The organism is Nocardioides sp. NPDC023903, assembly GCF_040639295.1.
Taxonomy (GTDB): Bacteria; Actinomycetota; Actinomycetes; order Propionibacteriales; family Nocardioidaceae; genus Nocardioides.
Window position 1 is genome coordinate 1 of sequence record NZ_JBEZZS010000043.1, and the last position, 44,236, is coordinate 44,236.

General features: G+C 69.9%; 39 protein-coding genes. 12 read left to right on the forward strand and 27 right to left on the reverse strand.

Annotated features, from left to right (window positions below):
- Together AB0F44_RS27025 and AB0F44_RS27030 are read left to right on the forward strand one after the other, a co-directional pair.
- Nucleotides 1-3,846 (forward strand): helicase-related protein (locus tag AB0F44_RS27025; protein WP_357359997.1); only part of this gene is annotated, 3,846 nt, incomplete at its 5' end.
- 4 nt (nucleotides 3,847-3,850) lie between these two features.
- On the forward strand, nucleotides 3,851-4,603 hold the full coding sequence (locus tag AB0F44_RS27030; RefSeq protein WP_357359999.1) for a DNA-formamidopyrimidine glycosylase family protein: 753 nt from the start codon (nucleotides 3,851-3,853) through the stop codon (nucleotides 4,601-4,603).
- A gap of 3 nt (nucleotides 4,604-4,606) precedes the next feature.
- Here the strand turns inward: AB0F44_RS27030 and AB0F44_RS27035 are convergent, their stop codons facing one another.
- The 10 genes from AB0F44_RS27035 to AB0F44_RS27080 all read right to left on the reverse strand — a co-directional run bounded on the left by AB0F44_RS27035 (nucleotide 4,607) and on the right by AB0F44_RS27080 (nucleotide 13,579).
- Nucleotides 4,607-4,843 carry a hypothetical protein gene (locus AB0F44_RS27035; protein ID WP_350659076.1) on the reverse strand — a complete coding sequence of 79 codons (237 nt, stop codon included), beginning with the start codon at nucleotides 4,841-4,843 and terminating at the stop codon, nucleotides 4,607-4,609.
- Nucleotides 4,844-4,962: 119 nt separating this feature from the next.
- Entirely contained in the window at nucleotides 4,963-5,250 is a 288-nt protein-coding gene (locus AB0F44_RS27040; RefSeq protein ID WP_160022457.1) for a helix-turn-helix transcriptional regulator, read from the reverse strand.
- Nucleotides 5,251-5,310: 60 nt separating this feature from the next.
- Nucleotides 5,311-5,796: a CinA family protein gene (locus AB0F44_RS27045; RefSeq protein WP_357360001.1), complete on the reverse strand. Its 486-nt coding sequence runs from the start codon at nucleotides 5,794-5,796 to the stop codon at nucleotides 5,311-5,313.
- 65 nt (nucleotides 5,797-5,861) lie between these two features.
- Nucleotides 5,862-7,835 (reverse strand): ExeM/NucH family extracellular endonuclease, encoded by a 1,974-nt coding sequence (locus tag AB0F44_RS27050; protein WP_357360003.1) that lies wholly within the window; start codon nucleotides 7,833-7,835, stop codon nucleotides 5,862-5,864.
- Between the two features lie 154 nt (nucleotides 7,836-7,989).
- Nucleotides 7,990-8,628: a CDP-diacylglycerol--glycerol-3-phosphate 3-phosphatidyltransferase gene (gene pgsA, locus AB0F44_RS27055; protein ID WP_357360005.1), complete on the reverse strand. Its 639-nt coding sequence runs from the start codon at nucleotides 8,626-8,628 to the stop codon at nucleotides 7,990-7,992.
- Nucleotides 8,629-8,638: 10 nt separating this feature from the next.
- On the reverse strand, nucleotides 8,639-10,042 hold the full coding sequence (rimO, locus tag AB0F44_RS27060; RefSeq protein WP_357360057.1) for a 30S ribosomal protein S12 methylthiotransferase RimO: 1,404 nt from the start codon (nucleotides 10,040-10,042) through the stop codon (nucleotides 8,639-8,641).
- A 106-nt stretch (nucleotides 10,043-10,148) separates the two neighbouring features.
- A complete protein-coding gene (locus AB0F44_RS27065) occupies nucleotides 10,149-10,571 on the reverse strand; it encodes a universal stress protein (protein WP_357360007.1) in 423 nt (140 codons plus the stop codon).
- Complete coding sequence (locus tag AB0F44_RS27070) at nucleotides 10,571-12,094, reverse strand: tripartite tricarboxylate transporter permease (protein WP_357360009.1); 1,524 nt, start codon at nucleotides 12,092-12,094, stop codon at nucleotides 10,571-10,573. The genes AB0F44_RS27065 and AB0F44_RS27070 overlap by 1 nt, the downstream gene beginning before the upstream one ends.
- A 10-nt stretch (nucleotides 12,095-12,104) precedes the next feature.
- Nucleotides 12,105-12,635 carry a tripartite tricarboxylate transporter TctB family protein gene (locus tag AB0F44_RS27075; RefSeq protein ID WP_357360011.1) on the reverse strand — a complete coding sequence of 177 codons (531 nt, stop codon included), beginning with the start codon at nucleotides 12,633-12,635 and terminating at the stop codon, nucleotides 12,105-12,107.
- Nucleotides 12,632-13,579 carry a tripartite tricarboxylate transporter substrate-binding protein gene (locus AB0F44_RS27080; protein WP_357360013.1) on the reverse strand — a complete coding sequence of 316 codons (948 nt, stop codon included), beginning with the start codon at nucleotides 13,577-13,579 and terminating at the stop codon, nucleotides 12,632-12,634. The genes AB0F44_RS27075 and AB0F44_RS27080 overlap by 4 nt, the downstream gene beginning before the upstream one ends.
- A gap of 202 nt (nucleotides 13,580-13,781) precedes the next feature.
- Here AB0F44_RS27080 and AB0F44_RS27085 point away from each other — a divergent pair, with 202 nt between their 5' ends.
- Together AB0F44_RS27085 and AB0F44_RS27090 are read left to right on the forward strand one after the other, a co-directional pair.
- Entirely contained in the window at nucleotides 13,782-15,452 is a 1,671-nt protein-coding gene (locus tag AB0F44_RS27085; protein ID WP_357360015.1) for an ATP-binding protein, read from the forward strand.
- Complete coding sequence (locus tag AB0F44_RS27090; RefSeq protein WP_357360016.1) at nucleotides 15,449-16,174, forward strand: response regulator; 726 nt, start codon at nucleotides 15,449-15,451, stop codon at nucleotides 16,172-16,174. The genes AB0F44_RS27085 and AB0F44_RS27090 overlap by 4 nt, the downstream gene beginning before the upstream one ends.
- Nucleotides 16,175-16,184: 10 nt before the next feature.
- On the opposite strand, the gene AB0F44_RS27095 is transcribed toward AB0F44_RS27090, so the two are convergent.
- The 4 genes from AB0F44_RS27095 to AB0F44_RS27110 form a co-directional block, all read right to left on the reverse strand.
- Nucleotides 16,185-17,201 (reverse strand): LacI family DNA-binding transcriptional regulator, encoded by a 1,017-nt coding sequence (locus AB0F44_RS27095; protein ID WP_357360018.1) that lies wholly within the window; start codon nucleotides 17,199-17,201, stop codon nucleotides 16,185-16,187.
- A gap of 26 nt (nucleotides 17,202-17,227) precedes the next feature.
- The gene (locus tag AB0F44_RS27100; protein ID WP_357360020.1) at nucleotides 17,228-18,598 is read right to left on the reverse strand and encodes a glycoside hydrolase family 16 protein; all 1,371 of its coding nucleotides are present in this window, start codon (nucleotides 18,596-18,598) and stop codon (nucleotides 17,228-17,230) included.
- Between the two features lie 205 nt (nucleotides 18,599-18,803).
- Nucleotides 18,804-20,741, reverse strand: coding sequence for a helix-turn-helix domain-containing protein (locus tag AB0F44_RS27105; RefSeq protein ID WP_357360022.1), 1,938 nt, complete (start codon nucleotides 20,739-20,741; stop codon nucleotides 18,804-18,806).
- Nucleotides 20,738-23,410, reverse strand: a complete 2,673-nt coding sequence (locus AB0F44_RS27110) for a DNA translocase FtsK 4TM domain-containing protein (RefSeq protein WP_357360024.1) — start codon at nucleotides 23,408-23,410, stop codon at nucleotides 20,738-20,740. The genes AB0F44_RS27105 and AB0F44_RS27110 overlap by 4 nt, the downstream gene beginning before the upstream one ends.
- 76 nt (nucleotides 23,411-23,486) lie before the next feature.
- Here AB0F44_RS27110 and AB0F44_RS27115 point away from each other — a divergent pair, with 76 nt between their 5' ends.
- A complete protein-coding gene (locus AB0F44_RS27115; RefSeq protein ID WP_357360025.1) occupies nucleotides 23,487-24,143 on the forward strand; it encodes a lysoplasmalogenase in 657 nt (218 codons plus the stop codon).
- Here AB0F44_RS27115 and AB0F44_RS27120 read toward each other — a convergent pair.
- The 9 genes from AB0F44_RS27120 to gcvT all read right to left on the reverse strand — a co-directional run bounded on the left by AB0F44_RS27120 (nucleotide 24,140) and on the right by gcvT (nucleotide 32,029).
- Nucleotides 24,140-25,825, reverse strand: coding sequence for a ribonuclease J (locus AB0F44_RS27120; RefSeq protein WP_350659093.1), 1,686 nt, complete (start codon nucleotides 25,823-25,825; stop codon nucleotides 24,140-24,142). The genes AB0F44_RS27115 and AB0F44_RS27120 overlap by 4 nt on opposite strands.
- A gap of 11 nt (nucleotides 25,826-25,836) precedes the next feature.
- On the reverse strand, nucleotides 25,837-26,724 hold the full coding sequence (gene dapA, locus AB0F44_RS27125) for a 4-hydroxy-tetrahydrodipicolinate synthase (RefSeq protein ID WP_357360027.1): 888 nt from the start codon (nucleotides 26,722-26,724) through the stop codon (nucleotides 25,837-25,839).
- 16 nt (nucleotides 26,725-26,740) lie between these two features.
- Entirely contained in the window at nucleotides 26,741-27,679 is a 939-nt protein-coding gene (locus AB0F44_RS27130) for an LLM class F420-dependent oxidoreductase (RefSeq protein WP_357360029.1), read from the reverse strand.
- A 27-nt stretch (nucleotides 27,680-27,706) separates the two neighbouring features.
- The gene (locus tag AB0F44_RS27135; protein ID WP_357360031.1) at nucleotides 27,707-28,327 is read right to left on the reverse strand and encodes a hypothetical protein; all 621 of its coding nucleotides are present in this window, start codon (nucleotides 28,325-28,327) and stop codon (nucleotides 27,707-27,709) included.
- Nucleotides 28,328-28,475: 148 nt separating this feature from the next.
- Nucleotides 28,476-28,967: a dihydrofolate reductase gene (locus tag AB0F44_RS27140; protein WP_357360032.1), complete on the reverse strand. Its 492-nt coding sequence runs from the start codon at nucleotides 28,965-28,967 to the stop codon at nucleotides 28,476-28,478.
- Nucleotides 28,957-29,751 carry a thymidylate synthase gene (locus AB0F44_RS27145; RefSeq protein ID WP_357360034.1) on the reverse strand — a complete coding sequence of 265 codons (795 nt, stop codon included), beginning with the start codon at nucleotides 29,749-29,751 and terminating at the stop codon, nucleotides 28,957-28,959. The genes AB0F44_RS27140 and AB0F44_RS27145 overlap by 11 nt, the downstream gene beginning before the upstream one ends.
- Nucleotides 29,752-29,765: 14 nt before the next feature.
- Nucleotides 29,766-30,596: a PhzF family phenazine biosynthesis protein gene (locus tag AB0F44_RS27150; protein WP_357360036.1), complete on the reverse strand. Its 831-nt coding sequence runs from the start codon at nucleotides 30,594-30,596 to the stop codon at nucleotides 29,766-29,768.
- A gap of 33 nt (nucleotides 30,597-30,629) precedes the next feature.
- Complete coding sequence (locus AB0F44_RS27155; RefSeq protein ID WP_176883497.1) at nucleotides 30,630-30,887, reverse strand: hypothetical protein; 258 nt, start codon at nucleotides 30,885-30,887, stop codon at nucleotides 30,630-30,632.
- Nucleotides 30,887-32,029: a glycine cleavage system aminomethyltransferase GcvT gene (gene gcvT, locus AB0F44_RS27160; protein WP_357360038.1), complete on the reverse strand. Its 1,143-nt coding sequence runs from the start codon at nucleotides 32,027-32,029 to the stop codon at nucleotides 30,887-30,889. Before gcvT ends, AB0F44_RS27155 begins: the two co-directional genes overlap by 1 nt.
- A gap of 77 nt (nucleotides 32,030-32,106) precedes the next feature.
- Between gcvT and AB0F44_RS27165 the strand changes: the two genes are divergently transcribed.
- Nucleotides 32,107-33,633 (forward strand): leucyl aminopeptidase, encoded by a 1,527-nt coding sequence (locus AB0F44_RS27165; protein WP_357360040.1) that lies wholly within the window; start codon nucleotides 32,107-32,109, stop codon nucleotides 33,631-33,633.
- Between the two features lie 216 nt (nucleotides 33,634-33,849).
- Nucleotides 33,850-35,664 (forward strand): 2-oxoglutarate dehydrogenase, E2 component, dihydrolipoamide succinyltransferase, encoded by a 1,815-nt coding sequence (gene sucB / locus AB0F44_RS27170; RefSeq protein WP_357360042.1) that lies wholly within the window; start codon nucleotides 33,850-33,852, stop codon nucleotides 35,662-35,664.
- Nucleotides 35,665-35,731: 67 nt separating this feature from the next.
- Here the strand turns inward: sucB and AB0F44_RS27175 are convergent, their stop codons facing one another.
- Nucleotides 35,732-36,478 carry a DUF6612 family protein gene (locus tag AB0F44_RS27175; protein WP_357360044.1) on the reverse strand — a complete coding sequence of 249 codons (747 nt, stop codon included), beginning with the start codon at nucleotides 36,476-36,478 and terminating at the stop codon, nucleotides 35,732-35,734.
- Between the two features lie 188 nt (nucleotides 36,479-36,666).
- Here AB0F44_RS27175 and lipB point away from each other — a divergent pair, with 188 nt between their 5' ends.
- The 3 genes from lipB (at nucleotide 36,667) to AB0F44_RS27190 (ending at nucleotide 39,171) form a co-directional block, all read left to right on the forward strand.
- Nucleotides 36,667-37,404, forward strand: a complete 738-nt coding sequence (lipB, locus tag AB0F44_RS27180; RefSeq protein ID WP_350659103.1) for a lipoyl(octanoyl) transferase LipB — start codon at nucleotides 36,667-36,669, stop codon at nucleotides 37,402-37,404.
- 81 nt (nucleotides 37,405-37,485) lie between these two features.
- A complete protein-coding gene (gene lipA, locus AB0F44_RS27185) occupies nucleotides 37,486-38,430 on the forward strand; it encodes a lipoyl synthase (RefSeq protein WP_091040837.1) in 945 nt (314 codons plus the stop codon).
- Nucleotides 38,431-38,460: 30 nt separating this feature from the next.
- Entirely contained in the window at nucleotides 38,461-39,171 is a 711-nt protein-coding gene (locus tag AB0F44_RS27190; RefSeq protein ID WP_357360046.1) for a DUF4191 domain-containing protein, read from the forward strand.
- Nucleotides 39,172-39,174: 3 nt separating this feature from the next.
- Here AB0F44_RS27190 and AB0F44_RS27195 read toward each other — a convergent pair whose 3' ends face one another.
- The 3 genes from AB0F44_RS27195 to AB0F44_RS27205 all read right to left on the reverse strand — a co-directional run bounded on the left by AB0F44_RS27195 (nucleotide 39,175) and on the right by AB0F44_RS27205 (nucleotide 41,424).
- A complete protein-coding gene (locus AB0F44_RS27195) occupies nucleotides 39,175-40,014 on the reverse strand; it encodes a class I SAM-dependent methyltransferase (protein ID WP_357360048.1) in 840 nt (279 codons plus the stop codon).
- Nucleotides 40,015-40,103: 89 nt separating this feature from the next.
- Nucleotides 40,104-40,886, reverse strand: coding sequence for a DUF6612 family protein (locus AB0F44_RS27200; RefSeq protein ID WP_357360050.1), 783 nt, complete (start codon nucleotides 40,884-40,886; stop codon nucleotides 40,104-40,106).
- 64 nt (nucleotides 40,887-40,950) lie between these two features.
- Nucleotides 40,951-41,424, reverse strand: a complete 474-nt coding sequence (locus tag AB0F44_RS27205) for an RDD family protein (RefSeq protein ID WP_357360051.1) — start codon at nucleotides 41,422-41,424, stop codon at nucleotides 40,951-40,953.
- Between the two features lie 212 nt (nucleotides 41,425-41,636).
- On the opposite strand from AB0F44_RS27205, the gene glnA reads away from it, so the two are divergent.
- Together glnA and AB0F44_RS27215 are read left to right on the forward strand one after the other, a co-directional pair.
- Nucleotides 41,637-43,058, forward strand: a complete 1,422-nt coding sequence (gene glnA, locus AB0F44_RS27210) for a type I glutamate--ammonia ligase (RefSeq protein WP_357360053.1) — start codon at nucleotides 41,637-41,639, stop codon at nucleotides 43,056-43,058.
- A 205-nt stretch (nucleotides 43,059-43,263) separates the two neighbouring features.
- A complete protein-coding gene (locus tag AB0F44_RS27215; protein WP_357360055.1) occupies nucleotides 43,264-44,013 on the forward strand; it encodes a L,D-transpeptidase family protein in 750 nt (249 codons plus the stop codon).
- Nucleotides 44,014-44,236: the final 223 nt, after the last annotated feature.

Sequence of the window (44,236 nt, forward strand, 5' to 3'; positions counted from 1 at the left end):
GCCAACCGCTCCACCGCAGTGGCCGTGGTGCTCGACCGCACTCCGACCGAGGCCGTACAGACCGTCGCCGGCCACCTGGCCCGGAGCGGCTCCGGCGGCTCGACCAGCGGCGGGCCACCTGCCCAGGTGATGGCGCAGTCGGGGCAGTCGCACGGCGCGGCCCAGGTGATCGCCAAGGCTCACCACGGCAGCGTGTCCAAGGAGCAGCGCGCTCTGATCGAGGACGACCTCAAGTCCGGCCGGCTGCCAGCGGTGGTCGCGACCTCCAGCCTCGAGCTCGGCATCGACATGGGTGCGGTCGACCTCGTCGTCCAGATCGAGTCTCCGCCCAGCGTCGCCTCCGCTCTCCAGCGCGTCGGGCGAGCCGGTCACCAGGTCGGCGAGGTGTCCCGCGGCGTACTCTTCCCGAAGCATCGCGGCGACCTCGCCCAGACCGCGGTCAGCGTGCAGCGGATGCGGCAGGGCCTGATCGAGTCGATGAGCCTCCCGGCCAACCCCCTCGACGTACTCGCCCAGCAGATCGTCGCCGCCACCGCGCTGGACACCTGGGACGTCGACGAGCTGTTCACGATGGTCAGGAGGACGGCGTCGTACGCGACCCTCCCCCGCTCCGCCTACGACGCCACCCTCGACCTGCTCGCCGGGCGCTATCCGAGCGAGGAGTTCGCCGAGCTGCGGCCGCGCATCGTGTGGGACCGGGTCGCCGGGACCGTGACCGGGCGTCCGGGGGCGCAGCGGCTGGCCGTCACCAGCGGCGGCACCATCCCCGACCGCGGGCTCTTCGGGGTCTATCTGGTCGGCGAGGGCGTCGGAAGGCGTGTCGGCGAGCTCGACGAGGAGATGGTCTACGAGTCCCGGGTCGGCGACGTCTTCGCGCTCGGCGCCACGAGCTGGCGGATCGAGGACATCACCCACGACCGGGTGCTGGTGACCCCGGCTCCCGGCATCCCCGGGCGCCTGCCGTTCTGGAAGGGCGACTCGCTCGGCCGGCCCGCCGAGCTCGGCGAGGCCGTCGGCGCCTACACCCGCGAGCTCGCCGCGCTTCCCGCGAAGAAGGCGGAGGCGCGAGCCCAGGAGGACGGCCTGGACGCCTATGCGGCCGCCAACCTCGTCACCTACCTGCACGAGCAGGCCGAAGCCACCAACGTCCTCCCCTCCGACAGCAACATCGTCGTCGAGCGCTTCCGCGACGAGCTCGGCGACTGGCGGCTGGTGGTCCACTCCCCCTACGGCCGCCCGGTCCACGCACCGTGGGCGCTGGCGATCAACGCGCGGATCCGGGAGCGCTACGGGGTCGACGGGCAGGCGATCGACAGCGACGACGGCATCGTGATCCGGCTCCCCGACACCGATGCCGAGGCGCCGACCGGCGAGATCATCGTCTTCGAGCCCGACGAGATCGAGGACCTGGTCACCACCGAGGTCGGCGGGTCGGCGCTGTTCGCCAGCCGATTCCGCGAGTGCGCCGCGCGAGCCCTGCTCCTGCCCCGTCGCGACCCCGGCCGTCGCTCGCCGCTGTGGCAGCAGCGCCAGCGCTCCGCCGCCCTGCTCGAGGTCGCCTCGCAGTACCCGAGCTTCCCGATCATCCTCGAGGCCGTACGCGAGTGCCTCCGCGACGTCTACGACCTCCCCTCCCTCGTCGGCCTCCTGCGACGCGTCGAGCGGCGCGAGATCTCGATCGTCGACGTCGCCACCCCGAGCCCCTCGCCCTACGCCCAGTCGCTGCTGTTCGGCTACGTCGCCCAGTTCCTCTACGAGGGCGACTCGCCCCTCGCCGAGCGCCGCGCCGCCGCGCTCACCCTCGACCAGGGCCTCCTCGCCGAGCTGCTCGGCCGCGCCGAGCTCCGCGAGCTCCTGGACCCCGAGGTCCTCGCCGAGGTCGAGTCCGAGCTTCAGCGCCTCGCCCCTGGCCGTAAGGCTCGAGGCGCCGAAGGCATCACCGACCTCATCCGCACCATCGGCCCGCTGACCCTCGAAGAGATCACCTCGAGGACCGAACCAATTTCCGCTGGTCGAGCCGCGAGCGCCAGCGAGCGTGTCGAGACCAACACAGTCGATCCGAGCGCCGACCGGGACCCTGTTGGTCTCGAGCCGGATTCGCTCGTTCCTCACGAATCCGGCTCGACCAGCGAGGGCAGTGGGGTGCCTGACTTGCTCGCAGATCTCGCCACGGCTCGGCGGGTCGTCGAGGTGCGGGTGGCCGGGGAGGCTCGGTGGGCGGTGGTCGAGGATGTGGCCAGGCTCAGGGACGGGCTGGGGGTGGCGGTCCCTCCGGGCGTACCCTCGGCCTTCACAGAGCCTGTCGAGGACCCGGTCGGCGACCTGGTCTCGCGGTACGCGCGCTCGCACGGTCCGTTCACCGCCGCCGATGTGGCCTCGCGGCTGGGGCTGGGCGAGGCGGTCGTACGGCACGCCCTGGCGCGGCTCTCGGCGCGCGGGCGGGTGCTCGACGGGGAGTTCCGGCCCGGCGGGAGCGGGCTGGAGTGGTGTGACGCCGACGTGCTCCGGATGCTGCGCCGACGCTCGCTGGCGCGGCTGCGCAAGGAGGTCGAGCCCGTCGAGCCGGCGGCGCTGGGCAGGTTCCTCCCGGCGTGGCAGAAGGCGTCCGTACGCAAGGGCGCGCTGCGTGGGGTCGACGGCGTACTGAGCGTGGTCGACCAGCTGGCCGGCTGCCCCGTCCCAGCCAGCGCCCTGGAGACCCTGATCCTGCCGGCCCGGGTGGTGGACTACGAGCCGGCGTTCCTCGACGAGCTGACCTCCGGCGGCGAGGTGCTCTGGGCCGGCCACGGAACCCTCCCCGGCACCGACGGCTGGGTCTCGCTACACCCGGCCGACACCGCGGAGCTGACCCTGCCGCCGCCCACCGAGATGTCGCCGGGACCGCTCGCCGAACTGCTCCTCGAGGCTCTGGAGCCCGGCGGCGCCTGGTTCTTCCACCAGCTCGCCCGGACGGTGGCGGCCGAAAGCGAGAAGACCCCGAGCGACGCCGACCTGAGCGCGGCGCTGTGGGAGCTGGTCTGGGCGGGGCGGGTCAGCAACGACACCCTGCTGCCACTGCGGGCGCTGACCCGTTCCGGCACGCCGTCGCACCGCTCGCGGCGGCCACCGCCGCGCGCCCGCGGCGGTCGCTACACCGGCAATGCGCGGATGCCTGCGCGGGCCGGTCTCCCGGAGACGGCCGGGCGCTGGACGATCCTGCCCGAGCCCGATCCCGACCCGACCAAGCGCGCCCACGCCGCGGCCGAGCGACTCCTGGACCGCCACGGTGTGGTCACCCGCGGTGCGGTCCAGTCCGAGCGCACCCCCGGAGGGTTCGCCGCCGTCTACAAGGTGCTCAGCGCGTTCGAGGAGTCCGGCCGGGCCCGCCGCGGCTACTTCATCGAGGGCCTGGGCGCGGCCCAGTTCGGCACCGCGGGATCGGTCGATCGGCTGCGTACGTTCTCTCGGGTCGAGTCCAGCGACAAGCCGGTCGCCCTCGCGCTCGCCGCGACCGACCCCGCGAACCCCTACGGCGCGGCCCTCCCCTGGCCGGCCTCGGAGGAGGGCCACCGGCCCGGTCGCAAGGCGGGCGCGATCGTGGTGCTGGTCGACGGCGAGCTGGCGATGTACGTCGAGCGCGGCGGCCGCACCCTGCTGACCTGGTCCGAGGACCCCAACCTCCTCGAGCCCGGTGCCGAGGCGCTCGCCGACGCGGTCCGCCGGGGGGCGCTGGGACGGCTCACGGTGGAGAAGGCAGATGGCGCCCCACTGCTCGGCTCCGGCGACACCCCGCTGCGCCAGGCGCTCCAGTACGCCGGCTTCATCGCCACCCCGCGCGGCCTGCGCCTGACCTCACCGAGCAGGTGAGCCCGTGCCCGAGGGTGACGCGGTGCTCCGGACCGCCCGCAGGCTCGACAAGGGGCTGGCGGGGCAGGTGCTGACGCGTACGGACTTCCGGGTGCCGCAGCTGGCCACGGCAGACCTGTCCGGCGGCACCGTCCGCGAGACGGTGGCCCGCGGCAAGCACCTGCTGACCCGGATCGACCACCGCACCGGCGAGTGGACGCTGCACACCCACCTGAAGATGGAGGGGTCCTGGCGCGTCTTCGAGGCGGGCCGGCGCTGGCCGAAGCCCGGCTTCCAGGCGCGGGTGGTGCTCCGCACCGAGAAGACCGAGGCGGTCGGCTTCCTCCTCGGCATCGTCGAGCTCGTCCCACGCGACCAGGAGGAGCGACTGGTCGCCCACCTCGGCCCGGACATCCTCGCCGACGACTGGGACCCCGACACGGCCCTCGAACGCCTCGCCCGGCAACCCGAGCGGCCACTCTTCGACGCCCTGCGCGACCAGACCAACCTGGCCGGGATCGGCACGATCTACGCCGCCGAGACCTGCTTCATCGCCGGGATCAACCCGCTGCGTCCGGTCGCGGAGGCCGGCGACCGACTCCCCCGCATCCTCCAGCGCACCCGTGACCTGATGCAGGCCGACTGGTCGCGCTCGCGGCAGATGTGGGTCTATGGTCGCCGGGCCTGCCGGCGCTGCGGCGGCACCGTGACCGTCGCCAAGGTCGGCCCCCCGGGCAAGGAGCGCCCGGCCTACTACTGCGCGAACTGCCAGGCCTAGCGCCTAGCAGCCGTGCAGCAGCCGCAGCCTGATCTGGGCGATCCGGACCCGCGTGTCACGCATGTGGCGAGCGACGTGCGTCCGCTCGCCGGGAGCGACCGAGGTGAACTCGTCGCGAAGGATGTTCAGGGTCTCCTCCAGCCCGAAGAGCTCGGCCTCGAGCAGGTCGGGAGAATGCGCGTCGCCCTCGACACACGGTGAGGGCACCGTCAGGTCTGGAAGCTCGTTATCGACTGCCATGCTCATCGCACCATCTCCCCATGAATGCGCGGGCCCGTGGTGGGCTCACATCGGCAAGGAGACGGAACAGCCGGCGTTGAGACACCGGTGATGAAAACTCCCCCAGATTGGGGAGAGAATCAAGCAGCGGCGGCGTCGGCCGCGGCGCGGACCGGCATCCGGAGGATGGTGGCCTCTTCGACCGCAACAGCGTGGGAGACGTCGCGAAGGACGTCGGAGAGAGCGACGTCGAGGGCGCTGCAGAGCGAGGCGAGGAGCTCGGAGGAGGCTTCCTTCTGGCCACGCTCGACCTCGGAGATGTAGCCGAGGCTGACTCGCGCCTGCGCGGAGACCTCGCGCAGGGTCATCCCACGCTCCAGCCGCTGGGCACGAAGCACCTCGCCGAGAAGTCGACGGAAGAGCACCATTGCGGTCAGCCTCCTACAGTTCACAAGTCACCGACATCTGGGTGACGTCTGGCTCCAACGCTACCTGACCCCTCGATGTTCCCGCCGAAGTAGTCCGAGTAGTTCATCAACAGCGAACAAACACGTATCACGCTGGATCTCCATGCGCGAGCCCGACAGTCCGAGAAGCGTCGTTGTTTCACCGTGCGGACCGGAAAGGCCCACATAGACCGTCCCGACGGGCTTTCCCTCCTGCTCCTCGGGCCCGGCCACACCCGTGGTCGCGAGCCCGTACGTCGCCCCCGAGCGCTCCCGCGCCCCCGCGGCCATCGCCGCAGCGCACTCCGCGGAGACCACTCCGACGGTCTCGATCACCGAGACGGGGACACCCAGGAGGGTGTGCTTCAGCTCCGTCGCGTACGTCACGAAACCCCCGCGAAACGTCTTCGAGGCACCCGGTGGGTCGGTGAGCAGCGCGGCCAGGCGGCCGGCGGTCAGGGACTCGGCGGTCGCCACGGTGGCGTCGGCGTCGCGCAGAGCGGCATGGAGATCATCGACTGCTGCCATAAGGAAAAGGTAGCGGCCCGGTCACCACATCGGTGACCGGGCCGCGCCGTGCTTTCCGCCAGTCGCTAGCTCGCGTTGCGCTCCAGACCGACGACGACGGGGTCGTGGTCGGAGGAGCGGTACGGCGAGTCGGTGTGCAGATCGGCACCGGTGTAGTTGTAGCGGCTGTACTCCATCAGCAGGGACTCACCCGAGTTGATCCCCCAGATGTCGGAGCCGGTGAAGCGGCGCTGGGCGTGCCGGTTGAGCAGCACGTGGTCGAGCGATCCGGCCAGGCCCGAGAAGGAGTAGCTGTACTCCTCGTTGCCGCTGAGCGTCTCGGAGTCGGCGTAGCCGGCCTCGTAGAGGACCTGCATCGGGTCCTCCTGGGTGTAGGAGTTGAAGTCTCCGGCGAGCGCGACGTCGGTGACCCCGGTCTGGGAACGGATCGAGGAGACCCAGGAGACCAGCGCGGTGGCCTGGCGGACCCGCGACTCGTTGGAGGCACCCTGGCCGTCGCCGGTGTCGCCGTCGCCCGGCCACGGGCCGGGCGAGCCCTTCGACTTGAAGTGATTGACCACGAAGAGGAACGGCGCGCCGCCGTCGGCGGGCTTGAAGATCTGGCCGATGGGCTCGCGGGCGTTGCCGAAGGCCTGGTCGTCGCCGCTCTGGTCGCCCAGCGCGCGGGCCTCACCGATGCGGCGTACGGCCGAGCGCTTGTAGATGATCGCGTTGGTGATCACGTCGGAGCCGGACGCGTCGGGCAGTTCGGCCGAGGACGGGTTGGCCGTCCAGACCTTGCGCCCGGCGGCCGTGTTGAGCGCGGCGACCAGCGAGTTGGTCGCCTCGTCCCGGGTCTCGCCCAGGCGGGCGGAGTTCTCGATCTCCATCAGGCCGATTACGTCGGCGTCGAGCGCGTTGATCGCGGAGACGATCTTCGACTGCTGGCGACCGAAGTCGGCCGGGTCCCAGGCACCGCGCTGGTCGCAACCGCCGCTGACGCTGTTGCCGTCGCCGGCGCGGTCCTTGAAGGAGGTGCAGCCACCGTCACCGACGTTGTCGTCGTTGGCATCGCCGAGCGTGGTGAAGTAGTTGAGCACGTTGAACGAGGCGATCTTCACGTCGGCGTGACGGCCGATCTTGCGCTCGTCGGGGGCGTCGGTGCGTACGTCCTCGAAGTCAGCCGGCCACGACGCCGGGTCGGCGGTGGCGACCTGGGTTGGCTGGAGGCGGTAGGTCGGCGCCGAGGGCGAGCCGCCCTGGGAGAGGATCACCGGGCCACGGAAGTCGACGGAGGCACCGACCACGACGGGCGAGGTGTTGGAGACGTACGGGATCGTCCGGCTCGTCGGCGGGCGCAGCGTGGTCGAGGAGCCGTCGTCGAGCACGATCCCGCGAGCGGCGTTGTCGGCCTCGACGGCCTCGGCCTCGGCCGACCCGGGACGGGCCACCTCGGTGGGCTGGAGCAACGGACGGTCGCCCTGGGCGAGACCGAGCTCGCCGAAGTTCTCGACGCCGTAGGTGTTGCTCACAGTGACGTCGCCCTGGGGCGCGAAGAGCATGCCCTCCAGCGACTCCTTCTGCGCGGCGGTCGCCGGCCACTGCGACACGACCGGATCGATCGACCCGGTGCCGTCGGTGACGATGTCGGCGGCCGTGGGCACGGACACCTCGGTCAGCCCGGCGTACTCGGTGACCTCACCGGTCACGGTCACCGCGTCGCCCGGCTTGACCGTGACGGCACCCGCCGAGCGGGGCTGGTAGACGAAGACGGCGTCGGAGGCATCGTGGGACCCGAGGTCGAGCGATCCGCCCGTGCCAGGAGTCTGGAGGTAGAAGCCGAAGAAGCCGCCCGAGGGGTAGGCCGCGGTGACGATGCCGCTGGTCGTGACGGTCTGTCCGACGAGCGGGCTGGCGGTGCCGGTGCCTTGGATGTCGGCGATGGTGACGGCCTCGGCCGTCGTGGCGGCGCGCGCGGTCGGGATGGCGACCGCTCCGATGCCGGCGACGGCGGCCGTCAGGCCGACCACCGAACCGAGCACCTGACGTGCTGAGAACATGGATGACTCCCCGCATGGAAGTAGAAGGCGATGGGCGGTCTGCCCGATTCAGCACCGACCGAAACCACGCGACCATAACGCGGCGTACGCCCTCGCGGCGGGGATCTTGGATGAACGTCCGGTAACGGAGTTACAACTACCCGAAATTGGAGAACTACGAGGAGCGGAGAGCGGCGCGCTGCTTCCACACGCCGTGGAAGAACTGCGCACCCGACCACATCGTCAGCGCCACCGCGACCGCGAGGCAGATCTGGAAGGCGTAGAAGAGCAGCTCCCAGACCAGGGCGTCACCGAAGGCGCCGCCGTGGGCCGATCCGTGCGGGAGCGGCAGCAGCAGGCCGCCGAGAGCGACCGCCTGCACCGTGGTCTTGATCTTGCCGAGCTGGTCGGCGGCGATCACGATCTTCTTGAGCACCGAGAGGCGCAGCAGCGTGACGCTCCACTCGCGCAGCAGCACGATGATGGTCACCCACCACCAGACGTCGCCGACGATCGAGAGGCCGATGAAGGCCATCCCGGTGACCGCCTTGTCGGCGATCGGGTCGGCGATCTTGCCGAAGTCGGTGATCAGGTTGTGCTTGCGGGCCAGGTCGCCGTCGATCTTGTCGGTGATCATCGCCAGCGCGAAGATGACGAAGGAGACCCAGCGCAGCGTCGGGTTGTCGCCGCCGTCAGCCAGCAGCGCCCACGCGAAGAACGGCACCGCGAGGATCCGCAGCGTGGTCAGCGCGTTGGGTACGTTCCAGTTGCTCGTCTTCACGGCAGTGGCGTCATCGTTCGGCTGGGCGTTCACGGGCTGCACCTTAACCGTTCACCGTCGCGACCAGGTCAACGCCTTCGGAGGCGATGACGGTCGCGCTGACGAGATCGCCCGGACGTACGCCCTCGACGTCTCCCTCGAGGGAGGTCATCCCGTCGACCTCGGGCCCCTGGTGGGCGGACCGGCCGAGGATCTCACCGTCCTCGACCTCCTCGACGAGCACGACGACCTGCTCCCCGATCCGCTCCTCGGCGCGCTGGGCGGTGAGCTCCTCGACGAGCTCGTTGACGTGCTCGACGCGGGCGCGGATCTCGTCGGCGTCCAGCTTGAGCGACTCGTCGAAGCCGGCGGCCTCGGTGCCCTCCTCGTCGGAGTAGCCGAAGACGCCGGTGACGTCCATGCGCGCTGCGACCAGGAAGTCGGTGAGGATCTCGAGGTCCTCCTCGGTCTCACCGGGGAAGCCGACGATGACGTTGGACCGCACCCCGGCCTCGGGCGCGTAGCCGCGGATCTGCTCGAGCAGGCCCAGGAAGCTCTCCGGGTCGCCGAACCGCTTCATCCGCCGCAGGACGGCGTTGGAGGCATGCTGGAAGCTCAGGTCGAAGTAGGGCGTCACGCCCGGCGTGGTGGCGATGACCTTCAGCAGGTCGGGCCGGGTCTCGGCAGGCTGCAGGTAGGAGACGCGTACGCGCTCGATGCCGTCGATGGCGCCCAGCTCCGGCAGGAGCGTCTCGAGGAGCCGGATGTCGCCGAAGTCCTTGCCGTAGGAGGTGGAGTTCTCCGAGACCAGGAAGAGCTCCTTGACGCCCTGCTGGGCCAGCCACTGGCCCTCGTGGAGGACGTCGGAGGGGCGCCGCGACACGAACGAGCCGCGGAACTGCGGGATCGCGCAGAAGGTGCAGCGCCGGTCGCAGCCGCTGGCCAGCTTCAGCGGCGCCCACGGGGCGTCGTCGAGCCGCGTACGTCCCGCGAAACCGGGCACCTGGTCGACCGCGGCCATGCCGGGGACCGAGATGGCCGAGGCGTCGCGCTCGACCGGGGAGATCGGGAGCAGCAGACGCCGGTCCTGGGGCGTGTGCGGGTGGTGGGTCTCGCCGCTGAGGATGGAGCGCAGCTTGGCGGCGATGTCGGGGTAGTCGTCGAACCCGAGCACCGCGTCGGCCTCGGGGAGCTCGGCGGCCAGGTCCTTGCCGTAACGCTCGGCCATGCAGCCGACCGCGACGACGGCCTGCGTCTTGCCGGTCTCCTTGAGATCGGCGGCCTCGAGCAGCGTGTCGACCGAGTCCTTCTTCGCCTGCTCGACGAAGCCGCAGGTGTTGACGACCACGGTGTCGGCCTCGTCCGGGTCGGCGACCAGCCGGAAGCCCCCGGCCGTCAGCCGGCCGGCGAGCTCCTCGGAGTCCACCTCGTTGCGGGTGCACCCGAGGGTCACCATGGCGACCGACAGGAGTGGCTGGGCGGTCTCGGCGGAGGGTTCGGTGGCTGTGCTCATCACCGTGAAGTATGACGGGCACACGCCCCGGACACCGAACCCTCGCGCCGTGGAGGGGCGATCAGTCGGGCACGGAGCCCGGCTTGACGGAGAGGACCGGGCAGGACGCACCGAGCAGGATCCGCTGCGCGACGCTGCCCATCAGCAGCTTGCCGACCGGCGTACGCCGCCGCAGACCGACCACGACCAGCTTGGCGTCGAGCTGCTCGGCGGCGTCGAGGACAGCGCCGGCGACGTCCGGGTCGATGGACTGCCGGATCTCGTGGAGCCGGCCCGACTCGGTGAGCCGGCGTTCGAGCTCGCCGAGCTGCTCGTCGAAGGCGTAGCGGTCATCGACCAGGGCGTCGCCCCGCGATGCGTTGACGACCACGACGCCACGGTCGCGACGCTCGGCGTCGGCGAGCGCCCAGTCCAGGGCGACCGACCCGTAGACGTCGGGCGCCCACGCCACGACCACCCAGCCACCTGCGGGAGTCTCACTCATCACTTCACCAGCTCCTTCTCGTCCTCGACGTCGGCCGACTGCTCGGCCCGTGCCCGGACCCGGGCGATGAACGGCCGGCCCAGGATGAACAGCGCGATCAGGATGTAGATGACCACCGCGAGCGGCTCGCTCAGCAACACACCGTAGTCACCACCCGAGATCGTCAGCGCCTCACGCAGCTTCGTCTCCATCAGCGGCCCCAGGATGACGCCCAGGATCAGCGGCAGGACGGGCAGACCGAAGCGGCGCATCATCAGCCCGAGCAGACCGAAGGCGAGCAGCAGCCCGATGTCGAACGGGTCCAGGTTGGTGGCGTACGCACCCAGGCAGGCGAAGAACAGGATGCCTGCGTAGAGCTGCGGACGCGGGATCCGCAGCAGCCGGGCCCACAGCGGCGCCAGCGGCAGGTTGAGCACCAGCAGCAGGGTGTTGCCGATCAGGAGGCTGGCCAGCAGCGTCCACACCAGGTCGGCGTGGTCGGTCATCAGTTGCGGTCCCGGGGTGATGCCGTAGCCCTGGAGCGCGGAGAGCATCACCGCGGCCGTGGCGGTCACCGGCAGGCCGAGAGCCAGCATCGGCACGAACATCCCGGCGGCCGAGGCGTTGTTGGCCGCCTCCGGCCCGGCGACACCCTCGATCGCGCCGCGGCCGAAGTCGCCGCGCTTGGAGAGCTTCCGCTCGGTCAGGTACGAGAGGAACGTCGGGATCTCGGCGCCACCGGCAGGAAGCGCGCCGAACGGGAACCCGAAGGCGGTGCCGCGCAGCCACGGCTTCCAGGAGCGCCCCCAGTCGTCACGCGACAGCCAGGGCCGGCCGACCGGGACCACGTGCGCCGGGCGCCGGCGCAGGTGGGCGGCCACCCACAGCGCCTCGCCGAGGGCGAAGATGCCGACCGCGACGACCACGATGTCGAGCCGGTCGACGAGCTGGGTCACGCCGAAGGTGAGCCGCGGCTGGCCGGTGTTGAGGTCGAGACCGACCAGGCCGATCGTCAGGCCGAGGAACAGCGCCGCGAAGCCGCGCAGGGCCGAGGTGCCGAGCACCGTCGTGGTCATGACCAGCGCCAGGACCATCAGCGCGAAGTACGAGGGCGCACCCAGGTTGACGGCCACGTCGGCCAGGGCCGGCGAGAAGAAGGCCACCAGGATGGTGCCGATGGTGCCGGCGACGAACGAGCCGACCGCGGCGGTGGCCAGCGCCTGCGCGCCACGCCCCGCTCTGGCCATCCGGTTGCCCTCCAGCGCCGTCATCACCGAGGCGGACTCCCCCGGTGTGTTCAGCAGGATCGAGGTGGTGGAGCCGCCGTACATGCCGCCGTAGTAGAGGCCGGCGAACATGATGAACGCGCTGGTCGGTTCGAGCCGGTACGTCACGGGCAGCAGCAGCGCGATGGCCATCGCCGGCCCGATGCCGGGCAGCACGCCGACGAAGGTGCCCAGCAGCACGCCGATGGCGGCGTAGAGCAGGTTCATCGGGGTCAGGGCGGACTCGAGTCCGCCCATGAGAAGTTCGAAGTTCTCCATCAGTCAGTCCTCACAGGATCCCGTCGAGTACGCCAGGGGTGAGCGGGATGCCCAGACCGACGTAGAAGGCGTACCAGCTGGCGACCGCCAGGACGAGCCCGACGATCACGTCGCGCACGAGCGTGCGGCTGCCGAGGGACCAGGCGGCGCCGGCGAACAGCACGGCGCCCGAGATCGCCCAGCCGAGCAGGTTCACGGTCGCGACCGTGAACAGCAGGACCGCGACCAGCTTGAGGACGGTCAGCCAGTCGGCCGACGAGCTCAGGTCGACGTCCTCGCCCTCCTCGGGCTCCGGCTGGGAGCCGCGGGCGGTGGCGACCGCCAGCAGCACACCGACCAGGACGAGGCCGGCGCCGATGACGTACGGGAAGACGCGGGGGCCGACCGGGTCGGCGAAGCCGACCTCCAGGCCGGTGGCGTCGATGACGGTGTAGATCCCGACTACGACCAGGAACAGGGCCAGGCCGTACTGGGCGACGTCGACCTTTCGCGCGGGGCTCTTGGGCTCCGGGGGTTGGGTTTCGGTTTCGTGGACGCTCACAGCAGGTCCAGCTCCTTCAGGGTCGAGGCGACGCGCTGGTCCTGCTCGACCAGCAGGTCGTGGAAGTCGTCGCCGGTGACGAAGGCGTCGGTCCAGCCGTTGTCCTTCAGCGCCTGCTGCCACTGCTTCGAGTCGTGCATCCGGGTGAGCAGGTCGATCAGCTCCTGCCGGCGCTTTTCGCTGATGCCCGGCGGGGCGAGTACGCCGCGCCAGTTGAGGAAGACCAGGTCGATGCCGCTCTCGGTCAGCGTGGGCGCGTCGGCGAAGACGCCGGTGCCGCGCTCGTCGCCCGAGACGGCCAGGACTCGCAGCTCACCGGCCTCCACCTGGCCCTCGAACTCGGCGAGACCGGAGAAGCCGACGTCGATCTTCTGACCCAGCAGCGCGCTGGTGAGCGGGCCACCGCCGTCGTACGGGACGTACTTGACCTTCTTCGGGTCGATGCCGGTGGCCTCGGCCAGCTGCATCGGGAAGAGGTGGTCGGGGCCACCGGGCGAGGAGCCGCCGCCGACCACGATGGACTCGGGGTCCTCGGCCCAGGCCTTCACCAGGTCGTCGATGGTCTTGAACGGCGAGTCGGCCGGAACCAGCACGCCCTCCTGCTCCTCGATGAGCTGGGCGATCGGGGTGGCGTCCTGGGGGCGGGCGTCCACGCCGAAGGAGTAGGTGGAGCCGACGACTCCAAGACCGATGGTCATGAGCAGGTTGCCGTTGCCCTCCTCGCTCATCAGGCGGGACATCGCGACGGAGCCGCCGGCGCCCAGGATGTTGGTCACCTGGATGTCGCCGCCGGTCATGTTGTCGCGGTCGAGGACCCCCACGGCCGCCCGGCCGGTCTGGTCATAGCCGCCACCGGGGCTGTTCGGGATCCACATGTCCAGGTCGCGGGACTCCGCGCCCCCGGTCACGCCGCAGGCCGATGCCGCGGCAAGCAGGCAGGTCACGAGCACAACGGCGAGGGCGCGGGTACGGCGTATGCTCGCTGCCCGGCCCTGCTGCGTGGGCAGCGGCGGTCGGGGCGGGGACTGCGATGTCGGCGTCGACAACGGCTGGCCTCCAGACTCAAGGGATGAAACGGTCAGTGGCGATGCTCACAGGCCGGGGTGACCGTCGTCACCATTCGGCAACCAAAGGAGGTTGTGTAACTTGTGGTCACGCGGACCGCGCCGCCATCTGACGCTGGCCGGGCAGGTGCTGCTGCTGCAGCTCTCGGTGCTGCTGCTCGTCGTCGTGGCAACCAGCATCGTCTCCCTGCGGCAGAGCGACGCCGACTTCCGTGACTCCCGCGAGGACCGGCTGCGCGCCGCCGCGGAGAGCCTGGCCGGGATCGCGGCGATCCAGGACGGGCTGCTGACCAGCACTCCCGACCGGCAGGCGCTGGGCTTCTACCTGCAGACCCGGGCCGCGGACGCCGGGGCCGACACCGCCTACCTCACCGGGCTCGACGGCACCGTCCTGGTCGCCACCGACCCCACCCGGGTCGGCGAGACCCTCGATCTGGGCCGGCGCGAGACGACCCGGGCCTGGTCCGGCGACATCGACGATGCCGGCCGCCGCGCGATCGCCGCCCAGGTCCCGGTCTACGGCGGTGGTTCGACCGGTGCGGACGCCGAGGCGCCGCGTCCGGTCGGCGTGGTCGTGGTGACCGAGGACTACCCGCCGCTGACCGAGCGCCTCGCCCGCACCTGGGCCGATGCCCTCACCGTGCTGCTCGCCGGTCTCGCGCTCGGGGTGCTGGGCTCGTGGCTGCTGGCGCGGCTGATCAAGCGGCGTACGCGTGGGCTGGAGCCCCGCGACATCGCCGCCCTCGCCGACCACCGCGAAGGCCTGCTGCGCTCGATCCGCGAGGGGGTGCTGGCCGTCGGCGCCGACGGGCGGGTCAGCCTGATGAGCGACAGCGCCCGCGACCTGCTCGGGCTGACCTCGGACCCGACCGGGCACCGGCTCAACGAGCTCGACCTGCCCGCCGAGACACTCGCCCTGCTCAGCGGATCCGAGGAGGTGCACGACGCGCCGCTGGTCACCGGCGAGCGCGTGCTCGTGCTCAACCGCAACCGGGTCCACCACGACGGCCGCCCCGCCGGCACCGTCACCACGCTGCGCGACCGCACCGAGCTGGTGGCTCTGCAGAGCGAGCTCAACGCCCGCGAGAGCGTCACCGAGACCCTGCGGGCGCAGACCCACGAGTTCAGCAACCAGCTGCACACCATCACCGGGCTCCTCGAGCTGGAGGAGTACGCCGAGGTGGGCCAGTTCGTCAGCGGGCTGACCGCGCGCCGGGCGGCGCTGAGCGACCACATCACCTCCCGCATCGACGACCCCGCGGTGGCCGCCCTGCTCATCGCCAAGGCCAGCCTGGCCGCCGAGCGGCGGGTGAGCATCGACCTGGAGACGTCGAGCGCGCTGCCGCGGCTCACGCCCGACGGCTCCGCCGACGTGGTCACCGTCCTCGGCAACCTGGTCGACAACGCCGTCGACGCGGCCGCGCTGGTCGGGCCGATCGACGGTCGGGTCGGCGTACGCCTGACGGCCGAGGGTGAGACCGTGACCGTCCGCGTCTCCGACACCGGCGGAGGCGTGCCGGCCGAGCGCCTGCCCGAGATCTTCCGGCGCGGCTTCAGCACCAAGCCGCGCGACGACAGCGGCCGCGGTGTCGGGCTCGCGCTGGTCCAGCTGGTGTGCCGTGCACGCGGCGGCGAGGTCGAGGTGGAGAATAGCGGGTCGGCGGAGCGCCCCGGAGCGGTCTTCATCGCGACCCTGCCGGGCGCCGCGCCACTCTCACCACCCACCACCACTGCCCCTGAGGAGGCCCGATGACGTCCGCACCGGAGCTCACCGTGCTCGTGGTCGAGGACGACTTCATGGTGGCCTCGATCCACACCCGCTTCGTCGAGCGAGTCGAGGGGTTCCGCGTGGTCGGCGTCGCCGCCACCGGCTCCCAGGCACTCGAGGAGACCGCGCGCCTCTCCCCCGACGTGCTGCTGCTCGACGTCCACCTTCCCGACTTCAGCGGCATCGAGCTGCTGCGCCGGCTGCGCGGACGAGGCGACGACGCAGACGTCATCGTCATCACCGCCGCCCGCGAGGCCGACACGGTCCGCGCCGCCGCGGCCGGTGGCGCCGCCCATTACGTGGTCAAGCCGTTCCCGTTCGAGGACCTGGCCGCCCGGCTCGATGACGTACGCCGCTCCCGCGAGGCGCTCGCCCGCATCGGGCAGCGGGCCGAGGGAGCCAAGGGTGCCGAGCACCGCGACGAGGTCCAGGCCGGCATCGACGAGGTCTTCAGCCACCAGGGCGCACGGGAGGCCCGCGAGCGGCTGCCGAAGGGGCTCAGCGCCGAGACCGCCCGGGCCGTGCTGGCCGCGCTGCAGACCGCCGGCGAGCTCAGCGCCACCGAGTGCGCCGACGCGATCGGGGTCTCCCGGGTGAGCGCGCGCCGCTATCTCGAGCACTTCGCGAGCACGGGCCGGATCGGCGTACGTCTCAACTACGGCACCGCCGGACGGCCCGAGCGGCGCTACCGCGCGGGTGACGCCTGAGGCTCCTGCCTCAGGCGGACTCGCGGATCACCAGCCGCGTCGGCAGCACGACCGAGGCCTCGACCTCCTCCCCCGCCACCAGGCGGAGGATCTGCTCGGCGAGGCGGGTGCCGATCTCGTGGATCGGCTGGTGCACCGTCGTCAGCGGCGGGTCGGTGAACCGCGCCGCCTCGACGTCGTCGAACCCGATCACCGCGACGTCGTCGGGCACCCGGCGGCCGAGCCGGCGCAGCGTACGCAGGGCGCCGTCGGCCATCAGGTCGGAGGCCGCGAAGACGGCGTCGATGCCGGGATCGCGCTGCAGCAGCCGTTCCATCGCGTCGATGCCGGACTGGCGCATGAAGTCACCCTCCTCGACCAGCGGCACGGCTCCCGGCAGCGCTTCGAGCCCGGTGAGGTAGCCGGCCAGGCGCTCGCGCCCGGCGACCATGTCCTGCGGCCCGGAGATGGTCGCGATCCGGCGGCGGCCGAGACCGATGAGGTGTTCCATCGCCGCCTTCACGCCGCTGGCGTGCTCGACGTCGATGTACGGCACCGTCGCCTCGCCCAGCGGCCGCCCACTCGTAACGACCGGGACGCCCGCCGCGCGCAGCTCCTCGGGCAGGGTGTCGGCGCCGTGCATCGAGGCGAGCACGACGCCGTCGACGGTGCGGCCGTGCACGTAGCGCAGGATCCGGTCGTGGCTCGACTGCGTCGAGGCGAGCAGCAGCACCAGTTGCTTGTCCGCCTTCTCCAGCGCCTCCCCGACACCCCGGATGACGCCAGGGAAGAAGGCGTCGTCGGAGAAGACCCGGGTCGCGGACTCCGGCAGGATCAGGGCGATGGAGTCCGTACGCTGCGTCACCAGGCTCCGCGCCGCCGGGTTCGGCACGTAGCCGAGGTCGGCGATCGCCCGGCGGATGCTCTCGGCGACCTCGGGGCGCACCGTCGTGGAGCCGTTGACGACGCGCGAGACCGTCGCTCGCGAGGCCCCGGCCGCCCGCGCCACCGTCTCCAGCGTCGGCCGGCCGGCCGGGGTCTCGTTCATGAGTGGAACCTATCCTCTCCTACAGCTCACCGGGAGAACGTGAACCAGTTGAGGTTGACGAAGTCGGCCGGCTGTCCGCTGGTGAACCGCAGGAACACTGTGTGCGTTCCGGTCACCCCGCTGATGCTGCCAGGGACCGTACGCCAGCTCTGCCAGCCGCCGGTGTTGGCCACCGAGAAGCTGCCGATCGGGGCGTTGTTCACGTTGTCGAGGCGTACCTCGACCAGGCCGCTGACCCCCGCCGGCGCGCCGGAGGCGACCCGCGCCGAGAACGTACGGGCAGCGCTCGAGCCGAAGTTCACGCCGTCGTAGCGGAGCCAGTCGCCGTTGCTGAGGTAGCCGACGTTCTGACCGCCGCCGGTGTCGGTGGTCGTCTCCATCTGAGTGCCGCTCTGGGCGTTGTACGACTCGGCCTGGATCGTGGAGTAGGCGTCCCGGTTGCCCGGGGCGGGCGGGTCGGTCGGCTCGGTGGTGCCACCGCCCTTGGAGTAGACCGCGACGTAGTCGACCAGCATCGGCACGCCGGAGGCGGTCGCCGAGGTCGGGTTGCCGGGCCAGCCGCCTCCGATCGCGACGTTGAGGATGATGAAGAAGCCGTGGTTGGTCGCGTTGTTCCAGGTCGTCGCGTCGACCTGGTCCGAGCGGACCGTGTGGTAGAGCGTGTTGTCGACGTAGAACCGGATCTGCTGTGGACTGGTGCTGCGGTCCCACTCCATCGCGTAGGTATGGAACGACGACTGGCAGGTCGAGCCAGGGCAGCCCTGGAGGGTCCCACCGAGGCCGGTGGTCTCGTTGCACGGGCCGCCGGGCGAGGTGCCGCAGTGCAGCGTGCCCCAGACCTGGTTGGCACCGTTGACGTTCTCCATGATGTCGATCTCGCCGATGCCCGGCCAGTTCCAGTAGTTGCCACGGAACGGCTCCCCCAGCATCCAGAACGCCGGCCAGATGCCCTGGGCCGCCGCGCCGGTGACGTTCGGCATCTGGATGCGGCCCTCGACGCGGAGCACGCCGCCGGACGGCGGCTGGAAGTCGGTCCGGGTGGTCTCGATGCGGCCGGAGGTCCAGTTGCCGGCACTGTCGCGGATCGGCTTGATGACGAGGTTGCCGCTGCCGTCCTGGTAGACGTTCTGGGTGCTATCGGTGTGGTACGCGATCTCCCCGGTGCCCCAGTTGGCAGCGCCGCCGGGGTAGGAGTGGCCGATGTCGTAGATCCAGTTGTTCGTGTTGATCCGCGACCCGGCCGCACCGGTGAAGTCGTCGCTCCACACCTTGGTCCAGCCTGCTGGGGTGCCCGGCTCCGACGCCTCCGACGCCTGCCCGAACGATGTCAGCGGGATCGCCACCGCGACCACGCCGGCCGCGATCACAGCGGCTCCTAATGCCTTGAGACTTCTCATGATGACTCGCTTCCCGATGAATGAGCGATGAGTCCTGGCGACTCGTGAGAGCGCTCTCTCGGATGATGGTCCCAAAGCTCGTGTGACCGGCGTCACCAAACTCCGAACTCTTTAACAACCCCGCCGAGTCGGCGCGTTCTGACCGAAATCAGCGCCGAGTCGGCTCGTCATGACGAGCCGACTCGGCGGGGAATGTCGATCGTTACTAGCTGGCGGTGTAGGTGCGCTGAGCGGCCTCGCCGGTCTTGCCGAGGGCCTTGGCCTTGCCGTCGCCGACGGCGACCTTGAGGGAACCGTCGGAGGTCTGTACGCGCAGCGGCGGGGTGACCTGGAGCTCCTTGGACTCGCCGAAGGCGAGGTCACCGCTGAAGACCACCTTGCCGCGCGAGTCGCGGACGACCACGTGGGCACCGCCACCGGCGGCCGAGATGGTCACCGGAACGGGCGAGGTCTTGCCGTAGGGGCTGTCGGTGCCGGCGGAGCCGTCGAGCTGGATGGCTCCGGCCTGGGGCTCGTGCTGGGTGCCGTCGATGACCAGGCGGGCGACCGACCAGACCAGGATGACCGCCATCACCGCGGCGACCAGGACCGACCAGGACGGTCCGCCACGCATCCGCCGAACGGGGCGGATCGCCGCGCTGTGGGCAAGCTCGGCCTCGAAGACGGCGCGCGGGCTGACCGGGCCGGAGGCGTACTTCTCGTCATAGGTGCGCAGCAGCGGCGCGACCTCGATGCCGAGGACACGCGCCAGCGTACGCAGGTGGCCACGGGCGTAGAAGTCGCCGCCGCAGGGGCCGAAGTCGTCGACCTCGATCGCCTCGATGACGTGCGGACGGATCCGCGTCCACTCGGCCAGGCCGTCCATGTCCAGGGCGAGCCGGCGGCGGGCCGCGGCGATCTCGGCACCGATCTCGGGGACCTTGGTCGGCACCACCTCGGTGGGCTCGTCGTCGACACCGTCGATCGCTAGGGCCTTGACTCCCTCGTCGGCCACGGCGATCGGACGTACGCCCTCGGGCTCGGAGTCCTCGACGTCCGACTCGAACGCGAAGGCCTCGGTCTCGTCGTCGACATCCGCGTCCTCGATGTCCGCGTCGGCGAACGCGGCCTCCGCCAGGTCCAGCTGGAGAGCGTTTGCGCCGTGGACGGCGACGGTCTCCTGCGGCTCCTCGGGCACGTAGCGTACGTCCACCCGGACCGCTGTCGAAGGCTCGCGCAGCGGCGCGACGGGCTCCGCCTTCGCCTCGGCCACGGAATCCACTTCTGGCTCGGGCTCGGGGTCGGTCTTCGGCGTCGTCTCGTCCTGGTTCGTGTCCCGGTCCACCTGGTCCTGCTCCGCCTCGTCCACCACGTCTGCGGCATTGATATCAGGCACGTCCAAGACCCGAAGCATCCGGGGGTTGGTGTCTCCAGCCTGCTGCGAAAGGGGCGGGCGGATCGCGGTGTCACCGTCATCCGAGGCGGCATCGGCAGTGTCGACTTCGGTGTTGTCTTCGGTGCTCTCGTCGGTCTCCGTCTCCGGTTCCTCGACGTCGAGCGCGGGGTCGATCTCGACGACCTCGACACCGTCCGCGGCGACGATGGCGATCGCCTCGGTGACGTCGTCACCGGCACCCAGGACGCGGGTGGAGAGGCCGAGCGGGAGCGAGAACGGGAGGCCGTAGAGGCGCTCGGTCAGCATCGCCTGGCGCCGGGCGGTCGGCGAGAGCTCATCGAGCACCTCGTCCTCGTCGTGCAGCAGCACGCCAATGCGACCGTCCTTCCAGAACCGCTCGATCCCGTCGGGGCGCGGGGTGTGCTCGACGGACTCGATCTTCGACCACGGGATGCCCTGCCAGGTCTGGCCGAAGCGGAGGCGTACGCCCTGCTCGTCCACGAGCAGCAGCGGCATCCGGGAGTCCCAGGCCGTCCAGCCCTGCACCGCCGCGACGGCGAGCAGGATCAGGCCGACCAGGTAGCCCTCGATGCCGCCGCGCAGCACGAAGGCGATGCCGACGAGCAGCGACGCGAGCGCCACGACCAGCGCGAGGCGTCCGTTGCGGCGTACCTCGACGACGTCGACGTCAAGGGCCTCGTGGGTCTCGACAGTCTCGACGTTCTCGGCAGGGTCGACGGTCTCGACCGCCGGTGAATTCTCGCTCACATCTCCCCCTGGATTGTTGCGATGACGCCGTCGATCTCGTCCGGCTTGACGAGTACGTCGCGTGCCTTGGAGCCCTCGGAGGGACCGACCACGCCGCGCGACTCGAGAATATCCATCAGGCGGCCGGCCTTGGCGAACCCGACTCGGAGCTTGCGCTGCAGCATCGAGGTCGACCCGAACTGGGTCGAGACGATCAGCTCGATCGCCTGGATGACCAGGTCCATGTCGTCGCCGATGTCGTCGTCCAGCACCCGCTTGGACTCCGCCGGAGCGGTCACGTCCTCACGGTAGGACGGCTCCAGCTGGCCCTTGACGCTCTTGACGACCGCGTTGACCTCCGACTCGGAGACCCAGGAGCCCTGCACACGGATCGGCTTGGAGGAGCCCATCGGCAGGAACAGCCCGTCACCCTGGCCGACCAGCTTCTCCGCACCGGGCTGGTCGAGGATGACGCGCGAGTCGGCCAGCGACGAGGTCGCGAAGGCGAGCCGCGAGGGCACGTTGGCCTTGATCAGACCGGTGACCACGTCGACCGAGGGCCGCTGCGTGGCCAGCACCAGGTGGATGCCGGCGGCACGGGCGAGCTGGGTGATGCGTACGACCGCGTCCTCGACGTCGCGCGGGGCGACCATCATCAGGTCGGCGAGCTCGTCGACGATGACCAGCAGGTAGGGGTAGGGCGACAGGACCCGCTCGGAGTCGGGCGGGAGCTGCACCTTCCCGGCGCGTACGGCCTTGTTGAAGTCGTCGACGTGACGGAAGCCGAAGTTGGCCAGGTCGTCGTAGCGCATGTCCATCTCGCGTACGACCCAGGCCAGCGCCTCGGCGGCCTTCTTCGGGTTGGTGATGATCGGCGTGATCAGGTGCGGCACGCCCTCGTAGGAGTTGAGCTCGACCCGCTTGGGGTCGACCATGATCATCCGGACCTCGTCGGGCGTGGCCCGCATCAGCACCGAGGTGATCATCGAGTTGATGAAGGACGACTTACCCGAACCGGTCGCACCGGCGACCAGCAGGTGAGGCATCTTGGCGAGGTTGGCGACCACGAAGCCGCCCTCGACGTCCTTGCCGACACCAGTGATCATCGGGTGGTGGTCGCCGCGCGCGGCGTTGGAGCGGAGCACGTCGCCGAGGGTGACGATCTCCTTGTCGCTGTTCGGGATCTCCACGCCGACCGCGGACTTGCCGGGGATGGGCGAGAGGATGCGTACGTCGGCGGAGGCCACCGCGTAGGCGATGTTCTTCTGGATCCCGGTGATCTTCTCGACCTTCACGCCGGCGCCGAGCTCGACGATGTAGCGGGTGACCGTCGGGCCACGGGTGTAGCCGGTGACCGCGGCGTCGATGTTGAACTCCTCCAGCACCGCTTGGAGCCGGCTGACGATCTCGTCGGAGGCCTTCGAGCGCGCCTTGTGCGGCGAGCCCGGCTTGAGCAGGTCGCTGCCCGGGAGCGTGTACGCCACGTCGCCGGCGAGCATCAGCTGCTCGACGCGCTGCGGGAGCTCGGCGTGCGGCGGCGGCTCGAGGTCGCGCCTCTTGCCCGGCTTCGGGGCGTTGTCCGCGACCGCGGGCATGAGGCCCGCCGCGTCGCTGGGTACGGCCTCGTCGGGCTGGGTGTCGGCGTCCGAGTCCTCGTCGAGGGCGAGCGCGATGTCGAGCCCGTCCTTCTTGCGCTTCTTCTTCGGCTTCTCCTCCTCGAGGAGCGGCGTCTCGTAGGGCTCGAAGCCCTCCGGGTCGAAGGTGTCGTCGTCGGCGAAGAGCTTGTTGCCCCGGCGCACCCGCCGGATGTTGGTGCCGCTCTCGCTCAGTTCCTCGGGCGGGGTCAGGCCGAGCGCCCGGTCGCGCAGCTCCACCAGTCGACTCGGCACCTGGTAGAGCGGGGTCCCGGTGATCACCAGGATCCCGAAGACGACGAGGAGTGACAGGAGTACGACGACCACGGCCGTCGAGCGCAGCACGTCGAGCAGCAGGCTGGCCACGACGTAGCCGATCGCGCCGCCGGCCCACTGCAGCTCGCTGCTGTCGCCCGAGGTGGGCTGCGGGTTGCCGTTGGCGATCTGGATGATGCCGAGCGTGGCCATCAGGAACGCGGCCCAGCCGATCGCGAGCCGGCCGACCGGGGCGGCGTTGACCGGGTCGCGCATCAGCCGGGCACCGGCGACGACGAGCCCGACCGGCACCAGCCAGCCGACCTTGCCGACGACTCCGGCCACGGCGATGCGTACGACGTCGAAGAACTGTCCGCCGAGCTGGAACCAGACGCCGGCGGCGACGAGGACGGAGAGACCGATCAGGAACAGGCCGGCACCATCGCGCCGGTGCTCCGGCTCGAGGTCACTGGCGGCCTGGCCACCGACGCGGAAGATGGCCGCCACTCCCCCGGCGATCGCCAGCCACAGGCTGGCGATGGTGGAGAAGATGGCGTCGAAGAGGACCGCGATCGGGCTGGGCCCGTTGCGAACGGCACGAGGTGGCGTACGGTTCGTCGTCTTCCGGTTAGTCGACTTTGCGGCGGGACGGCGCTTGTTCTGGCCCTTGTTCGGCGCTGCCTTTGAGCGGGCCCGGCTCGTGGCCGTTGCTCGCTTTGTCGTGGTCGTACTCCGGGGACGGGTGCTCTTATTGGTGGTCGAGCTCCGCGAACCCGGCGGGGAAGACGTACGGGTCGCCATACAAGCAGGGTATTTGACCGAGCGGCCTGGCTCCGGGACCCCATGGGGGTGTGTTGCATCGGTGTAGTTTGCCGCCATGCAGAGCCTCGCAGTCCTCATCGCCCTCCTCACCGCCGCCGATGCCGTGGCGGACTGGACCTGCGTGTGGTTCGGCTGGCGCCGGATCCACTACTTCACCAAGCCTCTGGTGATGGTGGGGCTGATGTTGTTGGTGGGACTGGTCAGCGACGGCGAGCCGGCGGCGTGGTGGCTGGTCGTCGCGCTCTTCTTCGGAATGCTCGGCGACATCTCGATGATCGGCTCCTCGGCGCGGCGGTTCCTCGGCGGCGTGGGGCTCTTCTTCGTCGGCCATCTGGCGTACGCGATGACCTTCCTCGCCCTCGGCCTGGAGACGCCGACGTGGTCCTGGGCCGGCTTCGCCGTCGCGATCGTGCTGGCGATCCCGATGGGACGGGTGCTCCGGGGCGCCCGGGAGATGGGCGGTGTACCGATGGCGGCGGCCCTGGCTGCGTACTCCCTGGTGATCGCCACCATGCTCGTGCTCGGCTGGCTGACCGGGAGCCCATGGATCGCCGCGGGTGCGACGATCTTCGTCGTCAGCGACACCCTGATCGGGCTCAACCTCGCCGAGCACGGCAATGAGCCGCCGCGCCTGACCGACGTGCAGATCATGGTGACCTATCACGTCGGCCAGGCGCTGATCACGGCTGGCGTGCTGCTGGCGCTTGCCTAGGCCTCGATCACTACGGGGACGATCATCGGGCGGCGACGGTGGGTGCTGGAGACCCAGCGTCCGAACGTACGCCGGATGGCCTGCTGCAGCTGGTAGGTGTCGGTCGCACCCTCGGAGATGGCGCGGTTGACCGCCTTGACGATCGGCTGCTTGATCGGCTCGAAGGCGTTGTCGGGCCACACGTGGCCGCGGGCGTGGATCTCGGGGCCGCTGGCGACCACCCCCTTGACCGAGTCGACCACGACGACGATCGAGACGAAGCCCTCCTCGGACAGGATCCGGCGGTCCTTGAGCTCGGACTCGGTGACGTCCCCGACGGTGGTGCCGTCGACGAAGACGTAGCCGCACTCGACCTTGCCCGCGATCTCGGCCTTGCCATCGATGAGGTCGACGACGACGCCGTCCTCGGCGTAGACGACGCTCTCGACGCCGGTCTGGCGGGCCAGGTCACCGTTGGCGAGCAGATGGCGCACCTCGCCGTGAACGGGCATCACGTTGCGCGGGCGGACGATGTTGTAGCAGTAGAGCAGCTCGCCGGCGCTCGCGTGGCCCGAGACGTGCACCAGGGCGTTGCCCTTGTGGACCACGTTGGCGCCCAGACGGGCGAGCCCGTTGATCACCCGGTAGATCGAGTTCTCGTTGCCCGGGATCAGGCTGCTGGCCAGCAGGACGGTGTCGCCCGGCTCGATGTGCACGAAGTTGTGGGTGCCGTTGGCGATGCGGGACAGCGCCGACATCGGCTCGCCCTGGGAGCCGGTCGAGACCATGACGACCTTCTCCGGCGGCAGGTCGGCGAGCTCCTTGGCGTCCACGATGACGTCCTCGGGCACGTGCAGGTAGCCCAGGTCGGAGGCGATCTGCATGTTGCGGACCATCGACCGACCGACGTACGCCACCTTGCGGCCATGCGCGACAGCGCTGTCGAGCACCTGCTGGACACGGTGCACGTGGGAGGCGAAGCAGGCCACGATGATGCGCTGGTCGGACTCGCGGAAGACCTGCTCGATCGCGGGCGCGATCTTCTTCTCCGCGGTCGTGAAGCCGGGGACCTCGGCGTTGGTGGAGTCGGTGAGGAACAGGTCCACACCCTCCTCGCCGAGCCGGGCGAACGCGCGCAGGTCGGTGATCCGGCCGTCCAGCGGCAGCTGGTCCATCTTGAAGTCGCCGGTGTGCAGCACGAGTCCGGCGCCGGTGCGGATCGCGACCGCGAGCGCGTCCGGGATGGAGTGGTTGACGGCCACGAACTCGAGCTCGAACGGCCCGAAGGAGATCGTGTCACCCTCGCGTACCTTGTGCTGCACGGTCTCGCGGAGGCGGTGCTCGCGCAGCTTGGAGCCGAGCAGGGCCAGGGTCAGCTCGGAGCCGACCAGCGGGATGTTCTGGCGCTCGCGGAGCAGGTAGGGCGTCGCGCCGATGTGGTCCTCGTGCCCGTGGGTCAGGACCAGCGCCTCGATGTCGCCGAGCCGGTCACGGATCGGGCCGAAGTCGGGCAGGATCAGGTCGACGCCGGGCTGCTGCTCCTCGGGGAAGAGCACGCCGCAGTCGACGATCAGCAGCCGACCGTCGTACTCGAAGACGGTCATGTTGCGGCCGACCTCGCCGAGGCCGCCGAGAGGGGTGACCCGCAGGCCGCCCTTGGGGAGCTTGCCGGGTTCGGTCAGCTCCGGGTGTGGGTGAGACAAAGGCATTCCTTCTAGAGAAGGCCAGAGGCCTCCAGCCCGGCTCGCAGCGCTTCGACCTCGTCGTCGTCGAGCGCCACCAAGGGCCCTCGTACGTTGCGGTTGTCGATCACGCCGGTCAGCTCGAGAGCGGCCTTGGCAGTGGTGGCTCCGTAGTTCGGGACGCCCATGATGGCGTCGATCGCGGGGAGCATCCGCGCATAAGTCTTGCGGGCGGTCTCGATGTCGCTCGCCGCGAAGGCGTCGATCATCGTCCGCGTCTGGTCGCCGAGCACGTGGGCGGCAACGCTGATCACACCGACGGCGCCGTGCGCCAGCCAGGCGAGGGTGAGCGCGTCGTCACCGGAGTAGATCGAGTAGCCGAGGTCGAGCAGCCTGGTGCCGCGCGGGAAGTCGCCGGCGGCCTCCTTGACCGCGACGACGGTGTCCCAGGTGATCGCCTCGCGGTAGGTGTCGAGGGTGATCGGGGAGCCGGTGCGGCCGGGAACGTCGTAGAGGATGACCGGGGTGTCGGTCGAGGAGACGACGGTGCGGAAGTGCTCGCGGATGCCGCGCTCGCCCGGCTTGTTGTAGTAGGGCGTCACCAGCAGCAGGCCGTCGGCGCCGATCGACGCCGCCTGCTTGGCGAGCTCGACGGTGTTGCGGGTGTCGTTGGTGCCGATGCCGGCCACGATCTTGGCGCGGTCGCCGACGGCGTCCTTGACCGCGGCCAGGATCTCGCCGTCCTCGGCCGGAGTGGTGGTCGGCGACTCACCGGTGGTGCCGGAGACGACGATGCCGTCGTGGCCGTGATCGACCAGGTGCTTGGCGACTTTCTGGGTCTGCTCCAGGTCGACCGAGCCATCGTCGTTGAACATCGTGACGAGTGCGGAGAGCACGGTGCCGAAGGGAGCATCAGTCATGGCGTACAGACTATCGTCAGACGCGCGGCATGACCTCGTCGGCTACGAGTGCGAGATGGTCGAGATCGCTCAGATCGAGCACCTGGAGGTAGAGGCGGCTTGCGCCGACGTCCTCGAACCGCTTGATCTTGGCGACCACCTCGTCCGGGGTGCCCGCCAGGCCGTTCTCACGCAGCTCGGCCGGCTCGCGGCCGATCGCCTGCGCACGGCGGGCGATCTCGTCCTCGTCGCGGCCGACACAGAGCACCTGGGCGGCGGAGTAGATGATCGAGTCGTCCCGGCCGGCCGCCTCGACGAAGCGACCGACGTTCTCGAACAGCGCCAGCGAGTCCTCGACGGAGACGAACGCGGCGTTGAACTCGTCGGCGAAGGTGGCGGCCAGCGTCGGCGTACGCTTCTTGCCGCCGCCGCCCACGATCACCGGGATCGAGCCGGCGTGGCCACGGGTCTGGACCGGCTTCGGCAGGCCCGGGCTGTCCTTGATCGTGTAGTGCTTCCCATTGAAGTCGAAGGTCTCCCCCGGCTCGGTCGCCCACAGCCCCGTGATGATCTCGAGCTGCTCCTCCAGCCGGTCGAACCGCTCCCCCAGGGCCGGGAACGGGATCCCGTACGCCTCGTGCTCCTCCTCGAACCAGCCCGCCCCCAGGCCGAGCTCGACCCGGCCCTCGGACATGTCGTCCACGTTGGCGGCCTGGATGGCCAACACACCCGGGAGGCGGAAGGTCGCCGAGGTGACCAGCGTGCCGAGCCGGATCGTGCTCGTGTCGCGGGCCAGACCGGCGAGCGTCGTCCACGCGTCGCTCGGTCCGGGCAGCCCGTCGACCGAGCCCATCTTCAGATAGTGGTCGGAGCGGAAGAACGCCCCGAACCCCAGCTCCTCGGCCTTCTGTGCGACAGCGAGGATGTCGGCGTAGGACGCCCCCTGCTGGGGCTCGGTGAAGATGCGCAGCTCCATGCCGTTTACCTTAGAGGGGCGAGACACCTACTCGCGCGTTAGGGAGCGGAGCTGGCCCATGGAGCCCAGTTCTCGGCGCTCGCGATCAGCCGCGATCTGCGCCTGATAGTGGACGCTCAACGGATCGGCGCGCGGCAACGTCGTCACCGGCGCTCCCCAGATCGTCCAGGTCGGGCCGTTCTCGATCGGGAGCCAGGTGCCGGCGAAGTCGGCCGCCCAGTCCCCCGGCGGATCGAGCCGTAGGTCCGCCCTGTCGAGGCCGATGAGGTCGGCGGTGAAGACCGCCCAGGCGCCGAGCGTGGCCACCATGGGGATGGGCTTGCGCGCGACTATCTGGAACGCGGTCAGCAGCGGCAGGTGCCAGCCGGTCGCGATCACGGCGGCCTGCTCCTCCCACGTGGCGCTCAGGTCGAGCGGCCGCTGCCTCCCGACACGGGCGATGAACGGCTGCCAGCGGTCGAGCGACTCGTCCGCGCACCGCGGTCGGGCCAGCAGCTCCTCGAGCCGGTCCGCGTCATAGAAGTACGCCGACCCGACCCGATGGCGCGGCCCGGCCAGCCCAGCGCGCAGCACGCGCTTCGCCTGGTTCTCGCCCAGGAGATGAACCTCGGCGAGCCTGGCCACGGCGTCGGGGGTGGAGAGCCACATGGAACGAACGTAAGCGTGGGCACCGACATTTCTGGGCGGCGGAGCTCAGCGAGAATCTCGCCGATCGCCGCTATGACAGAGGGTCCGAGTTTGTGAACGATTCACAAACTCGGACCCTCTGTCATAGCCGACGGAATCGGCCACCCATCTACCCCGCGCGAACAAGAAAGACGCGGTCGTACGCCTCGTGGGTCTCGCGCTTCGTCTCGACCCACTCCGCCTGGTCGAAGGGCGGGTAGAGGACATCGCCCTCGGGAGTCAGGTGGACGCGGGTGATGACCTGCTCGGTGGCGTACGGGAGCGCAGCCGAATAGACCTGCGCTCCGCCGGCGATGATCGTGTCGCCCTGCTCCTTCGCGGCCAGGGCGAGGGCGGAGTCGATGTCGTGGGCGACCAGCACGCCGTCGTATGACCAGGTCCTGTCACCGGTCAGCACAACGGTGGTGCGGCCGGGGAGGGGGCGGCCGATGGACTCGAAGGTGGTGCGGCCCATGACGAGCGTGTGGCCCATCGTGATCGCCTTGAACTCGGCCTGCTCGCCGGGGATCTTCCAGGGGATGTCGGGGCCGTTGCCGATGACGCCGTTGTCGGCGACGGCCGCGACCATCACGACGCGCCCCGAACCGGCCTCAGACGGCAACGGGGGCCTTGATGCCGGGGGCAGGGTCGTAGCCCTCCACCGTGATGTCCTCGAGCTCGAACGCGTCGATGTCCTTCACGTCCGGGTTGAGCCGCAGCGTCGGCAGCGGTCCCGGCTTACGAGTGAGCTGGAGACGGGCCTGCTCGAGGTGGTTGCTGTAGAGGTGGGCGTCGCCGAGCGTGTGCACGAAGTCACCGACCTCGAGGCCGGTCACGTGGGCGACCATGTGGGTCAGCAGGGCGTAGGAGGCGATGTTGAACGGCACCCCCAGGAACACGTCCGCGGAGCGCTGGTAGAGCTGCAGGCTCAGCTTGCCGTCGGCGACGTAGAACTGGCACAGCGTGTGGCACGGCGGCAGCGCCATGTCGTCGATGTCGGCCGGGTTCCAGGCGCTGATGACGTGGCGGCGGCTGTCGGGGTCGGTGCGGATCTGGTCGATGATCTTGGAGATCTGGTCGACGTGGCGCCCGTCCGGGGTCGGCCAGGAGCGCCACTGGTAGCCGTAGACCGGACCCAGGTCGCCGTTCTCGTCGGCCCACTCGTCCCAGATCGTGATGCCCCGCTCCTGGAGCCAGCGCACGTTGGTGTCGCCGCGCAGGAACCAGAGCAGCTCACCGAAGACCGAGCGGGTGTGGACCTTCTTCGTCGTCAGCAGCGGGAAACCCTCGCTGAGGTCGTAGCGGGTCTGATGACCGAAGACGCTGATCGTGCCCGTCCCGGTGCGGTCGGACTTCTCCACGCCCTCGTCGAGGATGCGGGTCAACAGATCGAGGTAGGGCTGCACGGCCCCAGCCTAGGTCAGAGCTCCACCGTCCCATGGATGGTGGTCAGTGTGTCTCCGCCCACCCACACCTGGTCTCCGACCCGCTCGACGTACACCCGCCCCCGCCGCTTCATGACGGTCCCTTGAGAAGCGACGTACGCCTCGGGGAGCTGCGACCCCGCCAGCCACTGCCCCAGCGCGGCATTGAGCGACCCGGTGACCGGGTCCTCGAAGGCGACGCCGTCGGCCGGGAAGTACGCCCTGACCTCGACCGCGCACTCGCTGCCTTCGGGGTAGCGCCCCACCAGACCGACCTTGTGATCCCCCAGAGCGGCGTGGTCGGGCGTAACGGCGAGCACGGCCTCCGCGTCGGCGAGCATCACCCCGACCCAGCCCGGTCCGTTGTCGCACCACCGCGCGCCCTGGATGTCCTCGCGGGAGATCTGCAGCCCCTTCGCGATGGCGCCCAGCGTCTCCTCCTCGACCTCGCCGCCCCGCCGCAGCTCCGGCGCCGCAAAGGCGATCCGCTCGCTACGGCGCAGCTCGACCAAGCCGACTCCGCACTCCTGCATCAGGCTGGCGCCCTTGGGCTTCCCGCCGGCCTCCAGCCACGCGTGCGCCGACCCGAGCGTCGGGTGGCCCGCGAACGGCAGCTCGCCGCTGACCGTGAAGATCCGCAGCCGGTAGTCAGCAGCCGGGTCCGTGGGGGCCAGCAGAAACGTGGTCTCGGACAGGTTGGTCCACCGCGCGAAGGCGGCCATCTGCTCGTCGCTGAGGTCGTCGGCTCCGTGTACGACGGCGACCGGGTTGCCCAGCAGCGGCTCGTTGGTGAAGACGTCGACCTGGCGGAACTCGTAGGCACTCACGCGCGAGAGCCTAGCGATGGCCGGAGAGAAGCCTCAGGCGGTCAGCTTCATCGGGCCGTAGACCTGTCGGTCGTGCTCGAAGAGCACCACCGCGGCCACGCCCGCGTCCAGGAGGTCCTGCCAGACCTCACCCACCCACGACTCGGCGTCGCTCTGGTTGGCGAAGCGCTGGCCGGCGAGGTCGCCGTCGACCGACACCTCGGCACCCGAGGCGTCGACGAGCTGCCACCACCACGGCCGGTCGGCCGCAGACGGCTGCTTGAACACCGAGGGAACGTCGGGGATGCTCATCAGCCCTCCCGCACGTGCGAAGGGACGAACGGCGGCTTGGTGAGCTGGAAGATCTCGCGGCGGCCGCGTACGTCGATGCCGATCTCGGCCTCCGGGTTGACCGTGGTCGAGACGAGCACCAGGCCGACCCCCTTCTTCAGCGTCGGCGAGAAGGTGCCGGAGGTGACCTCACCGACCGGCACGTCGGCGGTCAACGACGCCGTCATGTGTGGTCGTGGGATGCCGCGGCCGACGGCGACGATGCCGCGCAGGGCGCGCTTCGGGCCGGCCTCCTTCTCGGCGACCAGCTTGTCGCGGCCCCAGAAGGCGTCCTTCTTCCAGCCGACGGCCCAGCCGAGGCCGGCCTCGTTGGGGGTGACGTCGAGGGCGATGTCCTGGCCGTGGAGCGGGTAGCCCATCTCCGTACGCAGCGTGTCGCGGGCGCCCAGGCCGCACGGCACCGCGCCCAGCTCCTCGCCTCGGGACAACAGCGCGTCCCAGAGTGCGCCGGCGGCCTCGTTGGCGACGATCAGCTCGTAGCCGCGCTCGCCCGAGTAGCCGGAGCGGCACACGACGACGCCGATCTCGTCACCGAGTACGTCGGGAGCGGCCGCCTCGACGAAGGACATGTATTCGTGACCGGCCGGCAGCCCGACCGCCTCGAGCAGCTCGTCCGACTTCGGTCCCTGGACGGCGAGCACCGCGTAGTCGCGGTGGTGGTCGGCGAGGTTGATCCCCTCGGGCGCGGCCTCCTGGAGCCGGCGCACGACCTCGGGGGTGTTGGCGGCGTTGGGGACGATCAGGACGTGCTCGTCGTCGCGGTAGTAGGCGATCAGGTCGTCGACGATGCCGCCGGTCTCCTCGTCGCAGCACAACGTGTATTGAGCCTTGCCCGGCTTGATCCGGTTGAGGTCGTTGGTGAAGGACGCGTTGACGAAGTCGGCCGCACCCGGCCCGCTGATCATGACCTTGCCCAGGTGGCTGACGTCGAAGACGCCGACGGCCTCACGGACCGCGGTGTGCTCCTTGACGACGCCGGAATACTCCAGCGGCATCGACCAGCCGCCGAACTCAGCGAACTTCGCGCCGAGCCCGACGTGGTTTTCGTGCAGGGGGGACTGGAGCAGCTCCGACCCGCCCCCCGTGGAGGTCTCTTCAGCCATACCGCGAACTTATCGCACCAGGCCGACACTCCCCGGTCCGCGCCCCCTCCGGGCGCGCCACACCTAGACTGCACGGCGTGACCCTGCCTGACATCACCTACACGCTGCGTACCGCCTCCCCCGCCAAGACCCGTGCGGAGGCAGTCGTCGTCGGCATCGGCCAGGGCGCGAAGGCTGTCGAGGTGACCGTCGGCGCGGAGGACGTCCAGGCCGCCTACGGCCGCCGGTGGCGCGGGATGCTCGCGACGCTCGGCGTCAGCGGCAAGGCAGGCGAGGTCACCCGCCTCCCCGCCGGGAACGAGATCGGCGCCCAGCTCCTGGTGCTGGTCGGGCTCGGCAAGCCCGGTGCGGACGGGACCTACTCGGCCGATGCCGTACGTCGCGCCGCGGGCGCCGCCGCTCGCGCGGTGCCCAACGCGACCTCCGTCGCCGTGTCCCTTCCGGCCGACACTCCTGATCTGGTGCGCGCCGTCACCGAGGGCTACGTCCTCGGCGGCTACACCTACAACACCTACAAGTCGAACAACGGCAAGTCGGGTAAGGACAGTAGCGGGCCGAGCGATGTGGCGATCCTGAGCGCGATCGCGCGGCGTACGGACGCGGTCACCGCCTTCGAGGAGGCGCAGATCCTCGCGCAGGCGGTCGCCGGCACCCGCGAGTGGGTCAACGTCCCGCCCGCCGACCTGACTCCCCCGGCGTTCGCCGACGCCATCGCGCACGTGGCCGGGCTGGTCGAAGGCGTCGAGACGACCGTGTACGACGAGGAGCAGCTCGCCGAGCTCGGCTGCGGCGGCATCCTCGCCGTCGGCATGGGCTCGGCAGCCAAGCCGCGCCTGGTCGAGCTCACCTACTCCCCCGACGACGCGCGCGGCCACATCGCGCTGGTCGGAAAGGGCATCACCTTCGACTCCGGCGGCCTCACGATCAAGCCGGGCAGCTCGATGTCCACGATGAAGTCGGACATGGCCGGTGCGGCCGCGGTGGCCCAGGCGACCTTCGCGATCGCCCGCCTCGGGCTGCCGGTGAAGGTCTCCGCGTTCGTGCCGATGGCGGAGAACATGGTCTCCGGCTCGTCCTACCGGCCCGGCGACGTGGTCACCCACTACGGCGGTACGACCGTCGAGGTCTCCAACATGGACGCCGAGGGACGGATGGTCCTCGCCGACGCCCTGGTGCGGGCGTCCGAGGTCTCGCCGGACCTGATCATCGACGTCGCCACGCTCACCGGTCACATGGTGATGGCGCTGGGTGACAGGGTCAGCGGCGTACTCGGCTCGGAGGACGTCGTGGACCGCGTCCTGGCCGCTGCCGACGTCGCCGGCGAGCAGATGTGGCCGATGCCGATCCCGGAATGGATGGACGAGCGAATCCGTTCCTCCAAGGTGGCCGACCTCAACCAGCACGACTGGATCCGCTGGGGCGGTGGGCTGTACGCCGCCGCCTTCCTGCGCGAGTTCACCGGCGGTCTCCCCTGGGCCCATCTCGACATCGCCGGACCCTCCTTCAACAGTGGGGGCGCCTCTGGCCATCTCACTCCCGGAGGCACGGGTGTGGCGGTGGCAACACTGGTGGACTACGTACGCGAGATGGCTACCGATCAGTAGTGGTCCGGTTGACACAGCGCTGCGGGGGTAGTGACAAGATGGGCTCCGTGATCGACGCCCTTGGCCGCACATCTGGCGGCATCATGAGTGCGTCGGGCAGGTGTCGGCCCAGACCGACGCGACTCTCTCCTCGCCTCGCCCTCGGGCTCGGTCGTGGTGACGCGCGTGTCCGGACATACAAGTAGAGCAACGAACAGACGTAGAACGAAGGAATCCATGGCCACCGAAGTAACTCTCCCGGCACTCGGCGAGTCCGTCACCGAGGGCACCGTCACCCGCTGGCTCAAGCAGGTCGGCGACACGGTTGCGGTCGATGAGGCCTTGCTGGAGGTCTCCACCGACAAGGTCGACACCGAGATCCCCTCGCCGGTCGCCGGCACCGTGCTCGAGATCAAGGCGTCCGAGGACGACACCGTCGAGGTCGGTGGCCTGCTCGCCGTCATCGGCGCTGCCGACGAGGCCGGCGCCGCTCCCGCGGAGCCCGCCGCGCCCGCGGCCGAGCCCGCCGAGGCTGCCGCTCCCGCCCCGGCCGCCGAGCCCGAGGCTCCGGCTGCCCCGGCCGAGCCCGAGGCTCCCGCCGAGCCCGCCGCGCCTGCCGCTCCGGCGCCCGCCGCCGGCGGCAACGCCACCGAGGTCGCCCTCCCCGCGCTGGGTGAGTCGGTCACCGAGGGCACTGTCACCCGCTGGCTCAAGCAGGTCGGCGACACGGTCGCCGTGGACGACGCGCTGCTCGAGGTCTCCACCGACAAGGTCGACACCGAGATCCCTTCGCCGGTCGCCGGCACCCTGCTCGAGATCAAGGTCGCCGAGGACGAGACCGTCGAGGTCGGCGCCGTGCTCGCGCTCGTCGGTGACGCCGGCGCCGCTCCGGCTGCCGAGCCTGCACCTGCCGCCCCGGCCCCGGAGCCCACTCCCGAGCCCGAGCCCCAGCCCGAGCCGACTCCTGCCCCCGAGCCCGAGCCCGCTCCGGCCGCCGCCGCACCTGCTCCGGCGCCTGCCGCCCCGGCTCCGGCCCCGGCCGCGCCTGCCCCCGCTGCTCCGGCTCCTGCGGCCCCGGCTCACGCCGCGCCGTCCACCGATGGCTCCCCGGCGATCCAGCCCGGCGGCTACGTCACCCCGCTCGTACGCAAGCTCGCGGCCCAGCACAACGTCGACCTCGAGACCGTCCAGGGTTCGGGCGTCGGTGGCCGCATCCGCAAGGAGGACATCCTCCAGGCGGCCGCCGCCAAGTCGGCTCCGGCCGCTGCCCCGGCAGCTGCGGCTCCGGCGGCCTCGGCCGCTCCGGCCGCTTCCTCCGCCGTTCCCGCGGCCCCGTCGCCGCTGCGTGGCACCACCGAGAAGATCTCGCGTCTGCGCAAGGTGATCGCCGAGCGGATGACCGAGTCGCTGCACACCGCGGCGCAGCTGACCCAGGTCATGGAGGTCGATGTCACCAACATCGCCCGCCTCCGTGAGGCCAACAAGGCCGGGTTCCTGCAGCGCGAGGGCGTCAAGCTGACCTACCTGCCGTTCTTCGCCAAGGCCGCGATCGACGCGCTCAAGGTGCACCCGAAGCTCAACGCCGGGATCGACATCGAGGCCGGCACGGTCACCTACTACGACCGCGAGAACATCGCCTTCGCCGTCGACACCCCGAAGGGTCTGCTGACCCCCGTCGTCAAGGACGCGGGCGACCTCTCGATCGCCGGCATCGCGAAGAAGATCGCCGACGTGGCCGACCGCACGCGCAACAACAAGATCACCCCGGACGAGCTCTCCGGCGGCACCTTCACGATCACCAACCTGGGTTCGTTCGGTGCGCTCTTCGACACCCCGATCATCAACCAGCCGCAGGTCGCCATCCTCGGCCCGGGTGCGGTCGTGAAGCGCCCGGTCGTCATCGACGACCCGGACCTCGGCGAGACGATCGCGGTGCGCTACATGGTCAACGTCGCGCTGACCTACGACCACCGCCTGGTCGACGGCGCCGACGCCGGCCGCTTCCTCCAGGACGTCAAGAAGCGCCTCGAGGCAGCTCAGTTCGAGCTCTGAGCCGGTAAGCAACGAGCGGCGCGGTCCCCACGGGGGCCGCGCCGCTCGTCATCTCACCTGGTGACGGCTACATGTCCACGTCGGACATGTCGGTGATCTTGCCGCTCGGCTTCTCGATGGTCACTGGCTCGCCGTGAGCGGACAGGTCGAAGACGATGTTCCCGGAGTCGCCGCCGTCCATGCTCAGGCGTACCAGCCGACCCTCGGAGTCGACGTTGACATCGACGGTCGAGCCCTCCGCACCGAAGTCCGACTCGCCCGCATCGAACGTGTAGTGGGCGGTGTCGACGCTGTCGATCGTCTCCTGCCCGACGTACGTCGTGGTGTCCGCAGAGATCGCGTGGGTGACAGAATCCAGGAAGAGGTTGGGCGCCGGCATCATCGCGGACATCACGGTGGCGAACCCGCCCATCACCCATTCGCCATCCATGCTGGCGTACGCGGTGTCGTCGAGAGTGACGAACTCGACCGTGCTCGGTCCGTCGTCACCGCTGATCTCGCCCTTCACGTGGAAGGCCATCGGGTCCTGCTGATAGTCGCCTTCGCCGGTTCCGGCGATCTCCTCGCCTTCCTCGACGGCGTTGATCTCCATGTCGACGTGGACCGTCGACATGGACTCGGCGGCCGCTTTCACGACCTTCATGGCCTCGGACGCCGACAGCGTGGTGCCGGGCTCGATCGAAGGTGCGGCGTCGGCCGCGGAAGCCGTGTCTTTCGCGTCGCTGCCGGACTCACCGCACGCCGCAACGGTGCAGGTCGCGGCCAGAGCGAGGACGGCCGCCGCGAGGCGGCGACGGTTCTGGGTGGTACGCACGTCTGTGTGCCTTTCAAGACTGATCCGAAGACCGATCGCTCCCGAGCGCGGCCAGTCGAAACAGGCGCATTCTGCACACAGCCTCTTTACCCCCGCGGGGATATCGCCGAACCGTTATCCGGCCGAGCCGGCGTTTCACCGTTCCGGTCACTGCCCGGCTCGCTCGGCCCGGGGCGTACGATCTCGGTGTGACTGAGCTGCGCTTCGTTGAGGTCGGGACGATCGACTACCTGGACGCCTGGGAGCTGCAGAAGCAGGTCCACCAGCGCGTCGTCGACCGCGAAGAGCCCGACACGGTGCTGCTGCTCGAGCACCCGCCGACCTACACCGCCGGGAAGCGTACGAAGCCGGAGGACCGGCCCGCGGATCCCGGCGGCGCCCCGGTGATCGACGTCGACCGCGGCGGTGAGGTGACCTTCCACGGCCCCGGCCAGATCGTCGCCTACCCGATCGTGCGGCTGCCGGAGAAGGTCAAGGTCGTCGACTTCGTACGCCGCCTGGAGCAGGCGATGATCCGCACCTGCGCCGAGTTCGGCGTCACCGCCTACCGCGTCCCGGGCCGCAGCGGCGTGTGGCTGCCCGCGGGCGAGACCCCGGACGGCGTACGCCGCCTGGAGCGCAAGGTCGGGGCGATCGGGCTGCGGGTCAGCCAGCACGTGACCATGCATGGCATCGCGCTCAACTGCGACGTCGACCTGGGCTGGTACGAGCGGTTCGTGCCGTGCGGGATCTCCGACGCCGGGGTCACCACGCTCTCGATCGAGACCGGGCGACAGATCAGCAACGCCGAGGCGATGCCGGTGCTCCACGAGCAGGTAGCCGAGATGCTCTCCTGGCGCGACTACGAGCCGGGCCCGAGCCTGGACGCCAAGCCCGACCCGGCGAAGACCCCGCGGGTCCCGCTGCTCTCCCCCAGCCTGGGCTGAGCGGGCCGGCCGCGGTCGGTGTGACCGACCAGTAGCCGCCTGCCTTCGAGGTTCCACCACCACGCGGCGTACCCTTGTGGGGTGACTCAAGCTCCTGCCCCAGAAGGTCGCAAGCTCCTCCGTCTCGAGGTCCGCAACGCGCAGACTCCGATCGAACGCAAACCGGAGTGGATCAAGACCAAAGCGAAGATGGGGCCGGAATACAAGGAGCTCACCGCGCTGGTGAAGTCCGAGGGCCTGCACACGGTGTGCCAGGAGGCCGGCTGCCCCAACATCTTCGAGTGCTGGGAGGACCGCGAGGCCACCTTCCTCATCGGCGGCGACCAGTGCACCCGCCGCTGCGACTTCTGCCAGATCGACACCGGCAAGCCCACCGACCTCGACCGTGACGAGCCGCGCCGCGTGGCCGAGTCCGTGCAGACCATGGGCCTGAAGTACGCCACCATCACCGGCGTCGCCCGTGACGACCTGGCCGACGGCGGTGCCTGGCTCTACGCCGAGACGGTGAAGCAGATCCACGAGCTCAACCCCGAGACCGGCGTCGAGAACCTCATCCCCGACTTCAACGGCATCCCGGAGCTTCTCCAGGAGGTCTTCGAGTCCCGTCCCGAGGTCCTCGCGCACAACGTCGAGACCGTCCCGCGGATCTTCAAGCGGATCCGTCCGGCGTTCCGTTACGAGCGCAGCCTCGACGTGATCACCCAGGCCCGCGACTTCGGCCTGGTCACCAAGTCCAACCTGATCCTCGGCATGGGCGAGACCCGCGAAGAGGTCTCCGAGGCGCTGCGCGACCTGCACGCGGCCGGCTGCGAGCTGATCACGATCACGCAGTACCTGCGCCCGAGCGTGCGTCACCACCCCGTCGAGCGGTGGGTCAAGCCCGAGGAGTTCATCGAGCTCCAGGCCGAGGCCGAGGAGATCGGCTTCTCCGGCGTCATGTCCGGTCCGCTCGTTCGTTCGTCCTACCGCGCCGGTCGGCTGTACCGTCAGGCGATCGAGGCGCGCGACGCCTCCTCCGTGGCCTGAGTCCCTGCGTACGAGAACTGAAAGAGGAAGATGTCCCAGACCGACCCGAGCAGCATGAGTCGCCGCCAGCAGATGGTGGAGACCTACAAGCTCACCAAGCAGTCAGACCCCAAGATCGGCCTTCTCCTGGGTGCGATCTTCGTGGTCGTCGCCGCGGTCGCCGGCGTGATCTTCTGGTTCCTGCCCGGCGAGGGCATCTTCTCCTGGATCTTCACGATCGTCGGCGCTCTCCTGGCCGGCCTTCTCGCCGCGATGGTGGTCTTCTCGCGGCGCGCGCAGAAGGTGATGTACTCCCGGCTCGAGGGCCAGATCGGTGGCGGGTACGCCGCCCTGACCATGCTCCGTCGGGGCTGGACCGTCACCCAGGCCGTCGGCGTCGAGCCGCGCAGCCAGACGCTGGTCCACCGCGTGGTCGGCCCTCCGGGAGTCGTCCTCGTCGGCGAGGGCAACAGCCCGAGCAAGGTCCGCTCGCTGCTGGCCAGCACCAAGCGCACCCACGCCCGTGTCCTCTCCGACGTGCCGATCACGACCGTCGTCGCCGGCAACGGTGAGGACGAGGTGCCGCTGCCGCAGCTGACCAAGCACGTCACCAAGCTGGGCCGCAACGTCGCCGGCCCCGAGATCACCGACATCCTCAACCGCCTCAAGGCCGTCGACGCCACCCGTGGCGCCATGCCCATCCCGAAGGGCCCCGTCCCGACCTCGATGAAGGGCATGCGCGGCAACCTCCGCGGCCGCTGATCGTCACAGCCGGCGTGCCCGGATCGCGTAGAGAAGCGGGATCCGGGGCGCCTGGTCGGGCAGCCTGAACCAGCCGCCCTCGCCCGCCACCATGGACGGGAAACGGGGCCACGGGAGCCGCTCGTCTTCGCGTACGACCTCGATCCGCAGACCGGCGCCTGCGAGGGCGGTGACGACCTCGCCGACCCCGTGGCGCCATTCGTACGCCGTCGTGGCGCTGCTCAGCGCCGGGCCGTCGGTGTAGGTGTGGGTCGAGTCCTTGGCGATCGCGCCCCTGCCCGAGAGGTAGTCGTGGCGCAGCTCGAGGGAGTCTTCCCGCCCAGGCTCCGGCACCTCACCGAGAGCGTCGAGGAGCGGGTGGAACTCGGCCAGGTAGAGGAACCCGCCGGGCTTGAGCAGATCGTGGACGACCCGCGCCCACAGGTCGAGGTCGGGTAGGTAACAGACCGCGCCCTTGCCGGTGTAGACAACGTCGAACCGGCCGGCACCCAGGACCTCGACGGCGTCGTGCACGTCGGCCTCGTGGTAGTCGACGGCCAGCCCGCGCTCGGCGGCGATCCGGCGCGCCGCGACCACCGCCTCGGCCGAGATGTCCAGCCCGTACGTCACCGCACCCCGCTGCGCGAACGCCACCGTCTCGGTGCCGAGATGACACTGCAGATGCACGACCTCGCGGCCGGTCAGCTCACCGAGGTCGCTCCACTCGTAGTCGGCGAACCACGACTCGGCCGGCCGCGACCCGTCGATGCCGTAGAACGCGCTGGCGACGTGGATCGGCGTCCGGGCGTCCCAGTTGGCCCGGTTGGCCTCGATCTGCCGGGTGCTTTCGGGGTCGAGAGTCATGCGAACACAGTCCCACGAATACTGTGCCATGAAACGACAGAGGGCCGGTCCCCGTTCGGGGACCGGCCCTGCTGCGTACGAACTGGCTGTCAGCCGGCCATGCTCGGCATGTCGGTGACCTGGTCCGCCGGCGGCGCCTCGATGGTCACGTCCTCGCCGTGCTTGGACAGGAGCATCTCGACGGTGCCCATGTCGCCCATGCCGACCTCGGCCTTGCGGAGCAGGCCGTCGGCGTCGACCCAGATGTCCTGGTCGATCGTCTTGGGCATGCCCTTGGTGCTGTCGGCGCCGAGGCTCTCGGCGAGCCCTGCGGAGTCGACGGTGAAGCTGTAGTGCTTCGTGTCGGTGCCGTCGACCTTCTCCTCACCCTCGAACTTGGAGGACTTGATCGACTCCTCCATCCCGTCGAAGAAGGCGAGCGGGTTGCTCATCGACTCCAGGCTGGTCCCGCCCATCTTGGCGAGATCATCGGCGCTCGCGGTCATCCACGAGTCGCCCATCATGCCCTTGATGTAGATCTTCTCGTCGACAAGGATCGTCTCCAGATCCATGTTCATGGAGCCACCACTCATCTTCATGGTGGAGTGCTGCGCGGGCGGCTCCTTCTGGATGTCGCCCTCGCCGGTCATCGACACCGACTGGCCCGAGGCCTTCGCGTCCATCTTCGTGGTGAAGTGGGCGGTGTCGATGTCGGTCGCCTTCTTCATCACCTCGGTCATTTCCTCGGCCGAGACCGAGTCACCCTCGCTGGCGCCACCGGCCCCACCACCGCCACCGCAGGCCACCAGGCCTGAGAGCGATACGGCCAGCACGCTCGCCACAGCAGCGCGGCGCCAGAGGCCACGTGGCCCGAGAGTACGGTTGAGCGTCATTGAGCTTCCCTTCGTGTTTGCCGCTGCTTGCGGCTGACCGGTCAAACCTACCCCCGGAAGCCTGTTAACCAACCCGGCGAAACACGTGTCGATAGGTCTGAAGCGTGACGGTTGCCGTACCTGCCGCCAGATCGTGGAGGCCTCGCCGGTCAGGACGGAAGACCAGCGGCGGTACGACGAGGACGACCAGGATCTGACGGGCGATGCTCCGCAGCGGATCGAGCGGGCGCACGTCCGGCTCGCCGGCCGTCACCCGCACCGTACGCAGCCGGGTGACGAGCTTGCCGAAGGAGCCGCCGCCGAGCGTGGTGAAGACCGCCGTCTGCACGATGAAGACGACCAGGATCCACAGGTTGTCGCTCGGCCGCGGGTCGACACCGGCGAGCAGCGACCCGAACGGCAGCGCCCGTACGCCCAGAAAGACAGACGCGACCAGCGACGACGCGAGCCAGTCGATGAAGAGTGCCAGGACGCGCCTGCCCCAGCTCGCAGTGTCATAAGGCAGAGTGGGCGTCGCAGGAGTGGCGGAACTGGTCACGTCGTAAGGGTAGGCGGCAACGTCTTGAGGGGTGAGATCCGGGATGGTTGCCGATCAAATCACACAACCTGTTACACGCCCGAAACATTTGCGACACTCCTGTGCAACCGTCCCTTCGTAATTTGCGTGGCACGGTCGGATCCATGAGGGTCCGGCCTCGATCGCGAGAGACCTATCTGGCTCTGCCCGACCGGGTGAGCCAAGGAGGATTGATGTTCAGCACTGACGACGAACTCTTGAAGTTCATCTCTGACGAGGGGGTCGAGTTCGTCGACATCCGTTTCGTCGACCTGCCTGGCGTCCAGCAGCACTTCACGGTGCCCGTGTCGTCGTTCAACCTGGAGCCGATGGCCTTCGACGGTTCGTCGATCCGTGGTTTCCAGACGATCAACGAGTCCGACATGGCGCTCTACCCGGACGTCACGACTGCGTACATCGACCCGTTCCGCGCCGCGAAGACCCTCGCGCTGATGTACTTCGTGCACGACCCGATCACCGGAGAGGCCTACTCCCGCGACCCGCGCAACATCGCGCGCAAGGCCCTGGCGTACCTCGCCTCGACCGGCATCGGTGACACCGCCTTCTTCGCCCCCGAGGCGGAGTTCTTCATCTTCGACAAGGTCGCCTACAACACCTCCGAGGGCGAGTCGTTCTACAAGATCGACTCCGTCGAGGCCTGGTGGAACTCGGGCGCCGACACGAACCCCGACGGCTCGAACAACCTGGGCTACAAGACGCGCTACAAGGGCGGCTACTTCCCGGTCTCCCCCACCGACCACTTCGCCGACCTGCGCGACACGATGGTCAAGAACCTCGAGGCCTCCGGCCTGCTCGTCGAGCGCGCCCACCACGAGGTCGGCACCGCCGGCCAGGCCGAGATCAACTACAAGTTCGACACGCTGCTCAAGGCTGCCGACGATGTCATGAAGTTCAAGTACATCGTCAAGAACACCGCCTGGGAGGCCGGCAAGACGGTCACCTTCATGCCGAAGCCCGTCTTCGGTGACAACGGTTCGGGCATGCACGTCCACCAGTCGATCTGGAACGCCGGCGAGCCGCTGTTCTACGACGAGACCGGCTACGGCGGCCTCTCCGACATGGCCCGCTGGTACATCGGCGGCATCCTGAAGCACGCCCCGTCGGTGCTCGCGTTCACCAACCCGACGGTGAACTCCTTCCACCGTCTGGTGCCGGGCTTCGAGGCTCCGATCTCGCTGGTCTACTCCTCGCGTAACCGCTCCGCCGCGGTCCGCATCCCGATCACCGGCACCAACCCGAAGGCCAAGCGCGTCGAGACCCGGTTCCCGGACCCGTCCTCGAACCCGTACCTCGCCTTCTCGGCCCTGCTCCTCGCCGGCATCGACGGTATCCAGAACAAGATCGAGCCCCCCGCTCCGATCGACAAGGACATCTACGAGCTTCCGCCGGACGAGATGGCCGAGATCAACCAGGTGCCGACCTCCCTCGGTGCCGTCCTGTCGGCTCTGGAGAACGACCACGACTTCCTCACCGTGGGCGACGTCTTCACCCCCGACCTGATCGAGACCTGGATCGACTACAAGACCAACGACGAGATCCTCCCGATCCAGCTCCGCCCGCACCCGCACGAGTTCGAGCTCTACTACGACATCTGAGCCGGCGCTTCCAGCGTCTGTCAGCGTCTGCTGAAAGCGGTGGCTGACCTGAGAGAACGTCTTTCGACGTCCTTTCAGAGTCAGCCACCGCTTTCGTTGTCCTGTGGGTCTGGACCGCCCGGCCGCACCACCCGCGTCCGCGTCATCTGGTCAACAACCGGGCAACAGCGCCGCCTGGAGCGCGGATGTCGCGTAACCTCGCCCGGTGCCAATCTTCGCGAACCTGGCCGGCGCATCTCGGGCACGCCGCTCCACCCTCGTCCTCGTTCTCCCCGTCGTCGCCGCTGTTGCGCTGGCGGCGGCCGCCGTGGTGGTGGTCAGCCCCGGCAACGCCGCCACCGCCACGACGATCAAGCGCTGGGAGACCCGGCTGGCCGGCCTCGGCTGCAACGTCGGCCCCGTCGACGGCCGCGTCGACGCCCACACCCGCACGGCCGTCGTACGCTTCCAGACCCGCCACCGCCTGAGCCCGAGCGGTCAGTTCACGACCACCACGCGGACACGGCTGATGGCGGCGACGGCGAAACGGTGCGACGTACGGCCGGTGCCGGCGAGCACCGGGATCGGACGCCGCATCGTGATCAGCCAGCGACAGGACTGGGTCTGGCTGGTGCGCGCCGACGGGTCCATCCGCGCGCAGGGCGGGATGATCGACGCGGAATGGCTGGACAAGCAGTGGTACACCACCGGCTCCTACTGCGGCCGACCGGCGCGCGGCAACCCACGTACGAACTACAGCGGCACGCAGTGGCTCTACCACTTCGTCCGGTTCGCGCCCTGCGGTGTCGCCTTCCACCGGGTGCCGGTGAGCATGCGGACGGGTCGTCAGATCCACCCGAACTGGTATCTCGGCACCGACGAGAAGACCTCCGACGGCTGCATCCGCCTCAGCGCCACGATGGCGGCTGAGGTCTGGGACTTCACCAAGGTCAAGACCCGCGTACGCGTGGTGTGAGCTCGACTGATGCTCCGACCGGGAACCTGTCCCGCGCCGCACCGGCTCAGGGTGCAACACATGTTCTCGTTGGCGCGTCATGAAGACACATATCGCCCGGACTCGGAGGGTTCACATGAAGAAGCTCCTCGTCTTCCTTCTCATCGGCGCGCTCGCACCCGTGGTGGGGCCGGTCCTCAGCGCCCAGGCGCTGCCGCCCGACCTCGTCTGCGACGGCAGCTAC

Bases quoted from the DNA above. Each gene is read 5' to 3' on its own strand.
- AB0F44_RS27035 (WP_350659076.1), bottom strand. From the start codon at position 4,843: ATGGCAGTCGATAACGAGCTTCCAGACCTGACGGTGCCCTCACCGTGT.
- AB0F44_RS27040 (WP_160022457.1), bottom strand. From the start codon at position 5,250: ATGGTGCTCTTCCGTCGACTTCTCGGCGAGGTGCTTCGTGCCCAGCGG.
- AB0F44_RS27045 (WP_357360001.1), bottom strand. From the start codon at position 5,796: ATGGCAGCAGTCGATGATCTCCATGCCGCTCTGCGCGACGCCGACGCC.
- AB0F44_RS27050 (WP_357360003.1), bottom strand. From the start codon at position 7,835: ATGTTCTCAGCACGTCAGGTGCTCGGTTCGGTGGTCGGCCTGACGGCC.
- AB0F44_RS27065 (WP_357360007.1), bottom strand. From the start codon at position 10,571: ATGAGTGAGACTCCCGCAGGTGGCTGGGTGGTCGTGGCGTGGGCGCCC.
- AB0F44_RS27070 (WP_357360009.1), bottom strand. From the start codon at position 12,094: ATGGAGAACTTCGAACTTCTCATGGGCGGACTCGAGTCCGCCCTGACC.
- AB0F44_RS27090 (WP_357360016.1), top strand. From the start codon at position 15,449: ATGACGTCCGCACCGGAGCTCACCGTGCTCGTGGTCGAGGACGACTTC.
- AB0F44_RS27095 (WP_357360018.1), bottom strand. From the start codon at position 17,201: ATGAACGAGACCCCGGCCGGCCGGCCGACGCTGGAGACGGTGGCGCGG.
- AB0F44_RS27100 (WP_357360020.1), bottom strand. From the start codon at position 18,598: ATGAGAAGTCTCAAGGCATTAGGAGCCGCTGTGATCGCGGCCGGCGTG.
- AB0F44_RS27110 (WP_357360024.1), bottom strand. From the start codon at position 23,410: ATGGCGACCCGTACGTCTTCCCCGCCGGGTTCGCGGAGCTCGACCACC.
- AB0F44_RS27115 (WP_357360025.1), top strand. From the start codon at position 23,487: ATGCAGAGCCTCGCAGTCCTCATCGCCCTCCTCACCGCCGCCGATGCC.
- dapA (WP_357360027.1), bottom strand. From the start codon at position 26,724: ATGACTGATGCTCCCTTCGGCACCGTGCTCTCCGCACTCGTCACGATG.
- AB0F44_RS27130 (WP_357360029.1), bottom strand. From the start codon at position 27,679: ATGGAGCTGCGCATCTTCACCGAGCCCCAGCAGGGGGCGTCCTACGCC.
- AB0F44_RS27135 (WP_357360031.1), bottom strand. From the start codon at position 28,327: ATGTGGCTCTCCACCCCCGACGCCGTGGCCAGGCTCGCCGAGGTTCAT.
- AB0F44_RS27155 (WP_176883497.1), bottom strand. From the start codon at position 30,887: ATGAGCATCCCCGACGTTCCCTCGGTGTTCAAGCAGCCGTCTGCGGCC.
- gcvT (WP_357360038.1), bottom strand. From the start codon at position 32,029: ATGGCTGAAGAGACCTCCACGGGGGGCGGGTCGGAGCTGCTCCAGTCC.
- sucB (WP_357360042.1), top strand. From the start codon at position 33,850: ATGGCCACCGAAGTAACTCTCCCGGCACTCGGCGAGTCCGTCACCGAG.
- AB0F44_RS27190 (WP_357360046.1), top strand. From the start codon at position 38,461: ATGTCCCAGACCGACCCGAGCAGCATGAGTCGCCGCCAGCAGATGGTG.
- AB0F44_RS27195 (WP_357360048.1), bottom strand. From the start codon at position 40,014: ATGACTCTCGACCCCGAAAGCACCCGGCAGATCGAGGCCAACCGGGCC.
- AB0F44_RS27200 (WP_357360050.1), bottom strand. From the start codon at position 40,886: ATGACGCTCAACCGTACTCTCGGGCCACGTGGCCTCTGGCGCCGCGCT.
- glnA (WP_357360053.1), top strand. From the start codon at position 41,637: ATGTTCAGCACTGACGACGAACTCTTGAAGTTCATCTCTGACGAGGGG.